Here is a 57,671-nt window from a genome sequence, read left to right on the forward strand (position 1 = left end):
CGATCGCCGAAGTGACCCGCGAGGATCCCGCCGAGCGGCCGCGCGAAGAATCCGATGCTGAACGTCCCCAGCGCCGCGAGGGTGCCGGCCAGCGGTGAGGCCGCGGGGAAGAACCGGGGCCCGAAGACCAGGGCAGCAGCCAGTCCGTAGACGTTGAAGTCGTACCACTCGATGGTCGTACCGATGACACTTGCGCGCGCCGATCTCCGAGCCTGGTCAGGGGCCGCGGGTCGGGTTCTGAGGTCGGCGCCATTGCCGATGGATTTCACTCGACGTCCTTCCAAGGTGAGGGAAGGCCGGCCACAGCTCCTGTGGGACGCCCGGATCGAGCCGGGGCGCACGCACACATACGGCGACCGACACTGCAGTCAGGCCGCCCGTGGCGGCTACCGGAGTTGGAACGAGCGAGAAGGCGGAACGCAGCGTGGCAGTCTGTTGGCTCGGAGTCAAGAGATCCGTCCGGGTGCGCCAGGGGGCCGACGGTGTCGCTGTAACGTCACCCGGTCCGCCCGCTCGGCAAGCTGTCAGGCGACGACCACATCGCCAGAGCCCGCCGAATGTCCGGGGGTCCAGCGCCGTCGGGCTCGCCCAGCGAACGAGCCGGTAGGTGACGCTGCTGGCGTGCCGGTGGATGACCTTCGCCGTCGCGGCGATCGTGATGTACGCAGCCGCAAAGGCCTTCACCGCGTCGACCGGGTGCGAGTGCTCGCCACCTCGACGGCGTTGCGCAGCAAGGGCCGCAGACGTTGGACCTGTTCGGCTACGCCGCCGTGAGCGGACAGAGTGCGCGCTCCTAACCGAGTGCGTCGGTGGGGTGCGGACGGCAATTGCGGTCCTCTCGCCAGGCACGGCCCCCTGGTTCACGACCTCACCGCAGGCCACCAAGTGGGGTGCGGCTACGAGGACGTCAAGCCGCGCTCCGTCGAGCATTTCCGCTGCCGTCGCGCCGAACTCCTTGCCCGGCTCCCCTCGGCCGGCGGGTGCGGAGGCCGGGTCGGTCGACGTGGCCGGATGGCCGTCGCCGACTGCGGCCGTAGTGAGCCGGGTCGCCGGCTCTTGGTAGCCTCTTCCTGGCCCAGCCCACTCCGGGCGGGCCGGAGATACGACTTCGGTGAGGCCACCAGTCCGGCGACGGACGTCATGGTCGGCGGTCGCCCATAGGTGGCCGTGGGTGACCTGGCCCGGGAGGGTGGGCGAGTGCCGAGGAATCGCCAGGGAATCCCCCGCGAAGAACGTGTCGTGGCGATTGTCGATGTGGCGGCGGAACTGTTCGCCGACCGCGGCTTCGACGACGTGGCGATGACGGAGATCGCGAGCCGATCCGGCATCCGCAGTGGCGCCGTCTACTGGTACTTCGAGTCCAAGGACCACGTCCTTGCCGCCGTGCTTCGTCGGCTGGCCGAGCGCACTGCCGCCGCGCATGCCGAGCCGGTGGCCCTGCCGCCTGGTGAACGCCTGCTCCACTACTTGCGTGAGCTGCGCCCACTCCGGATGATCCACGCTTCGGCCCACGCTCGGCTGAGCTCGTCCGCGGTCGTCGCGGAGGCGCACGACCTGCTCCTGGATCAGCTGCGCACGCTGATCGGGGAAGCGCTCGACGGCATTCCGCTGGGCGAGCGCGAGGTGATCGGCGATCTGGTCATCGCGGCCTTCGAAGGTGCCAACCAGCCCGGCTACCACGGCACGTCCGCCACCGACCTCGTGGCCGCCGTCCTCGAACTGGCGAACCGGCCGGTCAACGAACATACGAAGTGACTGTCGTCGCCGTCGAGTCGACGACCCCGGGGCTGTCGGCGGACGTTGCTGATCCGATCCTGACGGAACGCGCGGAGTTGCCGTAGAGGCATCGTGCCGCGGTAGGCGGCGTGCCCGCCGCGCACCACACCGGTTCGCGCCATCGCACGCGCACAGCCTCCCTCGCCGAACCAGAGTCCCGGCTGGGCGACGGAGGCGACTCCGTCCGCCCCCGCTGGGCCCTTGACCGACCTCGAGCAGCCAAGAGCGCTCCGACTGGGCGGTACCCGGCGGGTCGGCAGTGGTGCAGCCGCGCTCACACGGACCTGCAGGGAGCTTCGCTGCTCAGCGCCTTCGACGTGGCCGGGTCCGGCAAGCCGGCCGACGGCTACGGGCTGGGCGTGGTCATGGCCGCGGCGGCGGTGTGTTGTCTGATCGTCGTCGTCGTTGTTTTCGTCGCCCTCAGAAAGGCCAAGGGGCGCCGGGCATACGCGCCGCAACCAGCGGCCGAGGTGACCGACGCGGTCTGACCACCGCTTGTAGCGCCAGGGCGGGTGGACTCATCTCTCCTGGTCGCGCAGCGCCTTCATGCCGGTGGCCACCTGCTCGAGCCGCTGCGCTCCCAGCGGCTCGAGCACGTACCGCCGGAGGCTTTCGAGGTGTACCCGCAGCGCGCGTTCCAGAACGCTCGCGCCCTGCGGCGTGAGGCCGGCCAGCGTCACTCGGCGGTCGGTGGGACTCGGCCGTCGCTCGATCAGCCCGCTCGCGACCAGCCGGTCGGTCATCTTCGTGAACCCGCCACTGGAGAAGGCGACCGCCTTGGCGAGGTGGGTGAGCGGGAGTTCACGGCCAGGTGTCCGCGACAGCCGCAGCAGAACCTCGAACCACGGTCCGGGTAGATCTGCGACTTCGCGCAGGTCCGCGTCGACGCGGCTGTGGACGTGACTGAAGCCCTCCAGGATGAGCCCCCACCAGCTCACCAGCGTCTCGTCGTCGACGGACACGGGCCGTCCACGCCCGCCCGGGGGTCGACCTGACGTGCTCATACCTCGTCCCTCCCTCACCTGCATTGCAGTCCGGCTCCGCGCGTGCCGTAGCACCGCCTGCCCTGCCGCATCTTACCTTGCGCGCCAGAGTCTTGCGGGCAAGGCTTTCCATGTATATCTTTCTAGCAAGACATTTTCTGGAGAGAGAGAAGCCATGAGGGCACTTACAAAAACGTTGGCCGGCGGCGTCGCGCTCGCCGCCGTCCTGCTCACCGGCCAGTCAGCCATGGCGGCGCCCAAGACGGACGCCTCGCGGCCCGCCTACAGCCAGTCGCTTGCCTCCAAGCAGTCGCTTGCCGCCCGCAAGGCGCTGGTCGTGTCCTTCACGAATCGTCTGTACAACCGGCACGACCTGTCGGCCATCGACGACTACCTCGGCTCGAACTTCGTCCAGCACGATCCCCGCATCGCCGACGGGTCGGCAGGACTGCGCGACTACGTGACAGCGCAGAACAAGGCCCACCCCGACGCGCGCATCTCGATCAAGCGCGTCATCGGGGAGGGCAACCTCATCGCCGTCCACAGCAACCTGATACTCGAACCGGGCACGCGAGGCTACTCGGTCCTCGACCTGTACCGCCTGGACGGCGGCAAGATCGTCGAACACTGGGACACGACCCAGGAAGTGCCGGCGACCACGGTCAGCGGTAACGACATGTTCTCCACGCTCAGCCAACCGCAGGTGAGCCGACCGGCCCCGTACGCGCCCACCGCGCTCAACAAGCGGCTCGTCACAGATATGTACAAGCAGGTGTTCGTGGACAAGGACGTCACCGCGTTCGACCGCTCCATCGTCGACCCCTACTACCAGCACAACCCCGGCTTCGCCAACGGCATCAAGGCAGCCAAGGACGGGATCGCCGGGATGTTCGCGGCGTTCCCCGACTTCCACACCGACATCTTCCGGGTCATCGCCGAAGGCGACCTGGTCGTGATCCAGTCCCGCGGCACGGTCATGCCGGGCGTGGCCTCCGGTGTCTTCGACATCTACCGGGTGCAGCACGGCAAGGTGGTGGAGCACTGGGACATCGTCCAGAACGTGCCCTCCACCTCCGCCAACGACAACTCCATGTTCTGACCCGTTCCGGCCGGGCGGGGTGCGCTCCAGGGCGTTGAACTCCGCCGGGTCGAGGACATAGCGGCCGATCACCGCGTGGTCGCTCGGCGCGTCCTGCCGCGACGGCTTCCCCACCAGGCCGGTGACCCGAACGACGTCGTCGTCCCGTGGTCTCCACGGCCGCAAACGGACCATGGTCATCCCGTATTCCCTCCAAGACCGGCCTGTGCTCGCTGCGGGGCACCGCCGCGCTTCTAGCCGCCGAGAACAACGGGCACAGGGCCTGAGAGCCACGGAGCCAAGATCGATCCCTCCGGTCGGAGCAATACGAACCACGTCCTTGCATCGGCGCAGGTTCGACGCCGCCCTCGTCCCGCCCAGCGGAGCCGTGGCCGGGTCTCGCCCCGCCTCACGCCAGCCCATTGACCTGCGTATTCGAGATGGCAGCCCGACACTGGAGAAAGCACGTCGGGGGGAGCACGCTGAGTGGAAGGCGATGTGGATGCCGATGCCCCGTCCGATGGACGGGCGCGTTGGGGCGAGAGGTGCCGCGATGGAGAAGGACGTTCCCGTACCGGTCGGCGCCGATGACGCAGGGACTGCCCCGAGGCAGGCTGCATCGGTCGCAGTGGATGCGCAGGGTCTGGTGAGCGCCTGGAGCGCAGGGGCGCGCGAGCTGCTCGGCCATGAGCCGGTGGAGGTGGTCGGCAAGGAGGCCGAGCGGCTGCTCGCGGAGCCCCTTCCGGCTGCCGTGCGGCGCTGTTGCGCGCGGCGTGAGGTGTGGCAGGGCCGGATCGCCGTACGGCATCGCGACGGCCGCCGTCTGGAGGTGTGGCTCCGGACCGAGCCGCTGTGGGATCTGGGCGGGGACGTGCGCTGGTTCCTTGTGGCTACGGTGCCCGCGACGTCCGAAGGCACGGCCGAGAGCGCCGTCGGGGTACCGGACACGCCCGTTCTCGAACAATGGGCACTGGAGCAGATCTCGTTTCCCCTGGCGCTCTGCGACCGCCGGGGACTGTGCTTCGCGGTCAACGCGGCCATGGCAGGAGCGGTGGGGAGACCCCAGGACGAACTGCTCGGTGCACGCATCGGCCGCCTCCGAACGGGCCGACCGACGAACGGTCTGGAGGACATCGGGCAGACCATCGAGCAGGTGTGGCGGACTGGCGAGGCCGTACAGCGGGAAGGGTGTCTGCGCACACCCGAGCAGGCGGGCACCGACGCCTGGCTGATCACGTTCTCCCCGGTCCGGGACCGCGCCGGACGGGTGCGCGCCGTGTCTCTCGCGGCGGCCGACGTGACGGAGCGGTCCCACGCGCGTCGGCGGCTGCGCGTGCTCAATGAGGCCGGCGTGCGGATCGGCACCACGCTCGACCTGGCCCGTACCGCGGACGAGCTCGCCCAAGTCGGCACGGACCACTTCGCCGACTTCGTGGTCGTCGACCTGCTCGACCGTGTCCTCGGCGGTGCGGATGCCGGGAGCGTCCCGGTCGGGGAAGGCCTGGTCTTCCGCCGTGTCGCCCAGCGCTCCGTACTGCCGGGGTGCCCCGAGGCGGTGGTCCGGATCGGAGCGAGACACACCTACCACGCGGAGTCACCGCCCGGTCGCGCGCTGGCCGCCGGCGGCGCCATCCGCACCGGCGTGGATGATGCCACCCTCAAGGAGTGGGCCAAGGGCTTCCCGGAGCGCGCCCGCAGAGGCCGGCTCCACGGCGTACACTCCGCGATGGCTGTGCCCCTGCGTGCCCGCGGAGTCACGCTGGGACTGGCGATATTTCATCGCCACCGCACCCCCGAACCCTTCGACGAGGAAGACCTACGGCTGGCTGACGAACTCGCCGCCCGGGCGGCGGTGTACGTCGACAACGCCCGCCGCTACACCCGCGAACGCGAGATCGCACTCACCCTGCAAGGGAGTCTCCTGCCGGATCGAGCTCCCCGGCAGGCCGGTGTGGAGGTGGCCACGCGCTATCTGCCCGCCGATCCGGGCGCAGGCATCGGCGGTGACTGGTTCGACGTCATTCCGCTGTCCGGGGCGAGAGTCGCGCTCGTGGTGGGGGACGTCGTCGGCCGGGGCATCCAGGCATCCGCCACCATGGGCAGGCTGTGCACAGCCGTCCGGACCCTGGCCGATGTGGACCTGACGCCCGACGAGTTGCTCACCCAGCTCGACGACCTCGTGCTGCGACTCGATCGTGAGGGGACCGTGAGCGGGACACACCAGGCAGTGGACCGCGCGGCGAACGAGGTGGGGGCCACGTGCCTGTACGCCGTGTATGACCCCGTCTCCCGTCACTGCTCCATGGCTCGGGCCGGCCATCCCGAACCGGCTCTCGTCAGCCCGGACGGGACGGTGGAGTTCCTGCGTCTCCCGGCCGGGCCTCCGCTGGGCGTGGGTGGCCTGCCCTTCGAGGTCGCGGACTTCGAACTGCCGGAAGGAAGTGTTCTCGCGCTCTACACCGACGGCCTCGTCGAGAGCGCCGACCGGGACGCGGATCAGCGACGCCGCCCTCCTGCTGGCCCGAACCCACGCGCTGCGTGCCGAACACGTTGCCACGTGGGAGCTGCCTGCGGACCCCGCCGCCGTTGCTCAGGTCCGCGAAATGGTGGGTGACCAACTGGCCGTCTGGGACCTTGAGCACACCACCTTCATCATCGAACTCGTCGTCAGCGAGCTGGTCACCAACGCCATCCGCTACGGCAAACCGCCGGTCCAGCTGCGACTGATCCGCGACACCACCCTCATCTGCGAGGTCAGCGACAGCAGCAGCACCTCGCCACACCTGCGGCGAGCCCGTGTTTTCGACGAAGGCGGACGGGGCCTCCTCATCGTCGCCCAGCTCACCCACCGCTGGGGCTGCCGCCATACGCGCGCTGGGAAGACCATTTGGGCGGAGTGCATTCTGGAGGCGGTTTGATGGGTCAGCGGCCGAGACGGGATTGCGGTGGTGGGGTCAGGCGGATTCGTGCCCGACCCCACAGCCCGGAACTTCGGGACACAGCCACACTCAGCGCCTCGGGCCGAGGGTTCGTACGGGCCTGTGGACACCCAGCTGCGTGCAGCGGGCCTTCCGTCGTCAGGCCGTGAAGGAGGTCGCGGTCGGGACCTGGGCCGCCGCTTCCGGGGAGGTTCCGCGCGGGGGCAGGCCGTGACGCTCGCGGAAGAAGTGGGAGAACTCCTTGTCCAGCTCCCTGATCGCGGCGGAGCGTTCCCGGCGCTGGTCCCTGGTCAGGCTCTCCAGGATCTCCTGGTGGTTCTCGGTGGGGTCCGGGCGCAGCATCTGCTGGAGGCGGAGCAGCAGTCCGGTCGACCGGAGCAGCAGGAACCGGGCCGGTGCGGGCAGCGGGGTCATGCTGTGCGCGCGCCAGGTGGTGGGGTGCATGGTGGAGACCGCCAGGGCGCGGGCGAACCCGTGCAGTGGCCTGGGGAAGTACCGGTGGGCGAACTGGTCGAGGATGGCGTGCGTGACCATGCGGCCCTCCTCGTGCTGGGGCCAGGGCCGGTTTTCGAAGTCGTCGAGGAAGGCCGTCATCGAGTCCCAGTCCTCGGGGAAGTCCAGGATGGCGTTGCCGTGCTCGTCGACGAACAGCTTGCCCATCTCCCGCCAGAAGCGGTGCGCGGCGGTCTTCTGCTTCTCCGTGTAGCCGGGCAGGCCGAGCTGAAGGTAGAGGCGGTGGAGCGAGGCGGCGCTGAAGGCCAGGGTGTAGACGTAGTCGTCCTGGTGCGCGAAGCTGCCCGGATAGCGCTTGGCGTGGAAGGCGTGCAGCTTGTTGATGCCCTCCACCGACTTCTGCGTCTTGGGGTGGTGCGGGCCGTAGTGCCACCAGACGAGGTTGTTGCGGATGGTGTCCTCGACGCGCTGGGTGGCCCGCTCGACCGCCTTGGCGTCCCCCTCGTGCCACAGCGGCTGAGCCCCGTGCCGAGCGATGTAGAAGTGCGGGAAACACGTGAGTGTAGGAGAAGTTCGTTGTGAAGTCGTCGAGACCGTAGGTGCTGGTGAGGCGCCAGATCTCGACGTAGTCCGTTTCCGGGTCCAGCTGTTCGATCCGCTGGGCGATCCACCTGCGCGGCTTGCTCACGATTGTGCCCTTTCTGAGGTCGTTTGCCCGCACGAACCACCCTTCCGGCAAGGAGCGCCGGAGACATTGGTTGGCGGGAGCAGGATCTGTACGGGTCCCTGTACGCGGCGTACACAGGGGCGGGGTACGGGAAGCGACGGGCGCTCCGCACGCCATTCGTCCATGCCGGTCAGAGGTGGACGGACTGCAGCTACAGGTATCCGGCAAGGCCCTCGGGGCCGAACTCGCAGCCCAGGCCGCTGGCCTTGAAGCCGCCGACTACTTCGGAGCTGCGGCGCGGATCATGGTCAGCGTCTTCTCGCCCGAAGCGGCGAGGGTGCCGATCAGCCGGGAGACCGTCGGGTCGGAGGCGACCAGCCCGAGCACGGCCGGCTCGGGCCGCAGCAGCACGATGCCCGCGAGGCAGTCCCCGCCGAGCGCGACCGCCAGCGTGAGGACCACAACCATCTTGCCGGGATCATGGATGCCCCGGGGCTTCCGCCGCAGGGCCAAGACCGCGGACACAGCCTGATCAAGACCGGTCTTGCAGACAGTTTTGGCCAGCAGACCGAACCGGCCACCCGGCCGCCTCCCTGCGCTCCGCGGTCAAGAGCCGCCGGTGACGCCCACCTCCGCGTCCGACGCGCGCCCGCCCGGGACTGTGGCGGGGTGAGGAACCATCCGGTCGAGGACGAAGGCCATCAGGTCGGTCGCCGACGGCCCGTCGTATCCGGGCTGGTTGACGCCCTCGAACGACGAGGTCATCAGGCCCGCCAGGAGTCGGCGCTCGGCGGCCGGACACTGCTCCAGTGCCGCCTCGATCAGACTGTGCAGCTGCCGCATCACCAGCTCGTGGGCCTCGGCCACGACCGGCGAGGAGTTCAGTCGCGCGTGTGCGGAGGCGTGGACGGTGCGGTGGGGACGCATCTCGGTCAGGTAGTGGATCAGCCGCTGCTGCGGCGTTATGTCAGGCGCGAGTGCCGCGACGCGTTCGGCGCCCCGCTCGCCGAGCCTGCGCAGGACGGCGGCGAGGAGGTGGTCCTTGGACTCGAAATACCAGTAGACAGCACCACTGCGCACTCCGGCGCGTCGCGCGATCTCCGCCATCGCCACGTCCTGGGCGTCCTGCTCGGCGAAGAGCTCGGTGGCGACATCGAGGATGGCCTGGACCCGCTCCTCGCGCGGGACCTGCTGACGGTTTCTGGGCACGGCCGCCCTCCTGGCTGCGGCCCCCGCGGCGTGGGCCGGACTCGTTCCTGGCTTGTCTGGTGATTCCGACCTTACGGCTGCGGAGACCAGTGGTTCGTCAGCGCCCCCCAAAGGTCAACTTCCCCTCTCTCTTGATTGACACCCAAGAGTCTCTTGACTCCGACTCAAGAGTGACTAGCCTTCCGGACAAGAGCCGCAGAGGAGGCGTCGTGAACGCTGAACTTCGCCCGAGAGTGATCTCGCCACCCATCGCAGACCCGCCACCCCCCGAGACCGCGTGCGAGGACGTCGTACGCTCCGTCTACGAGGCCATCGACTCCGGCCGCGCCTCGGACGCCGTGGCTCGCTATACCGAGGACGCGGTCTTCGAGACCGCGCGAGGCCGCAAGCTGGTCGGCACCGAGGCGATCGCCGCCGCGATGGCAGCCCGCGAGGCGGACACCGGACGCGTCACCCGGCACGTCCTGACCGACCTGCGCGTGACCGCCACCGGTGAGGCCGGGGCGCGACTGGTCGGCACGTTGTCCGTGTTCCTGCCCAGCGGGCCGTCGCCGGACGACCCCGAGCTGACGTCCGCTCTGGACATCGGGCTGTCGCTGCGCGACGGAGCCTGGCGGATCCACCGCCACGTATCCACTCCGCTCGTCGACGGGGGCCCGCGGTGAGCCGGGCCCTTCCGGACCGGGTACCCGTTCTGGTCGTCGGCGCCGGGCCCGTGGGGTTGGCGCTGGCCTGCGAACTGGGCTGGCGGGGAGTGGAAACGCTCGTGCTCGACGCCGGGGACGGCAGCATCGTGTTCCCGGCCGGCGAGCACATCTTCTGCCGCACGATGGAGCATCTGCGCCGCTGGGGGATCGCGGACGAGGCCCGGCAGCTGGGCTGGCCGCCGCGGGGCTACCGGGGCGGGATCGCCTTCGTGACCAGCGTGACCGGGCACGTGCTGGCCACCCTGGAGCCGGGGGCGCGCTCACCGATCGACGAGTGGACCCCCGAGAGGCCGATGGTCCAGGCGAAGTTCACGTTCGATCCGTTGCTGCGCCGGCACGCCGAGTCCTACGAGTCCGTGACGATCGCCCACCGGCACGAGGCGACGGGCTTCGAGCAGGACGCGGACGGCGTCACGGTCCAGGTTCGTGATCTCGACGGCGGCCGGGATCTCCAGATACGCGCCGACCACCTCGTCTCGTGCGAGGGCGCCCGCAGCATGATCCGCCGACGGCTGGGGATCCAGTACGAGGGCGAGTTCGCCCAGGGGCACAACTTCGCCGTCTATTTCCGTTCGGCCGGATTGCGGACCCTGCTGCAGCGGCACGGGCTCGTCGGGGCCACGCAGATCCAGACCAACGCCTCGCCGCTGCGCCCGTACCTCACCGTGGTCGACGGCAAGGAGCTCTGGCGCTGCTCGGTCTATTACGACGGCGGGTCCGACCCGGATCCACGGGACGTCGTCCGCCAGGCGGTCGGGACCGAGGTGGACGTCGAGGTCATCCGGTGCCAGCCCTGGACCGGACACCTGGTGGTGGCCGACCGCTACGGGGTGGGAAGGGTGTTCCTCGCCGGCGACGCCGCACACCTGCGCTGGCCCAAGGGCGGGTTCGGGGCGAACACCGGTATCGGCGACGCGGTCGACCTCGGGTGGAAGCTCGCGGCCGTGCACGCCGGATGGGGCGGGCCCGGGCTGCTCGCCGGCTACGAACCCGAGCGCCGGCCGATCGCCCTGCGCAACGGGCGGTGGGCCGCCGAGAACTGGGCGGCCGACAAGAGGGTCCCCTCGGGCCCGTTGCTCGAGGCGGACACCCCCGAGGGCACCGAGGCCCGCACCCACGCCGCCGAGGTGATCTTCCGGGAGCGCCTCAAGGAGTACGTCACGGCCGGCGTCCAGCTCGGCTACCGCTACGACGCCTCGCCGCTGTGCCACTACGACGAGGCCGTCGCCCCAGAGGACCGCTCGGACCTCTACATCCCGTCGACGTGTGCCGGTGCCCGCGCCCCCCATGCCTGGCTGCCGGACGGAAGCTCGACTCTGGACCACTTCGGACGCGGTTTCACGGTCGTCCGCTCCGGCTCCAAGCCGGGGCTCGACCCGCTGCTCGACGCGGCACGGGCGCGGGCCGTCCCGTTGTCGGTCCTGGACGTCGACGACCCCGAGACCGCGCTTCTCTACCAGGAAGCCCTCGTACTGGTCCGCCCGGACGGCCATGTGGCCTGGCGCGGCCCGGTTCTGCCGGCGGATGTCGAGAGCCTGCTCGACCTCGTACGTGGCGCTGCCCTCGCGCCTTCCCCCGCACAGTGACTTTCCCCCCACGACACTGAGGAGTACGACATGACAACGGTTCAGCCGGCCCCCGAGGCCACCACCGCTCCAAAGAGCGCCGTCACGCTGCAGATGTACGAACTCGTCCTGCGCACCGGCCGGTTCGCGGAGATGCGCGAGTGGTACCGGACAGTGCTCGACCGGAACCCGTTCCTGGAGCGTGAGCCGGATGCCGAGAGCAAGCCGGTCGACGGCCAGTTGCGCGCGGCCGACGTGCGGCTCGCCTTCTTCAGGGTGCACGAGGGCGAGTACCCGTACGGTCAGCTGCTCGCGATCTTCGGGATCGACAGCACACCGACCACGCCCGTGGACGGGCCCGGCATGCATCACTTCCAGTTCCGGCTTCCGTCCATCGAGGCGATGGCGCAGCAGTACGAGCGGCTCGCGGCGCGGGGTGTCACCCCCCACCGCACGGCCAACCACGGTCCGGGCACGAGCTTCTACTACCGCGACCCCGACGGCAACATCATCGAGCAGTCGTTCGCCAACTGCGCCGATGCCGCCGAGGAGGCCGCCCTCATCGCTTCCGAGGCCTTCCGCCGCAACCCCTCGGGACGTGAATGGGACGCCGCCGACTTCGTCGCGCGGTACCGGGCGGGAGAGCCCCTCGACAAGCTGCTCTCGATCGAGGGCTGAACCATGGCCAGGATCGCGACGACCGTGCACGGCCTGGGTTCCGTGCGCGATGACGAACTGTCCCTGCTCGACGTGCCCTACCCCGGTCTCGAAGCGGCGCTGGCCGCCGGTGAGACGCTTCAGTCCCTGGCCAAGGCACCCGTCCGTGAGCGGCGCCCCCTCGATCCGGCCGACCTGCGGGCCGCCGTGAGCGCACCGCCGAAGATATGGATCGTCGGGTACGCATACCACGAACACCGCGTCGAGACCGGCCAGGCCGCCCCGTCCGGCGAGCCCACGGTCGCCCTCGTCGCCCCGTCCGCGGTGACGGGCCCCTACCAGCCCGTCCGGCTGCCGCGGGTGGCGCCGGACCGCGTGGACTACGAGGGCGAAGTGGCGGTCGTGATCGGAAGCGTCGCCTCGGACGTCCCCGAGGAGCGGGCCTTCGACCATGTCGCGGGCCTGACGGTGGTCGACGACGTCAGCGCCCGGGACGTGCAGAAGGGCGAGCTGCCCGGCTGGCCGGCGAACCCGGGGATGGCCAAGAGCTTCGACACCTTCAAGCCGCTCGGCCCCGCGGTCGTGTCACTCGACGAGGCCGGTGACCCCGCCGACCTGCTCCTGCGGACCTGGGTGGACGGTGAGCTGCGCCAGGAGGCCAGTACCGCGCAGCTGATCTGGTCCATGCCGTACCTGATCAGCCATCTGTCGCGGGTCACCACGCTGCTTCCCGGTGACGTCGTCCTCACCGGTACCCCCGGCGGGGTGGGGCAGAAGACGGGGCGCTACCTCGCACCCGGCTCCGTCGTGCGCGTCGAGGTGCAGAACATCGGGTTCATCGAGAACACGGTGACCGCGGACGCCGGCGCCGCGGCGGCTGCCGAGACCCAGGAGCCGGCCGCATGAGCACGACGACGACACCCCCGGTGCGCACCGGCCACCGGACGCGGCAGCTGACCGGTGTGCAGGCCCTTCCCCGGATCCTCGTCGAGCAGCATGCCCGTGACGCCGCCGCCGGCCGCCGGACGGGTTCCTTCGTGTCGGGCTATCAGGGCAGCCCGCTGGGAGGTGTCGATTCCGCCTTCCAGCGGGACCCCGACAGTGCACGGGCGGGCATCCGGTTCGTGCCGGGACTGAACGAGGAGCTCGGGGCCACCGCGGTGTGGGGCAGTCAGCAGACCCTCCCCGGCCATCCCATGACCTGTGACGGTGTGGTCGGGATGTGGTTCGGCAAGGCCCCCGGCCTGGACCGGTCGGCCGACGCGTTTCGCCACGCCAACCTCGCCGGCGCGAACCCGGCCGGCGGCATGATCCTCGCGGTCGGTGACGACCCCGCGTGCAAGTCGTCGACCCTGCCGTGCGCGAGCGAACGCACGTTGTCCGCCCTCTCGATCCCGGTCCTCGCACCGCGTGACGGCGCCGAGGTCGTCTCGCTGGGCCTGCACGGGATCGCGCTGTCCCGGGCCACCGGCTTCCTGGTCGCCCTCAAGATCGTCACCGATGTCGCCGACGGACTCTGGGAGGTTCCCGACCTCGGCGCGGACCGGCCCGCCCCGGTCGTCCCGGACTTCGAGTGGGAGGGCCTGCCCTGGCGCCACGAGCAGTTCGGCATGCCGGTGATGCCGTACTCGGCCCGATTGGAGGCCGAGCAGGTCGGGCCCCGGATGGCGGCGCTGGTCCGGTTCGCCGAGGCGAACCCGGTGGACGTCGTCGAGATCGACCCGGAGCGGGCGTGGCTGGGCATCGCCGCGGCCGGCAAGACGTACGACGACACCGTGCAGGCGCTGGCCGACCTCGGTCTCGACGCCGACGGCTGCGAGCGCGCCGGGATCCGGCTGCTGCGCATCGGCATGCCGTGGCCGCTCCAGCCCGGCGCGGTGCGCCGGCTCGCGCGAGGGCTGGAGACGCTCCTGGTCGTGGAGGAGAAGACGGCCTTCCTGGAGTCGCAGATCAGGGACCTCCTCTACGGCGGACCGGACCGGCCCGCCGTGATCGGCGCCCGGGATGCCGAGGGCCGCCCCCTCGTCCCCTCGGACAGCGAGCTGACCGCGGGCCGGGTCGCCGGCGCCCTGCGCCGGGTGCTGCGCGGCCGGGTCGACGTCGCCCGGCTGGCCACCCCGGTGACGCTGCCGGTGCTGGGTGCGCCGCGGACGGCGTTCTTCTGCAGCGGCTGCCCGCACAACCGTTCAACGGTCGTGCCCGAGGGCTCCCTTGTCGGAGCCGGCATCGGCTGCCACGGCCTGGCCGCAGGCATGCCCCACCTCGCGGACAAGATCACCGGTATCACGCAGATGGGCGGCGAGGGCGCCCAGTGGATCGGGCAGTCCGCCTACCACGACGTGCCGCACATCTTCCAGAACATCGGCGACGGAACGTTCTTCCACTCCGGCCAGCTCTCCGTGCAGGCGTGCGTCGCCGCCGACGTCAACATCACCTTCAAGCTGCTCTACAACGGCACCGTCGCGATGACCGGTGGCCAGGACCCGTCCGGTCAGCGCAGTGTCGCCTCCGTGACCCGGTCACTGCTGGCGCAGGGCGTCTCCCGCATCATCGTGTGCACCGACGAACCCCAGCGGTACGCGAAGCGGGACAGGCGCGACCCGCTCGGCAACGGTGTCGCCGTGTGGGACCGCGCCCGGCTGGACGAAGCCCAACGGGAGCTGCGGGACACCAAGGGCGTCACCGTGCTCATCTACGACCAGCAGTGCGCCACCGAGGTGCGGCGCGACCGCAAGCGTGGCCGCCAGCCGGAGCGGACCACCCGCATCCTGATCAACGAACGGATCTGCGAGGGGTGCGGTGACTGCGGGGCGAAGAGCAACTGCCTGTCCGTCGAGCCGGTCGACACCGAGTTCGGCCGGAAGACGACGATCGAGCAGAACTCCTGCAACACCGACTACAGCTGCCTGGACGGTGACTGCCCGTCCTTCGTCTCGCTGGACGTGTCCGGCGTGCGCGCGACAGAGCGGCCCCGCCCCGTCCCTCCTGCCGTACGGACGCCCGAGCTGCCACCGGTCGGCGACGGCTTCGACCTGTTCCTGTCGGGGATCGGCGGGACAGGCATCGTGACGGTCAACCGCGTCCTCGCCGCCGCGGCCGAGGCGGACGGACTGCACACCACGGGCCTGGACCAGACCGGCCTGAGCCAGAAGGCCGGACCGGTGAGCTCTCATCTGCGCATCACCCGGACCCCGGTCACGGGGGCGAACCGGGTGTCGCCGGGATCGGCCGACACGTTCCTCGCCTTCGACCTGCTGACCGCCGTCGGGCAGCTCGGCTACGCCGATCCCGGCCGCACCCGCGTGGTGGGCTCGACGAGCAGGGTTCCGACCGGGGCGATGGTCCGCGATCCCGACACCGTGTACCCCGAGTCCGAGCCCCTGCGCGCACAGATCGGTGAGCGCGCCGCCACGGTGACGTGGATCGACGCCATCGAGGCCACCAAACGGCTGTGCGGGTCCGCGCAGAGCGCGAATCTCATGCTGGTGGGAGCCGCCTACCAGGCCGGCGCGCTGCCCGTGACCGAGGCGTCCATCCTGGCCGCGATCGAGCGCAACAAGGTCGCCGTCGAGGCGAACCGCGCCGCGTTCGCGTGGGGCCGTGTCGCCGTCGCCGATCCGGCGGCCTTCGCCGCCGCGACGGGCCTCGACCTCGACAACCATGACGTCTCACTGCGGCGCGGTGAGCGGATCCTCGGCTCCGAGACCCCGCTGCGGGGCGAGACCCGCAGACTCGCCGCCATCCGCGCCGGCGAGCTGGACGCCTTCCAGAACACCCGGCTCGCCCGGCGCTACGCCGACATGGTGGTCCGTGCGTGGGAGGCCGAACGGGCCGTTACCGAGAGCACCCTCTTCAGTGAGGCGGTGGCCAAGGGACTGTTCCACCTCACCGCGGTCAAGGACGAGTACGAGACGGCTCGGCTCATGGTCGACCCCGCCTTCCGGGCACGACTGGCCGCCGAGTTCCCCGGGGGCAGGCGCGCACGCTACCTCCTGCATCCTCCGGTGCTGCGGGCCCTCGGCCGCCGCAAGAAGATCAGCATTCCGCTCGCTCTGGCGCCGGCCTTCCGTGTCCTGGCCGCCGGCAAGGTGCTCCGGAACACCCCCGTCGACCCCTTCGGGCAGACCGCCGTCCGCCGGGCCGAACGAGCATTGCGGGACGAGTACTGGGCCCTGGTCGAGGCTCTCATCCAACGGGTTCGCACCGGTGGCGAGGAGGGTTACCGCACCGCGGTCGAGGCCGCCGAGGCCGCTCACCTCGTACGCGGCTACGAGCAGGTGCGCATGCGCGGGATCGAGCGCTTCCACCAGCGCCTGGCCGAACTCGGGCTCGCCGGCCAGGACGCCGACGCACATCGCTGACCCACCGGGCGGCGGCCACGGGTCAGACCGTGGCCGCCGCGAACACACGATCTCGGGAAGGACGTCCCATGGCTGTCGACACGACCAGCAAGCCCGTTCCGCGCAGCATTCTCGTCTTCGGCGCGGCCGGTCACATCGGCGGGCCGCTGGTGCACTTTCTGCATCGCGAGGCGCCACAGATCCAACTGCGACTGGTGAGCCGCAGGCCGGAGGGGATCGACGCCCTGCGCCGCGATTTCCCGTACGCCGAGGCGGTCCATGCCGACTACTTCGACCTCGCCTCGCTGGAGTCCGCCGTGCAGGGAATGGAGGGAGTCTTCGTCATCACCCCTCCGAAGATGGACGAAGGACCCGCCATGACGAACCTGGTCGCCGCCCTCAAGAAGGCGGACACCGTGGTCCACGTCCTGCGCACGCTGGCCCTGCAACCGTTGGCCACCGACCGACGTATCCCCCAGGTGTTGCGCGACGCAGAGTTCGTGGTTCCCATCCAGCACCCCATCGCGAAGCAGATCCTCGACGAGAGCGACCTGCCGGTCACCTACCTCAACGTGGGTGCCACGTTCATGGACAACTTCTTCAGGATGAAGGAAGGCCTGAAGCGCGAACGCAAGATCATCTGGCATGAACGTCTCGTCCCCTTCATCGACACACGAGAGATAGCCGAAGTCGCGGGACGCCTGTTCCTCTCCGAGGACCGACGGCACATCGGCCAGGCCCACGTGTTGAACAACGGTCACGACCTGATGCGCTTCAGTGAGGCCGTCGAGCTGATGAGCGATGTCCTCGGCGAGAAGATCACTCACGACGCCAGCAAGGAAGCCTTCTTCGAGGCCTACTCCCAGAGGCTCGGTGCCCGCTGCGCGGAACTCTGGGAGTTCTTGGAGTACGAGAAGGCGAACGAACTCGTCTGGGCCCGCAACGACTTCGTCGAACGTACCCTTGGGCGTAAACCGCTCACCCTGCGGGAGTGGATGCTGGAGCACGCGAAACGCCTGCTCCACTAGCCGTTGATCATGCGGCAATCGTGCGAGTCACCGGGGACCGGTGACCGAGGCCGAGCAGGGCGGCAGCGACCCGCCGGCGCCGGGCCGCCGACCAGCGCGGGGGGGCCGACCAGTCGGAAAGTGACCGCCGGGGCGTCGCGCCCCGGCGGTCGCTCACATGTGGACGGCGGTGCTGCCGTCGGCGGTCGCCCTGTCGGCAGCCGGGCCCACCCCGTTCAGTCCGGTCACCGGGACAGCCTGCCGCGCTCCTCCGCGGGAGCCGTCGCCCCGGCCGGCGTCTGCTCACCCTGCCGGGCACGGATCCCGTACGACGGATCGGGACCTGTTGCAGATCTTCCGCCACGGGCAGAGCGTGACGCGCCGGAGCGGATCACCGTGCGCGGGCGGAATGTGAGCCGGGGCAAGGGCGGCGGTCGTCCGGTCGGCGCCCACGGCGACATCCGGCTGCCGACCGCCGTCGGTCACATGGACGGGGATGCGGAGCTGTGTCTGAGACGCCCCGCCTCACTGGTCCGGTGCGTCGGCCGGCGCCCGTCTCGCGGAGGATCCTCTGCGCAGGTGCACCAGAAGTCCCATGAAACCGGCCAGGAAACCGCTGATGAGACCGGTTATGGCGTGATTGAAGGCGTTGGCCGTCGTGCTGTCCGGCAGGCTGTCCATCGCGTAGTTGATGAGGAAGCTCAGCACCGCTGATATCAGTCCGCCGAACAGGCCGGACACCAGGGCGGCGCGCAGGGCGGACGGTGGCCTGGCAGGAGTTACGGGCACGTCTGGCGTGGTCATGATTGGTTGCTCCTTCTGACGACGAGACCGACCGGTACGTGAGCACGACGCCCACGCACGTGTCGGCGAGAACGTGCGCTCTGCGGGGTTTCGAGGGTCAGCGGGCCCGGAAGCCCGCTCCAGGACCCTGCGCCGGGAACCGCTCTCCCGGCTGGACGCGCTGCGGCCACCCCGCCGCCGTGACCGCCGCAGGATCGAGACGCTCGGTGATCGCGGCGAACATCACAGACGTGTGTCTGGCCCGGTTGACAGGAAGAGATCGGTTTCGAGACCGTCCTCGGTCGCCCCGCTGTGGAGGTAGCACGAGAGGTCGGTGACACCGGAGGCACGCAGCACGTCCTCGTCGACATAGCACTGCCCGTTGGCTTCCGCCGCTGGGAGGCCGAAGATCACGGCGGCCGCGTCGGCCATGATCTCCGGCCGACGGGAGGCGCGCATCCCCTCGTCGCCGGCGACGACGTTCTGTACCGCCGCGGTCGCGATCAGGGTGCGCGGCCACAAGCAGGTGGCCCCGATGCCCCGCTCCCGGTACTGCTCGGCCACACCGAGCGTCAGCATGGTCATCGCGTACTTGCTGACGGTGTACGGCGCGTGCTCGGCCAGCCAGCGGCGGTCGAGGTTCAGCGGCGGCGAGAGCGTGAGCACCCGTGGTGCCGACGACTTCAGGAGGTACGGCAGCGCGGCTGACGTGAGCGCGAAGGTGCCGCGCGCGTTGATGTCCTGCATCAGGTCGTAGCGCTTCATCGGCAGCTCACCGATGCCGGTGAGGGCGATCGCCGAAGCGTTGTTGACGACGATGTCGATCCCGCCGAAACGGTCCACCGTCGCGGCCACGGCGTGGTTGACGGTGCTGTCGTCACGGATGTCGCCCACGATCGGCAGGGCCTGTCCGCCGGCTGCCTCGATCTGCGCGGCGGCGGTGTGGACGGTGCCCGGCAACCGGGGGTCGGGGGCGTCGGTCTTGGCGATGAAGGCGACGTTGGCGCCGGCGCGCGCGGCACGCACCGCGATGGCGAGGCCGATCCCGCGGCTGCCCCCGGACATCAGCAAGGTGCGTCCTGCGAAAGGCTGTTGTGTGGACACCTGTGTCCTCCGGCATGCAGATGGCCGATCGCGAGGCTGGATCGGCAGGTCGGCGGGCGTGGTACCGCGTTCGCGGCGCCGAGCGGCCGGGTCGGCTTGACACAGGCGGCTCGTGTGTTACGCGGATTGCCTAGCCGGGACTCGCCCGTTCCAGCGCAACGCTCCTGGTGCGGGGTGTGCCGGAACGGGCCGAGTGCGGCGAGGCAGAAGGGCTGCGTCAGAAGGGGTACTGCGGGAGTTCGCCGCGTACGGTGACCCACTGCTGTTCGGTGAAAGCTTCGAGGTTGGCGGCCGCGCCACCGTGGCGGGAGCCGGTGCCGGAGTCGCCGACTCCGCCGAAGGGGATGACGGGTTCGTCGTTGACGGTCTGGTCGTTGATATGGACCAGACCGGAGGGGATCCGCTCGGCCAGGGCGAGGCCCTTCATGACGTCCCGCGTCAGGATGCCGAGCGACAGCCCGTACTCGCTGCCGGCGGCCAGACGGGCCGCCTCGTCCAGGTCCCGGAAGGGGACGACGGGAGCGACCGGCCCGAAGATCTCCTGGGCGTAGGCCGGCGCGGTCAGCGGTACGTCGGTGAGCACGGTCGGCCGGTAGAACAGGCCCTCGAACCCGCCGCCCGCGGCCAGCCGGGCACCGGCCTCGACCGTCTCCGTGACGATGCGGTGCACGTTGTCGCGCTGCCCGCCGTCGATGAGCGGTCCGACGGCGACGTCCTCGGTGGCCGGGTCACCGACCGGGAGCGCCTCGGCGTGCTGGGCGAGCAGGGCGGCGTACTCGTCGGCGACCGAAGCGTGGACCAGATGGCGGCTGGTGGCCATGCAGATCTGGCCGGCATGGACGAACGATCCCCAGGCGCCCACCGAGGCGGCCTTGTCCAGGTCGACATCGTCCAGGATGACGAGCGCGGAGTTCCCGCCCAGCTCCAGGTGGACCCGCTTCAGGTGCCGGGCCGCGGCGACTCCGATGGCGCGGCCGGCCCGGGTGGAACCGGTGAACGCGATGACCGGGATCTGCGGGTGCTCCACGACGGCGGCACCGACGTCCGCGCCACCGGGCAGCACGTGCAGCAGACCGGGAGGCAGCCCCGCCTCCTCGAAGATCCGGGCGAAGGCGACACCGCCGCTGACCGCGGTGCGCGGGTCCGGCTTGAGGATGACCGCGTTGCCCAGCGCCAGCGCCGGAGCCACCGCCCGCATCGCCAGGACGAGCGGCACATTGAACGGAGCGATCACGCCGACCACCCCGACCGGCACCCGCCGGGCGAACGACAGCCGCTCCAGCCCCGAGCGCAGCACCTCACCATAGGGTGCCCCGGCCAGGGCGGCCGCCTCGAAGCACTCCTCCACGCCACCACTGCCCACCTGTAGGGCGGCGAACGGCCGGATCGCGCCGGACTCCCGCACCAACCAGGTCGCGATCTCCTGCTGGTGCTCCTCGAACAGCCGCGCGGCACGGCGCAGCACCGCGGCACGATCGGAATACGGCCGCGCGGCCCACTCCCGCTGGGCCAGCACCGCCCGCTCCACCGCCTTGTTCACGTCGGCGGGCGTGGCGGAGCCGACGCGGCCCAGCGTCTTGCCGGTCGCGGGCTCAACAGCGTCGTACGTCTCGCCGGAGCCGCTGATCCACTCGCCCGAGCCGGAGAAGATCCGGCCTTCCCAAGTACTGCTGTCCAAAAGAGTCATGGGGTCCCGTCCCAGTTGTACGTCGTGTCGCTAAGGGTTGTGTTGACAACTGCTCCGCCCGCGCCGAGCAGTCCGGTCTGCCCGCCGCCCGGCTTGATCCACAACCCGCCGCTGCGGCACGCAGCGCAACACGGGGGATCTTCTTCCAGGCGTCGGCGTCTTGCGGGGTGCAGGTGTCGGGGTCGGCCGGAGAGCAGCGGCGTGTCCGGGCGCCCCAGGCACCGGCCACGCCGCATGGGTGACATCAGCGAGAGTGCGCGAACTCCTCGGCGGGGGCGGATCATCACGACGCCAAGAGCGAGGGCATCAACCGAGTGATCAAGCTCGTCGCACGAGCCGCGTTCGGCTTCCGCAACGGCGAGAAACAGCGGCTACGCACACGCTGTGTCACACCCGCCGAGCCCGCGGACACCTCCGCACGGCTCAACTTTGAAGATTGCCTCGCCGGACTCGCCCGTTCCAGCGCAACGCTCCTGGTTCGGGGCGTGCCGGAACGGGCCGAGTGCGGCGAGGCAGAAGGGCTGTGTCAGAAGGGGTAGCGTGGCAGGTCGCCGCGTACGGTGACCCACTGCTGTTCGGTGAAGGCTTCGAGGTTGGCGGCGGCGCCGCCGTGGCGGGAGCCGGTGCCGGAGTCGCCGACCCCGCCGAAGGGAACGACCGGTTCGTCGTTGACGGTCTGGTCGTTGATGTGGACCAGGCCGGAGGGGATGCGCTCGGCCAGGGCCAGGCCCTTCATGACGTCCTGGGTGAGAATGCCCAGGGACAGCCCGTACTCGGTCCCGGCGGCCAGACGGGCCGCCTCGTCCAGGTCCCGGAACGCGACGACGGGAGCGACCGGCCCGAAGACCTCCTGGGCGTAGGCCGGCGCGGTCAGCGGTACGTCGGCGAGCACGGTCGGCCGGTAGAACAGACCCTCGTAGGTGCCGCCCGCGGCCAGCCGCGCCCCGGCCTCGACCGACTCCGTGACGATGCGGTGCACGTTGTCGCGCTGCCCGGCATCGATGATCGGCCCGAGGGCGACGTCCTCGGTGGCCGGGTCACCGACCAGGAGAGCGTCGGCGTGCTGGGCGAGCAGGGCGGCGTACTCGTCCACGATGGAGGCGTGGACCAGATGGCGGCCGGTGGCCATGCACTGCTGGCCGGCGTGGGCGAAGGTTCCCCAGGCGCCCACCGAGGCGGCCTTCTCCAGGTCGGCGTCGTCCAGGATGATGAGGGCGGAGTTCCCGCCGAGTTCCAGGTGGACGCGCTTGAGGTGGTTGGCCGCGGCGACTCCGATGGCGCGGCCGGCCCGGGTGGAACCGGTGAACGCGATGACGGGGACCTGCGGGTGCTCCACGACGGCGGCACCGACGTCCGCGCCACCGGGCAGCACGTGCAGCAGACCGGGAGGCAGCCCCGCCTCCTCGAAGATCCGGGCGAAGGCGATTCCGCCGCTGACCGCGGTGCGCGGGTCGGGCTTGACGACGACCGCGTTGCCGAGGGCGAGGGCCGGGGCGATCGCCCGCATCGCCAGGGGGATCGGCACGTTGAACGGAGCGATCACGCCGACCACCCCGACCGGCACCCGCCGGGCGAACGACAGCCGCTCCAGCTGCGAGCGCAGCACCTCACCGTAGGGCGCCGCGGCCAGGGCGGCGGCCTCGTGGCACTCTTCCGCACCGCCGAGGATGACCTGCAGAGTGGCGAACGACCGGACGGTGCCGGCCTCCCGCACCAGCCAGGTCGCGATCTCCTCCTGGTGCTCCTCGAACAGCCGCGCGGCACGACGCAGCACCGCGGCACGATCGGAATACGGCCGCGCGGCCCACTCCCGCTGGGCCAGCACCGCCCGCTCCACCGCCTTGCCCACGTCGCCCGGCGTGGCGCAGCCGACACGCCCCAGCACCTTGCCGGTGGCGGGCTCGACAGCGTCGAACTCCTCACCCGAACCGCTGATCCACTCACCCGAGCCGGAGAAGATCCGGCCTTCCCAAGTACTGCTGTCCAAAAGAGTCATGACGGTCCTTTTCCAATAGTGGGTCGTGTCGCTAAGGAGTCGTGCCGGCATCTGCTCGGCCTGCCGAGTAGCCGGTCTGTCATCCGTTGGGCTTGGTCCAGAACCCGGTGCTGCCCAGCGCAACACGGGGGATTTTCTTCGAGGAGTCGGCGTCTTCCGGGGTCCAGGTGCCGGGGTCGGCCGGAGAGCAGCGGCGTGCCCGGGCGTCCCCGGCACCGGCCACGCCGCATGGACGACCTCACCGAGAGCGCGTGAACTCTTCGGCGGATGCCCAGCTGCCGTGCAGGGCGTTCTTCATCCTGAAGGGAAGTCGCGCCGTGGCCACGGGGCCGGCCGCGATGTCCGCGGTGTCGAGGATGACGAGATCGGACCGGATTTCGTCGTACCGGTTCACCAGAGCGATCAGATAGCCGTCTCCCTCGGGCGCACCGGGGCCGCGGGAGACGAAGACCGGCTCCTGGACGCCGCCCATCCGTCCGGGGCCCCACATCTTCTTGACGTCGCCGCTGTGCGCGTCGACGTGCAGGAAGGCGTTGAACGGCCCGTTGAACGGCGCGGCCTTCAAGGCGGCGAGGTCCGGCATGGCCGAGGGGTCGATGCCGATGAGGAACGCGTGCCGGTACGCCGTCGTCAGATAGCGGTCGTCGACGGCCGGGAAGTCGGCCATCGTCGGCGTCAGGACCTCGGCCTGTGCGCGCAGGTCGCTGCGCTTCGGGTCGATCTCCACCCGCATGACCGCGCCCTTGAGCGAGGCGGGGTGAGGGGCGTACCCGTTGGCGTCCGGGAAGAAGTGGAAGGCGTTGTCATCGAGCAGCGGCACGTCGTAGTAGATCTTGCCGCGGTCCTCGAAGGCGTTGAGGGTGTGTCCGGGAAACGCGTTGGGGCTCCGGAACCAGCGGACGTCCTCGGGGCCGCCCAGCCTCGGGATGACGCCGAACAGGACGTCCAGGCTGGAGTCCCACTGCCAGTGGATGCCGCCGTTCTTGATCCTGTCCAGGTCGCTGGCCAGCGGGGCGACCGGGAAGATGACGTAGTTCTCGGTCAGGGCCATGTCGTGGATCATGCCGGGGTACGGGGACTTGAACCAGACCTCGTGCTTGACCTTGCCCGACGGATCGATCACGTAGTAGGCCACGTCCGACGTCGCCTCGCCCTTGGCCGCGTAGCCGAAGCAGAACATGTCGCCGGTCTCGGGGTCGAACTTGGGGTGCGCGGTGAAGGTCCGGCTCTTGACCTGCCCGGCGAAGTCGGACAGACCGACCGTCTCCAGCGTCTCCGGGTCCATGCCCACCGGCAGGCTGTCCTCCTTCAGCGCCCACAGCAGGCCGTCGTGCATCACGACGTTGGTGTTGCCGGTCGTCCTGCTCAGGCCGGCGACGCTGGGATCATCGGTGTACGGGTTGCGGTAGGCGCCGAACAGCGACTGGCGTGCTTCACGCTCCCGCAGATAACGGGGAGTGTGGACGTAGCGCGTCTTGAAGTCGATGTGCCCGTCCTTGATACGGAAGGAGCTGACGGAGCCGTCTCCGTTGAAGAAGATGTCGTCGCCGAGCCGGGGCGGGTACTGCGGATCGGGCGCGACGCGGAAGAACGCCCCGTCGAGGTCCGTCGGGACCTCGCCTTCGATCTCCAGGTCGTAGATGTCTCCCTCGAAGCGCTGCGGCGCCTCCCAGCCGGACATCTGCGGGCTGCGGGGAAAGGGTTTGGTCATCGTGCGGCTCCCAGGGGCTCGAGCCCGGCGCACGGCACCGGACTCTGGGGGGTGGTGCTGTGACCACCAGTACAGACGAGCGGATGCGCTGTTCTCTTGCCTCCTGGCGACAAGAAGTGCCGGGGCACTTGTCGTGCCGCGGGCAGACGGATCGGGACGCCCGTCCATGACCCGACTAAGGTCACATCGGGACGGGCGAAGGCGGCTGAGATCCGCCGCCTCAGGGGAGCCCCGTACGTGCATGTGAGGAGCCATTGGTGCCGAACGACTGGCTGATGGGCCTGCGCCCGAGTGAGGAGTCTCGCTCTCTGGTCCCGTGCAGTGCGCCTGCCACGGTGGCCGTGGCAGAGGCGGAACTGGGACATGCGCCCGTGCTGTGGGCGACCGAGATCGCTGCCCGCGCCACCGACAAGGTCCTGGAGCAGATCACCGGCCTGGACAGGCTCCGCGCTCCGCGCGAGCAACTGCGCGCGGTGTGCGAATCGTGTGTGCTGACCGTGCTCCGTGGCCTTAGGCAGGACCTGCCGGCCACGCGGATCATGGTTCCGCTCGAGCAGATGACCGGCGTCCGGGACCTCGTGCGTCTGGAGATCCCGTTGGATCGGTTGCTGAGGATGATGTGGACCTCTCATGTCCAGACGTACGAGGCCCTGCTGGAGGCGTTGGAACGAACGGTTGAGCAGGATCAGTGGGCAAGCACCACGCGACGTGTGACCGACCTGACATTCGCCTACCTGGACGCCCTCACCCAAAGCGCCACTTCCGAGTACGAGGCGGAGCGACAGCGCTGGCTGGGCAGCGTGGTCGCCGTTCGCCGCAGAATGATCGATGAGATCCTGGCCGGCCATCCGGTCCATGCCACGCAGGCGGAGGACGTTCTGGGGGTCCGCCTGAGACACCAGCACTGTGCTGTGGTGCTGTGGGCCGTGGACGACAACACCACGCAATCTCCCACCGCGCTCGACCGCCTGCGGCGAGTGGCCACGTCGATGGCCCAGACTCTCTCGGCGCCGAATCTCCTGATGGTGCCGGGCGACGAGTCCGCCTTGTGGGCATGGCTGTCGTGGAAGGAGGCCCCGCCGCACGACGCGGTGGCACTGATGAAGGAGGTGCTGCCGCCCGACCTCCGTGCGGCAGTGGGCTCTTTCGGCCACGGCAGGGAAGGATTCCGGCGCAGTCACCTGCGTGCCAGGGAGGCTGAAAGCCTCGCTCGGGCGGGCGTCGAAGGTCATGTGTTCGACTACGCCGAAGTGTCGGTGGTGTCGCTGCTCAGCGCACGGCGGGAGCAGGCACGCTGGTTCGTCGAGGACCACCTGGGCGCACTGGCCGGCACGGACCCGAAGACGGCGGAGCTCCGAGAGACCCTGAGGCTGTTTCTGGCCTTCGGTCGCAGCCGGACGATTGCCGCCCAGCGACTGCATGTCGCGCCCACCACGGTGGCCTATCGCGTGAAACGAGCCGAAGAGCTGCTCGGCCGAGAACTGGACCATGACGAACTGGCACTGAGGCTGGCCCTGGAGCTCACTGCCCGGTTGCCGGACGAGTACGGCGTTGCCATGCATTGAGCCACGGCGCCGCGCAGGACGGTCCCGCGGAAGAGGCGGTGGGCGCGGAAAGCGGAGAGGCACCTCTTGGACTGTGATCCCGTTCCGATTCCGTGTGAGTGTCGGCGGCGGCCGGGACGGGCCGACCTACCCGTCCCGGCCGGGCGGGGCAGGGAGAGATGACCGCCAAAGGTGGTCTCTGCCCCGCGTCTTCGGTGCGCTCGCCGGTCAGACGACGAGCGTCTTCTCCGGTGCCGTGTCCGCTGCCCCGTCCTCTTGCACCCCGGCTGCCGCCGCAGGCGCCTCGCTTTCCTTGCCTCGTCCGCCGAACCGCTGGGCCAGCTTCTGGGTGACCTCGGCGCGCTTCTGCTCCCGCCTCGCCTTCGTCTCTTCCTTGCGAATACTGTCCGCGGCCTCCTCCATGGCCTTCAGTTCATCCCGCACGGAGTTGGCCGGGCGGCGCTCCAGTACCGCGTCGTAGCGCATCGCCAGCACGTCGAGCGCCTCGGGGTCGGACTCGTGGACCTCCGCCAGGATGGCCGTGGCACCCGGCGGAACGTGCAGGGTGAAGGCGCCGACTGCGCTGGCGGCCTCGGCGACCCGCTTGTAGTCGTAGCCGCTGCCGATCACCGCACCGACGCCCCATCCCGTCAGCACTCCGAGCGGGCCGCCGAGGATGCCCACCAGCGAACCGACCAGTCCGCCCACGGCGGTGTTGCGGCCAACCTCGGTCTCCAGGCCCTCGGGGACGCGGACGGTGCCGTCCTCGAGGCGCTCGATCAGGACCGCGCCTCGGACGTCGGTGGTTACGGAGGAGAGATGCTTCAGCTCGCTGAGGGCCTGGTAGGCGGTGGCGCGGTCGGCGAAGCGGAGGGCGATGGCGTTCTCGTTCTTGGTCATGATGTCTCCTTCGGGACTCGATCCCTGCATCTGTGAGACAGCTTGCCTCAAAGAAGAGTTGTGAATCAACCTGTCTCACAAATGGTTGCGAGAAGCCCGCGACGCCGGACCAAGAGACACCACAAGCCGAACGACCGCCCCCACAAAGGCGCACCGCGCCACAGCTGTGAGACAGTATGTATCGGAAGGTTTCGTCATCTCTCAGGTCGCCTTGGAGGGCATGCTTCGATGTCCCGGAACACCCTCGACCCTCGCGCCCACCGCAGCCGCACCGCCGCCCTGGCCGCCGCCACCGAGCTCCTCGTCGAAGGCGGTCCCGAACGTGTCACCCATGCCGCCGTCGCCCAGCGGGCCGCAGTGGGCCGCGCCACCGTCTACCGGCACTGGCCCGACCAGCAGAGCCTTCTCTTCGACGCGCTCGCCAACGACGCCCGCCCAGTGCTCACCTTTGACGACGGTCCCTTTCGCGATCAGCTAGTCACCCAGCTCCAGCAGCAGGCCGAGTGGCTCAACCAGTCCGTCACCGTCTCCGTCATCTCCACCATCATCGAACGAGCCGAACGCGACGAGGACGTACGGCGCATCCGTGAAACCATGTTCGGCCGCACCGACCAGCTCGTAGCCGAGGCGCTGGCCGCAGCCGTGAAACGGGGCGAGTTCCGCCCCGGCATCGAGGAACACGCCGTGGACCTGGCCTCCCACGTCCTCGGGCCGCTGTTCTTCCAGCGCTTCATGCTCGGCGTGCGCCTCGACGGAGACCTCGTGATCAACGTGGTCGACACCGCACTGGCACCCTGGCTTCCGACTTCATGACAGGCGCCGAGCGCCGTACCGGGACGGTGATCGGCATCAGCTCGTTCGAAGTCCCGTAACGGCGGCCGGTCGGCTGAGGCCGGGCGCCGGCCGTGCGCGCGTCGGGTGCTCAGACCGAGTGGGTGCCGTCCCGTCCGATGAGCAACGCGGTTCGTGTCTCGGCGTAGCGACGCCTCTGAGCCGGAGAGCGGCGGCTGAGCAGGCTGCCCACCCAGCCGAGGAGAAATCCGAGAGGGATGGAGGCCAGACCGATGTTCTGCAAGGGGAACCAGTGGAAGTCCCACTCCGGGAGGAGCGAGAGCGGGCCACCGCCGGAGACGGTCGGGCCGAAGACCTGCAGGAGCACGCAGCTCACCAGCGACCCGTAGACAGTCCACAGCAGCCCGGTCCGGGTTAACCCCTTCCAGAACAGGCTGTAGAGCACCGCGGGGAGGGCCGCCGAGGCGGACAGGCTGATGGCGAACGTGCTCAGGGGCAGGATGCTCCACTGGTGGAGCGCCACCGACAGATACACGCTGACCAGGCCGAACACCATCACCGACGCACGCGCCACGCTCACCTCGCGTTGTTCGGCGCGGACCCCACGACGGGCCAAGTGCGCGTAGAGATCGTGCGCCAGCGAAGCCGCGGCGGCGAGCGTGACTCCCGCCACGGTGGCGAGTGCGGTGATGAACACGGCACAGGCGACCACGGTGAGCAGCAGCTCTCCGCCGCTCCCGGAGAGGGCGTCGGCGAGGAGGAACAGCGCGGTGTTGCCTTGGGGATCATCAGCGGTCAGGGCGCGAACGCCCACCGTCGCCACGGCGCTCAACCCGGTGATCGTCATCGCGGCGTAGAACACAGCGACAACGACGACGGCGGAACGGGTGGCTCGCCTGGCGGCGGGCCCGTTCCGGGAGGCGCTCACCCGCATCACTATGTGGGGCAGGGCCGCGGAGCCCAGGACGAGGGTGACGCACAACGAGACGAAGTCCAGTCCGCCCTTCGTCCCGTCCCCGAACAGCAGGCCGGGGGCGTAGAAGGAGTCCTTCGCCCGGCTCTGTGCGGCTGCGGTGTCGACCAGGGTGCCGAGGTCCCAGCCGGAGCGGCTCAGGGCGACACAGCTCAGGGTCACAGCAGTGGTGAAGAGGAGGCCCACCTTGCCTATCTGGATCATGCTGTTTCCGCGCATGCCACCGAACGCGGTGAAGGACACGATCAGCACTCCGAGGAGAGCTGTGCAGGCCTGAGCCGCGTCCGGACGATCCACGCCCAGGACGTACGCGGTGGCGTCGCCCGCCACGATGAGCTGTACGACCACCAGTGGCAGACACACGGCCAGTGTGATCATCGTGCCCGCGACCCTGCTCGCCGTACCCGTCACGCGGCTTTCCAGGATCCCGCCCAGCGTGAAGTGCCCGATGTTGCGGAGCGGTTCGGCCAGGAGCAGAAGCACGGCGAGACCGGCGACGGTGCAGAGGTTGAGGACCAACCCGTCGTATCCCCCGACGGCGACGGTGGCGGTGGCGGTGAGCAGAGCGGTGATGGGGATGTAGTCGCCGCACAGGGCCAGGGTGGTTCTCGTCGCGGACAGGGACCGTTCGGCGGTGAAGAAGTCGGCGACGGTGTCGTTGTCCACTCCCGCGATGAGACAGAGGAGGAACGCGGCGATGACGACGAGCAGAAGCGCCGTCAACGGCGTGAACATTCCGCTCCCGGAGGTCGAGACGGCCGACAGGGTTTCGCCGGATCTCACTCCGCCCCCAGGGTGCCCGAGCCGTACGCGGGCCTCTGACCGCGTAGTGCGTCGGCCTGCGGGTCGCAACGGGTGTGACAGGCGCGGTCGTACCACAGAGCCGCCGCCACGATCGTCAGGGCACCGACGGCGAGGACCAGCATGCCCCAGGTAAACCCGCCGGCCAGGTCCGTCGCGAGCCGGTCGCCGAGCACCCCGATGAGCAGGAGGGGGACGGCAACCGCGGCTGAGAGGAGCGTGAGCAGCCGACGTCGGAGCCGATACGCCGTGGTACGCAGATGATGCAGGCCGACCGGCTCGGTGTCCGCATCCGACCGCCCGTGGTCGGGCCGGAATGCGTCGAAGTGCATGCTCATGCTCGGCTCTGTCCCTGTCTTTTCGGCCCGGGGGCGGGCGGTTCGGCTGCTGTGTGTCAGGCGGTCAGGGGAATGGGGTGCTGCAAGGAAGGCTCCGTCGCGGAGCATGGGGAACAGCACGTCGACGCGGCGGCGGGCGGGACACGGCAGGGCCTGCTCGTGGCGGTTGGCCTCGGCCCGCTCACGACCGGTCGGTCCCTCGGGACGACCGGTTACGGTGCGTCACCCATCGGCCATCCAGGGGGCCCGCGCGCTGAGGCGCAGCTCCCGCTTGAGGATCTTGCCGCTGGCGTTCTTCGGAAGGTGCGGCACGAACTCGATGTGCTTGGGGGACTTGAAGCCGGCCAGGTGCTCCCGGCAGTGGGCGGCCAGTTCCTCGGCGGTCGCCGTGGCCCCCTCGCGCAGGACGACGGCGGCGGTGACGGCTTCGATCCACTGCGGGTGGGACAGCCCGAAGACGGCGGTCTCGGCGACGGCCGGATGCCGGTAGAGCACTTCCTCGACCTCACGGCTGGCGACGTTCTCGCCACCGCTCTTGATCATGTCCTTCTTGCGGTCGACGACGGTGAGATAGCCCTCGCTGTCCATCACGCCGAGGTCGCCGCTGTGGAACCAGCCGTCGGCGAACGCGGCGTCCGTGCGCTCCGGGTCGTTCCAGTAGCCGAGCATGGCGTGCGGGCTGCGGTGCACGATCTCGCCGACCTGGCCGGGCGGCAGCGGCCGGTTCTCCTCGTCGACGACCAGTGTTTCGACGTTCAGTCCGGGTCGGCCGGCCGAACCGGCCTTGCGGACCTGGTCCTCCGGCTTGAGGACGGTGGCCACCGGTGACATCTCGGTCTGTCCGTAGAAGTTGAACAGCCGGACACCGGGAAGCCGTTCGCCGATCTCCTTCAGCACCTCCACCGGCATGATCGAGGCGCCGTAGTAGCCCTTGCGCAGCGAGGACAGGTCCCGCAGATCGAAGGCCGGGTGGCGCAGCAGGGAGATCCACACGGTCGGCGGGCAGAACAGCTTGGTGGCGCGTTCGGCCTCCACCGTGCGCAGGATCGTTGCGGGGTCGGCTCCGGGCAGCACGATGTTGGTGGCGCCCAGGTAGATGCCCGGGGTGAGGAAGCAGTGCAGTTGCGCGCAGTGGAAGAGGGGCAGGGCGTGGACCTCGATGTCGTCACCGCTCATCTCCCCGTCCACGGCGCAGGTGACGTACTGGGCGGTCAGACTGCGCGCGGACAGCATGGCTCCCTTGGGCCGGGATTCGGTGCCGCTGGTGTAGATCAGCTGGGCCAGGTCGTCCTCGTGGACGAAGACGTCCGGTGCGCAGGGGTCGTCGTACGCCATCCAGTCCTCGGCGGACTCCCAACCCACCGGCGCCGGCCGCCCACTGTCGGGAATCACGCCGCGGATCGTGACGGTGCCCCGGAGCGGAGCGTCTTCCAAGGCCTGTTCCGCCACGGGCAGCAGGGCGTCCTCGACGACGATTCCGGTCGAGCCGGAGTGTGCGAGGACATAGGCGACTTCACCTGCGGTCAGCATGAAGTTGATCGGAACGGACACCGCGCCGATCCGTGCGAGGGCGAAGTAGAGAACCACGTAGGCGTGGTTGTTGTGGCTGAGCAGGGCGATCCGGTCGCCCTTGCGGACGCCGCGGGCGGCGAGGGCGTTCGCGGTGCGGTTGACGGTGTCGTCGAGTTCGGCGTAGGTCTGGCGGAGGTCGCGGTAGACGATCGCGGTCCTGTCGGGAACACGGGCGGTCGAGCGGCGCAGCAGGTCACCCAGTGAGGCGCTTCTGACCTGTGCGATCCGGCTGGTGAGTTCGTCGTTGAACATGCCGCTCCTGGTCGGATACTTGGGGTCACTCCATCGAGGGACCGCGGGGATTGGCTGAGCGGGTCACGGCTGGAGGCCGAGCACCGAGCACACGCTGCGGCGGAGCTCGGCGGGGCGGTCCTCGGACCAGTCGGGTGCCCGCCAGGCGATGTGCCGATCCGGGCGGACGAGCAGCGCACCACCGTTGCCGGTTCCGCGGACGGCGGCCCATGCGCCACTGGGGTCGGTCCATTCGGCGCCGGAGCCGATGACGCTCACCTGAACGGTCGCCCCGGTGTCGCCCACCGACCGCGCGGCCTCCACCCATCGGGAGGCGTGCTCGGCGTCCACGAGCAGGGTGAGGCCGCGCGGGGCGATCAGCTGGTGTACCGACTCACGAGAACCGCCACGGCTGAGCCAGGCGTGAGGCAGATGGTGGCCGGGGCGTGTGGTCGGCAGGTAGTCGCGAAGCGGGTGCTTCGCCTCCGGTGCGGGTGTGCCGTCGGGTACCAGCGCGCCGGCGGCGTAGTGGTAGCCGAGCTCCACGCCGAGCTGACTGTAGTCGTCGGCGTTGCTCGCGACCGCCTCGGCGACCGCGGCACGCTTGGCGTCCCCCTCCGGGGTGTCCGCGAACCACTCGATGACGGCGTCCCAGCCCTCCGACTCGCTCTGATCGGCCCGCAGACCGAGCGCCGCGGCTATACGGGCGTGCCCTCCGGCGTTGGTGAGGCAGTGGTTGACGTTGAACTCGCCCACCGGGCGGCGTTCGGTCTCGTAGCTGTCGAGCAGGGCGTCGGTGGCCTGCCCGGACAGTACGGCGTCGAGCTTCCAGACCAGGTTGTGCACGTCCTGGACCGCCGTGTTCAGGCCCAGTCCGCCGGTCGGAGGGTGCCGGTGGGCCGCGTTGCCGACCAGGAAGACGGGGCCCTGCCGCTGGCGTCGGGCCACGACACCCTCGAACTCCCAGTGACTGACCGCGTGCACTTCGACGTCCAGACCGGGGACGCCGAGCATGCGGCGGACTCGGCCGAGGACCGCCGACAGGTCGTTTCGATCGTCGTCGCTGGTGCGGTATCCGACGTGCGCTGCCCACTCGGTCGCCTCGCGCCCCCAGCGGTCGGGGCCCATGGCGCACAGGACACCGGCGAACGAACCCCGGCCGTCAGGATTGAGGAAGTAGTACAGCAGCGTCCGGTCGTCGGAGATCCACTCGGACAGGTCCATGGTGGCGTGCACGGTGACCATGTCGAGCAGCCCCGTGGGGCCGTCCATCTCGATGCCGAGCAGGTCGGTGCAGGTCCGGCCGCCGTCCGCCGCGATGACGTAGCGGGCGTGGACCTCGTAGGACTCGTCGCTGTCCCGGTCGCGCACGGTCGCCACCGCACCCTGGCCGGAACCGTCCTCGGAGAGCGACAGCCCCGTCAGCTCGTGGTGGAAGCGGATGTTCTCCCGTCCGCACACGGCTTCCGCCCGGGCCCGCAGCACGGGATCCAGGCGGAGCTGTGGCACGTTGGCGTAGCGGGCCGGGCTGGCGCGGGCGTAACGCTCGGCGTCCAGGCCGCCGCCCCAGGCAGGGAGCGACCCGATCCGCTGCCCCAAGGGCGCGGCCCCTCCCGCGAGCGTGGTGTGCCACGCCACCTGGTGCCAGCGGTCCTCCGGTGGCGAGAGATCGTAGACGGCGTCGGCCACGCCCATCTCTGTGAAGATCTCCATCGTGCGCTGGTTGAGCAGATGCGCCCGAGGCAGCCGTGAGGCGGCCGGGTGCCGTTCGACCAGGACGACGTCGGCGCCCCTGAGGCCCAGTAGCACGGCGGCGGAGAGTCCGGCAGGACCGCCGCCGACGATCAGGACGTCCGGCGCACGGCGAGGATGACGGCTCATCGAATGGCTCCCTTGCCAAGCGGGCTGGTCGGTTCGACCGTAGGACTCGGGGAGATTGAATGCAATAGTGACAACAAAGGCGCGCCTAAGATTGCATTCAATATTGCATGCACTTACGCTGGGCGCATCAGCCGACCAACGAAGGGACGGCATACCGTGACCATGCGGAACCCCTCAGTCGATGCTCTGTCCTCGGCGACCGTGCACGAGGCGGCAGGCCGCCTCGGAGCCCTGCCGTCGGCCATCGGGCCGGCCTTCGCGGGCGCCCGGGTCGTCGGACCGGCCTTTCCCGTCGCCTGCCCACCGGGCGACAACCTCTGGATCCACCGCGCCCTGTACGCGGCCGAGCCCGGCGACGTGCTCGTGGTCGACGTCGGCGGTGGGACGGAGTTCGGCTACTGGGGCGAGATCCTGAGCACTGCCGCTATCGAGCGAGGGCTGGCCGGCCTGGTCATCAACGGCGGTGTCCGGGACCAGGACGCCCTGGCGGCCCTCGGGCTGCCGGTGTTCTCCGCAGGCCTGTGCATCCGCGGCACCGGAAAGCACTTCGCCGGTGCCGGGTCGCTGGGCGCCCCCGTGCGCATCGGCGAGGTGTTCGTGAACCGGGGCGACCTGGTGGTCGGTGACGCGGACGGAGTGGTGGTGATCCGGCGGGCCGACGTCGAGGCCGTGCTCAAGTCCGCCGCCGAGCGCGAGGCCAAGGAGGCCGAGCTGATGCGTCGTATCCGCGCGGGCGAACGGACTGTCGACCTCTACGGCTGGCAGTGATCAGGAAAAGGAGGCATGACCGATGACCGAGTTCCGCAGACAGGCGATCCGGGTGCCCGGACTGCACCACGGCGGCGCCCCCTTCCCACTCGCGGTCCGGGTCGGAGACCTGCTGGCCTCCAGCGCCGTGCACGGCATGGACCCGACCACTGGTGAGATCCCCGACACCCTGGAGGGCCAGACGGCCGGAGTGTTCGCCAACATCCGCCGCATCCTGGACGCGGCCGGCGCCGACACCGGCGACATCGCCAAGGTCACCGTCTTCCTCGGCGAGGGCCAGTCACGCGCACCGCTGAACGCCGAGTGGGTGGCGATGTTCCCCGACGAGGACGACCGGCCGGTCCGTCACACCGTGCCCTCGACGCTGCAACCACCTCTACTCATCCAGTGCGAGTTCACCGCCGTACTGGCCGCCCGATCCCTCCAGGAGCATCCGTGATCATCGACAGCCACGCCCACCTGGTGGCGCCCGACTCCTTCTACGGTCTGTGGACCTATCTGGAGGCGGCAGGCACCTACCACGGACGGTTCCCGTCCAAGGCCACCGACGAGGAACTGATCAACTCCGCGCGCCGCCAGGTCACGCTGATGGACGAGGTCGGCACCGACATGCAGTTGACCTCGCCGCGCCCCTTCGTGCTGAAGCACTCCGCCCGGCCCGGGCAGATCGTGCACTGGTGGATCGAGGCGAACAACGACGCCATCGCCACCCAGGTCGCCGCCTTCCCCGACCGGCTGCGCGGCGTCTGTGCCCTGCCGCAGGTGGCGGGCGAACCGGTCACCACACTCTTCGAGGAACTGGACCGGAACCTGGAGCGGGGGTTCGTCGGAGTTCTCCTCAACCCCGATCCGAGCGAAGGCGCCGGAACCACACCGGTGATGGGCGACGAGTACTGGTACCCGCTGTACGAACGGCTCGTCGAGCGCGACGTGCCGGCCCTGCTGCATCCTGCCGCCTGCTACGGGCGCGAGAGCTACAGCGAGCACTTCATCACCGAGGAGAGCCTCGCGATCAACAGCATGATCCGCGCCGGGGTGTTCCGCGACTTCCCCGACCTGAAGATCATCGTGCCGCACGGCGGCGGCTCGGTCCCGTACCAGCTCGGGCGGTGGATCGCCCACGACCGCGGACTGGTCACCGCCAAGCCGGGCGACCGCGAGACCTTCGTGGAGACCCTGAAGCGGTTCTGGTTCGACACCTGCCTCTACACCCAGGAAGCCCTGGAACTGCTCTTCTCTGTGGTCGGCGCGGACCGTGTCCTGTTCGGTACCGAACGGCCGGGCAGCGGCGGCAGCCTGGAGGACCTCAAGCCGGTGATCGAGAAGATCCCGTCCCTGTCCGACGACGACCGGCGAGCGGTCTTCGAGGGCAACGCCCGTCAGGTCTACACCCGGCTGAACGACTGAGAGGAGGGAGACACAATGGCGGACATCGTCGCGGTGGCCGGCACCTCCCACAGTCCCGTCCTCGCCATGGAACCGCAGAAGATGTGGAGCCTGCGCGCCGAACACGACAAGGCCAACAGCGAGTTGTACGACACCGACGGTGTCGTCCGGCCCTACGGCGAACTCGCCGAGCGGGCGGGAGACCGCTGGCTGGACGAGCTGAAGCCCGAAGTGTGGGACCGCAAGTTCGAGCAGTCGCAGGCCGACATCGCGCGGCTCGCCGAGGACCTGGTCTCCCTCGATCTCGACGCGGTCATCGTCGTCGGCGACGACCAGGACGAGCTCTTCTCCCACCAGAACCTGCCCTCCATCGCCGTCTACCACGGCGAGGAGATGACCACTCACCATGCCATCGAGATGGGCCTCGGACCCGAGATCGTCGAGGTGCAGCGCCTCCTGGGGATGGACGGGGAAAGCTACCCGGCTGACGCCAGGCTGGGCCGGCACATCATCGAGAGCCTGGTCGACCAGGGCTTCGACGTCTCCTCCAGCGACTCCACCGCACCGGACACCGGCTTCGGACACGCCTTCGCCTGGGTCGCGGGACGGCTCCTCAAAGGCCACACGGTCCCGACCGTACCGATCCTCCTCAACACCTACTTCAAGCCCAACCAGCCGACGCCCGCCCGTTGTTACGACCTCGGTGTGGCACTGCGGCAGGCCGTCGAGTCCGCTCCCGGCAACGCGAGGGTGGGTGTCGTGGCCTCCGGCGGGCTCAGCCACTTCGTCGTCGACGCCGAGCTGGACCGCATGCTCCTGGACGCCATGAGCGACCACGACTCCACCACGCTGCGCGCCCTGCCGGCCCAGCGGATGGACTCGGGCACCTCGGAGATCCGCAACTGGATCACCGCGGCGGGCGCGGGAGCCCACCTGTCCACCAAGTGGGTCGACTACCAGCCCGCCTACCGCACGCCGGCCGGCACCGGCATCGGCCTGGCCTTCGGACTGTGGGCATGAACGACTCCGCGGACCCCTTGACGGGAATGGCTGACGCGGGCCAGACGGTCGCCCGGCTGGCCCGGTTGGATGCCTGCGCGGTCTCGGACGCGCTGGACTCGATGGGCCTGCCGGGCGCGGCCCTGGGCCTGACCGCGCTGGCGGCGCGGCGACGTATCGCCGGTCGGGCGGTCACCGTCGATCTGGTCGACGACGCCCCCGGCGCGGTGCACGCCGGCCGCCACCTCGGCACCGCGGCCGTCGACGCGTCAGGGCCCGGCGACGTCATCGTGGTGGCGCACCGGGGCAGGACCCACGTGGCCGGCTGGGGCGGCGTGCTCTCGGCCGGCGCCAAGCGCAACGGAGTCGAGGGCGTCGTCGTCCACGGCGCCTGCCGCGACGTGGACGAAGCCCGCGAACTGGACCTGCCGCTGTACGCGACGAGGGGAGTCCCGCTCACCGCCCGTGGCCGGGTGGTCGAGCGGGCCTGGAACGTGCCCGTCGACATCGCCGACGTCCCCGTGTACCCGGGCGACCTGGTCATCGCCGACGCCAGTGGTGTCGTGTTCGTCCCGGCCGCGCACGCCGACCAGGTACTGGCCACCGCCGAGGCGATCGCGGCGAAGGAACGGGCCATGGTCGAACGGGTGCGGGCCGGCCGCCCGATGGCCGAGGTGATGGCACACGACTACGAAACCATGCTGCACAGAGAGGGAGCCCGTTGATGACCGATACCGATGTGGATGCCGCACAGACCGCGGTCGAGGCCCTCAGGGACCTCGACACCAGTCACGTCAGTGACGCCCTGGACCGTCTCGGCATCGCCGGGCAGTGTCTGGGCATCATGCCGCTCGACCGGAGCTTCCGTCTCGCCGGACCGGCCTTCACCGTGCGCTACGTCCCGGTCGGCACCGACCCCGGCAGCGTCGGCGACTACATCGACGAGCTCGACCCGGGCACCGTCGTCGTCCTCGACAACGCCGGACGCATGGACGCCACGGTCTGGGGTGACCTGCTGACGGCGACCGCCGCGCGCGGCGGCATCGGCGGCACCGTCATCGACGGCGTGTGCCGCGACTCCGACCGCGCCCTCGAACTCGGCTACCCCGTCTACAGCCGGGGCCGATGGATGCGTACCGGAAAGGACCGCGTCCGCGTCGACGACTACCAGGTACCGGTCACCGTCGGCGGCGTCCGGGTGGAGCCGGGCGACCTGCTGCTCGGTGACGCGGACGGCGTCGTGGCGATCCCGGCGTCGCGGGCCGACGAGGTGATCGCCGTGGCCAGGCAGATAAGGGACGCCGAGAACCGGATACGCGCCGACGTCGAGCAGGGCTCGCCCCTGACGACAGCACGCGCCGAAGCCGGCTATCACACGCTCCAGACCCGGGCCCGCTCCGCCGGCTGACAGGCCAATGGGCGGTCGGAGGCCGCGAACGGTGGTTCCTATACTGCCTGCAGGATTGGATACAACCTTCAGGAGTGATCGCGTGCCTGACCCCAACCGGCGTGCTCTCGTGAAAGAAGGGGCCGGCGCCGAGCGGACGGTTCGTGAACTGCGGAACCAGGTCCTCAAGGGGCGGCTGCTGCCCGGCGAACAGATCCGCCAGGAGGAGATCGCCGAACAGCTCGGGATCAGCCGGGTTCCGGTGCGGGAGGCCCTGAGCATCCTGGCCAGCGAGGGGCTGCTCACCCACCGCCCGCACCAGGGGTACTTCGTCACCAAACGCACCCCCGACGAACTCGCCCAGATCGGCCTCATGCTCGCGCTCCTTGAGGATGAACTGGCCCGCACCATCGACTGGCCCACCGAGGAGTTCGTCGCGGAACTGCGGTCGCTCAACGAGGACATGGCACGGCTGGTGGACGAGCCCGAGTGGGTGGACATGGTGAGCCTCAACCACGAGTTCCACCTGCGCATCTTCGGCCTTTCCCCGCTGAAACTCGTGCTCGACGAGGTACGGCGGCTGTGGATGCTGGCAGACGCGTTCATCGCGATCGACTATGCGACGCGGGACCACAGGAAGCGGACGGTCGCGCAGCACGAGCGCATCCTGAAGGCGCTGGCCGCCCGCAGCCGCGCCCGCCTGCTCAAGGGCATCCGCGACCACCGGGACAGTACGGGGGTCGGAGCCAGGGCGGGTCTGTCCCGCCGAAGAGCCTGAGACAGCGGCCGCCCGGTAACCGAGAAAGGTGCATCCCGTGACGGACCCCGTCCGCTACACATGCGAGCAAGGCGTGGCCCGGATCGTACTCTCCAGGCCGGCCAGGGCGAACGCCATCGATCTGTCGACCGCACACGCCCTGGGCGCGGCTGTCGACCGGGCAGCCGCGTCCGATGTGCGTGCGGTCGTCGTGCTCGGCGAGGGCAGGCGGTTCTGTGCCGGAGGCGACGTGGCGGCGATGGCCGCCGCGCCCGACCGGGCGGTCTATGTGGAGGAGCTGGCCCTTGCGCTTGACGATGTGTTCCAGCGGCTGGGCAGGTTGTCGAAACCGGTCGTCGCGGCGGTGCGGGGAGCCGTGGCGGGCGCGGGGCTGGCCCTGATGCTGAGCTGCGACGTCATCGTATCGGCCGCCTCCACCAAGTTCCTCCTGGCCTACGCGGACGTCGGGCTGACGCCCGACTGCGGAGTGTCCTACCTCCTTCCCCGGGCGATAGGTCAGCAACGCGCACTCGAACTCGCCCTGACCGGCCGCGTGCTCTCCGCGGCGGAGGGCCGGGAGTGGGGGCTGGTCACCGAGGTGGTGGACGGCGCATCCGTGGACGCTCGGGCTCTGCAACTCGGCGAGCGGCTCGCGGCGGGACCGGCGCACGCCCTGGGAGAGACCAGACGACTCCTGCGCTCCGGGCAGCTGACCCGGGAGCAGGCAGGCCGTGAGGAAGCCCGCGTGATCGCCCGGGCGATGGGTGGGGCCGAGGCCACTGCGCTGGTCGAGTCCTTCGCATCCAGTGGCGGCAAGGGCGGGAACGGAAGGCCGGCGGCCTGAGGACGCGCGCCTTCGCGTCCGGTGCCGCTGGGGGCCACCGCGCTCAGGTCACGGCTACGCGCCCTCGGCGGGCGACGTCGGTTGCCGGTTGCTGGCGTGACCCTCGGGGAGGAGATCGAGCCGGTACTCGGACGGCACGTCGAGGAGGAGCGAGATGCTGTCCAGGATCGCGCGTGCCATGTAGCTGAGGACGTACTGCCGCTGCACGCCGCGCAGCCGGACGCCTTCGTCGACGAGTCGCATGTACCCCGCGCGCACGACACGGCGCACTTCCTCGTCGGTCACCGTCAGCGCCCGAAGCTGGAAGAGCGCCTGGTCCGGACGTTCCTCGACCTTTTGCCGGTGGAGCAACTCCAACTGCGTCTCGAAACTGCCGCCCGGCCGCGTCTGCTCTCGCGCCTGCAGCATCGTCGACCGCATGCGCTCCACGACCCGCTCGTAGCACGCGACGAACAGTGCCTGCTTGTCGGGGAACAGCGCGTAGACGTAGGGCTGCGAGACCCCGGCCCTCTTCGCGATGTCGGCGGTTCGCGCATCACCGTAGCCATGCCGGGCGAACTCGGTGATCGCCGCTTCGATCAGGTCCTCGCGGCGCTGTTCCGCCGTCTGTCGCCTGGCCACTCCTGGCTGCTCCGATCCGCAAGGACAAGATTGTCGCTCGATCCATCGAATAGTACATAGGCGAGTGCGCCGACCGCTCCCGGCCGACCTCCGCCTAAGGGGTCCTTGCACTGTGCCCGCCCAGGTCGGGCGCACACGGTGCAAGTACCCGAGAGGAGTGCCCGCCCGGTCGGCGTGAGGCCGACGGAGCGGGCTGCTGACTCGGCCCGTCGCGACGGGTACCGAGCCCTACTCGCCGCTGCGCAGGGCGGCCTCGATCTCGGACGCGGGCACCCAGCTGCCGTGGAATCCGAGGGGGACGCGGTGGTTGAGCTTGATCCGCGCGACGGGCGCCCCGGTGAAGTCCTGGGCGTCCTGGATGATGACCTCAGTGCGGTCCTCGGCCGGGTCCCACCACATGCTCAGCAGCCATCCGTCGTCCTCGGACGTGGCGCCTTCGCGCGGGACGAAGACGACCTCGCTGGGCGCCTCGAGCCCGTCGATGACCTTGATGTCGGTGTGGTCGCGTGCGATGTCGTGCTTGGCCAGACCGTCGAAGAGCCAGTCACCCTTGTCGAGCATGGTGACCATGTATTGGAAGCGGTGCTCCAGAGTGGTGCGCTCGTCGTTGACACGGGGGAAGTCACCGGTGACGTCGGTGTGCGCGTTCTCACTGAGGCGGCCCGTGGCGAGGTCCAGCCTCCAGCGGGTGGGAACGGTCCGCGCCTTGGTGAACCACTCGTTGAAGTCGCGACCGACCGTGGGATCGGTGAGTTCGGACCTCAGGTGGCCGAGACGGGTCACGGTGCGGTGGGCGTCGACGACGACCGTCTGGCCGTCTTCGTAGGCGTTGTAGTAGTGCGTCGTCTGGAACGGCTCGTCGGCCTCGAACCACGTCACCTTGCCGGTCGCGCGGTGCATGACCGCGAACTTGCTGACCGGCACGGCGTCGGTGTCCCAGACCACGGACGGGTTTCCCTGGAACAGCGACGTGGGATCGAAGAGCTGCGGGCTGAGGCAGAAGATGGCGTAGTTCTTGGTGACGGCGTAGTCGTGGACGAAGGAGGGCGCGCCCAGGTCGAACTTGAAGCTGTCCAGCAGGTTGCCGTGTTTGTCTGCGCGGTACCAGGTGATCTGCCCGCCCATGGAACCGTAGAAGAGCATGTCGCCGTTGTCGGGGTCGATCTTCCAGTGGGCGGTGACCGGTCCGGACACCTTGCCGTGGAAGTCGTAGGTGCCCACGGTCTCCAGTGTGTCGGGCCGCAGTTCGTGCGGAACATCCACCTCGGCGAACACCAGCAGTCGGTCGTTGAACAGAGTGACGTGGGTGTTGCCGGAGTTCTTGAACGGCGGGCGCCCCTCCTCCAGTTTCAGCGGCTCGCCCCCGCCGTTGATCACGCTGGTGAAGAGGGCCCGGCCCTCCTGCATCTCCAGCTTCAGCCCGGCGGTCTGGACGTACCGGTTGCGGTACGTGGCGCGGCCGTCACGCAGGAAGACGGCGTGCACCATGCCGTCGCCGTCGAACTGGTGGTAGCGGTCGGGGTTGGCCGGCCGGAAGTGCTGATTCTGGGCCACCCGGTAGAGGGCCCCGTCGAGGCCGGCAGGAATCTCGCCCTCGACCTCCAGGTCGAACGCCTCGCCCTCCTCGCGCCAGGGGGTAAACGGGCCGTTGAGAAAAATATTGTCGGTGTCCCACATAGCTGTTCCCTTCGTGACTGAGTGACTCGGTGACTCGGTGCGGTCAGCTGCAGGAGCGTCCGGTTTCGTGGCGGCCGGTACAGGCAGAGGTCGAACGGACGGTCGCTCCCGGGCAGCTGCAGCCCGCGGTTTCGACGGCGCCGCGCTCGCTCTAAGGGCGCGGCCGATCATGCGGTCGGGAGCCAACCAGGCGCTCCGCGTTCCCGTCCCCATCAATTTATTGATAGGCCAATCAATTAGCAACCCGTTGACGCATGGATCACATTCACGCCATGTGCTGCCCTCCTGCACCCCCGCGTTCAGCGAAGTTGCGGGACGAGACCTGGCGGCCGTGCCGGGCGCTGCCGGCCCGCCGCTACTGCGGCGGGCCGGTCATAGGGCGCCCGGGGCGCCGCACCCGCCCAGCAGGTTCACGAAAGTCGTCGGCCAGGCCCTGGGCCGAGGTCAGTCGGCCGAAACACCCGTGGCGAGCAGTCCGTTGACCACCAGCGTCGCCAGCGCGTCCGCCCTCGCCGCGAGCTGCTGCGGCGAGGCGGGCTCGGGCCTGCCCAGGCGCCGCGCCAGAGGGCCGTCCACCATTCCCCCGACGGGCGGGATGACAGCGAAGAACACCACGTCCATCGGAGGGGGTGCCATGCGACCGGAGGCGACGAGCCGCTCGATGTTCGGCGTCATGAGCTGCAGGACGGGCGTGAGGTAGTGCTCGTACAGGTAGTCCAACCGCTCGGTGTCCCGGGACGCCTCGTCCACGAAGATGCGCCCGATCAGCGGCGTGTCCGCCGCTGATCGGTAGAAGCCGCTGATGATCCGCCTCAGCCGCTCGGCGTCGTCGACCCCGGAATCCACCTGCGGCAACCGCGCCAGCTGCGCACCCAACGCGTGGTCCATCACCGCACGCCAGAACGCCGCCTTCGACCCGTACCGATCATTGATGAAGTTGTGGCTGACACCCAGACGGCGGGCCAGCTCACGGGCAGATGCATGGTCGTAGCCCAGTTCCGCGAACGCTTCGAGGCCGCGCTGCAGGATGCTCTCCTCCCCGGGCACCGAGGGAGTGTCGGCCCCGGGGCGTCCCGGCCGTCGAACGGACTCGGTTCGTGCTCCCATCACTGCCTCCATGGCTGATTGCTCGCGCCTGTGCCGCTTGTGCCGCACAGGCGTCTTCGACGGTGAGTCCTCGCGCTCCTCCCGAAGAGCGCCTGCCCCCTGGCCGCGGTGAGACCTCTCCGCAACCCGGCTCCGGGCCCACGAGAAGAGCTTACTTGACACCTATCAGATTTCCCCTAATCTGATAGGTGTCAGAAATCGCCCGGCAGCCACCCCCGCCTCCCCGACCGGCTCGGGACAGCGTGCGCCCGGATGCCCTGGCAGCGCCCCCTCGGAAGTGAGCGACACATGACCACGAACCACACCGCCCACACAGCCACCGAACGCGTGATCGACCTGGAAGCGGCAGGCCGCCGACACACCATGAAGGCCGACCGCATGGCACCTCTGCTCACCGTCGGGGATCCACTCGCCGACGCCGTCATCGCCGAGCTCGACCGCTACGGCGCCACGGCACGGCGGGCTCTCGACGCCGGCCTGAGGAACGGCCTCGCAGGCCTCGACGAGCGGCCCCCCGAAGCCGTCGCCGCACTCCTCAAGCAGGTGGAGACCACCCCTGACCGGGTCGACCGCCTGATGCTCCACCGCGGCGACGTCGTCAGCCTGTCCGTCCCACCCATGTGGTTCGGGCTCTGCTCGATCACCAGCGCTCTCGTCCACACCTGCGCGTCCCCGGCTGGCGCACGGCAGCTGGTCCGAACCGACCGGCCGAGGCCCACGGTGTCACGTCGGCTCGTGGAGACCGGGGTGTGGGCGCGGCAGACCATCCGGCCGGGAGGGCTGCTGCGCGGAGAGCCGGGGTACGTGGCCACCGTCGAGGCCCGGCTGCGCCACGCCCGTCTGCGGGCCACATCCCTCACGGACTGGGACAGGGGCGCCCCGGGTCTGCCGATCGGACAGCTCGACATGGCCCGCACCTGGCTCGGCTTCACCCTCATCGCCTTTCAGGCCCTGGCGGCCGTCGGCATCGACATCACCGGCGAGGAGGAGGGCAACCTCTACCAGTACTGGGCCTACGTCGCCCATCTCCTGGGGCTCGACGAGAACCTGTACAAGGACGTCGCCGACCACGCCGGCGCCCGCCGCCTGCAGGACCTGCTGGACGCCGTGACGGCCGCCCCCGATGCCAACTCACGCGCCGCGACCGCCGCCGTGATCGGCGCACAGGCCCGCGCGACGGCTCAGGCGCCGGGCGCGGTTCTGTCCGAGGGCCAGCTCGAAGAACTGATCCGCGGCATGCTCCGACAGGCCTTCGGGAAGACGGCAGCAGATCGTCTGGGCATCCCCGACGTCCCGGCCGCGACCGACCACATGCCGCTGATCAGCACTTTGAACCGCCAGGCCCGGTACTGGCAGACCTTCTCCCCCGCCTCGGCCCAGGCAGCTCGCCGACAGGCCGCCGATGTGCCCGAGCCCGCCTCCGAACCGATCGCGGTCGTCCTTCCCCTCGGTGTCGCCCTTCAACGCACCACAGGCATCCACCGCTCGGCCACGTCGGCGGCCTGATCCTCGCTCTCTCCCCTTTCCCTCCTTTCCCTCCTTTCTCCCTCTTCCACCCCTTCCGTGCCGCTTCGCACTGCCTCGCACCGCCGAGCCGTGGCTGTCGGCGCCCCGACCACTGACCGCACCACGTGACGAGCTCCATCGAAGCAGCCGTCCTACCGCACCACCGCACCTTCCGCCTCTCGACCACTTCCTCGGCTGGAGACCTCGTCATGTCCCAAACGACCACCGCCGCAACGGACACGGCCACCGTGTCCGCGCTCCCGTCAGCCGACGCACCGCCTCGCCACCGCTGGTGGATCCTCGCCGTCATCGGCATGGCCCAGCTCATGGTGGTGCTCGACGCGACGATCGTGAACATCGCCCTGCCCTCGGCCCAGAAGGACCTGGGCTTCTCCGACGGCGACCGGCAGTGGATCGTCACCGCCTACGCCCTCGCCTTCGGCAGCCTGCTGCTGCTCGGCGGACGGATAGCCGATCTCTTCGGCCGCAAGATCACCTTCCTGGTCGGCCTGGTCGGCTTCGCCGGGGCCTCCGCCGTCGGCGGCGCCGCGAGCAGCTTCGAGATGCTGGTCGCCGCGCGCGCCGGCCAGGGCCTGTTCGGCGCCCTGCTCGCACCAGCCGCGCTGTCCCTGCTGACCACGACGTTCACCGACTCCAAGGAACGCGCCAGGGCCTTCGGTGTCTACGGCGCCATCGCCGGCGCCGGAGGCGCCATCGGCCTGCTGCTCGGCGGTGTGCTCACCGAGCACCTCGACTGGCGCTGGACCCTCTACGTCAACCTCGTCTTCGCCGCCGTCGCCTTCGTCGGCGGTACGCTCCTGCTGCGTCGCACCGCCCGCGACAGGAGCGCCAGGCTCGACATCCCCGGCGCCGTCCTCGTCGGCGGCGGCCTGTTCAGCCTGGTCTACGGCTTCGCCAACGCCGAGAGCCACGCCTGGAGCTCGCCGCAGACCTGGGGCTGGCTGGTCACCGGAGCCGTCCTGCTCGCCGCGTTCACCGTGTGGCAGACCAAGTCCTCCCACCCCCTGCTGCCCCTGCGCATCCTGCACGACCGCAACCGCGCCGCCTCCTTCATCGCCATGCTGATCAGCGGCGCCGGCATGTTCGGCGTGTTCCTCTTCCTCACCTACTACCTGCAGCAGAGCCTCGGCTACACGCCCATCGAGACCGGCCTGGCCTTCCTGCCCATGACCGGCGCGATCATGATCAGCGCCACCCTCGCCTCCAGCGTGCTGATACCCCGCATCGGTCCCAAGCCGGTGGTACCGCTCGGCATGGGCCTGGCCGCCGCCGCCATGGCCTGGATGACCGCCCTCGACCTCAACAGCTCATACACCACGGACATCCTGCCCGCACTGGTCATGATGGGCCTCGGCCTCGGCCTGGTGATGCCCACGGCCACGAGCCTGGCCGTCACCGGAATAGCCGCCAAGGACTCCGGGGTCGCCTCCGCCACCGTCAACACCATGCAGCAGGTCGGCGGCTCCCTCGGTACGGCCCTGCTCAACACCCTCGCCACCAGCGCCGCCACCGACTACCTGGCCGGCAAGGACCCCAGGGACCCCGCCGTGCAGGCCCAGGCCGGCCTGGAAGCCTACTCCACCGCCTACGGGTGGTCGGCCGTCTTCTTCACCGTCGGCCTGGTCGTCAGCGTCATCCTCTACCGGCGCGGCGTACCGAAGCAGGACCCCGACGCCGCGCCCGCCGTCCACATGTGAGGTCCCGGCGGAGGCCGCACCGCGCGTGAGTCCCTGTCAGAACCATCCGGCCGGCGACTTCACCGAGCACCAGGGGCCGTACTGATCCGATACTCCGGATCAGTACGGCCCCTTCGGCGCCCAAGCATCCATCGGCCGCGTACGCGTAGGCGGCCGTCGTCAGCGACCCGGACGCTGCCGACGGTAGGTCACTCGCCGATCCGGCAGGCCGCGACAGCCCTGTCCAGGGTCTCGTGGTCGGCCCAGCTTCCGTGAAAGCCGAACGGGACCCGGCTGGGTAGCTTGATCCGGGCCAGCGGAATGCGCCGCAGGTCGGCGGCGTCGTGGATCAGCACTTCGCTGAGGTCGGTGGCACGATTCCACCAGAGCGAGAGCAGGTAGCCGTCGTCCTCGCCCTGGGCGTTCTCACGGGCGACGAAGACCGGTTCGCTCGGGCTGGTGAGCCCGTCCGGGCCCTCGATGACAGTCGTGTTGTCGAGGAGGTAGTCGTGGCGGGCCAAGCCGTCGCTCATGGTGTCGTCGGTCAGTCCACGGGTGGTGACGAAGTAGCCATAGCGGTTGGGCTGTCCCACGTACGCGTCGTTGATCTTGGGAAACTCGCCCGCGATCCCGCTGATCATCTCCTCCCTGGCGCGCCCGGTGGCGAGGTCGACGCGCCAGCGGTAGGGCAGGGCCGGGGGGAACCACTCGTGGGAAGTCACCGACGCACCCGGGCGATCGACGGGGGTGCCGAGCCGAGTGATTCGGTGCCCGTCGATGATCAGCTCGCCGTCCTGCTCGTAGGCGTTGAAGAAGTGGGTGTTGGCGAACTGCCCGCCGGCCTCATGCCAGGTGACCTGATGGGTACGGCGGTCCATGAGGACGATCTGCGTGCCGTGATCGAGAGAGCTCTCGTCCCAGACCAGTCCCGGCCCTCCTTGCGCCACCCGGTCGAAGCGGAACTGGGCGGGCGTGACGAAGAAGACGGCGTAGTGGTCGCTGACCGCGAAGTCGTGCATGACGACGGGCACCCCGATGTCGAACGAGTGCGAGTCGATGATCTCGGCCGTCTTCACGTCGGCGCGGTACCAGGTGATGGAGGGGCCCATGGCGGCGAAGAACAGCATGTCACCGCTGGCGGGATCGATCTTGTAGTGGGCGGTGCAGAGGGTGTTGATCCCGCCGTGGAAGTCGTAAGGGCCGAGGGTCTTGAGGGTCTCCGGGTCCATTGCCTGGGGCAGTGCGCCCTCGTAGTAGACGAGAAGTCGGTCGTCGAAGACACCGACGTTGGTGTTGGCGACGTTCTTGACCGGCGGGGCTCCGTCGGGCAGTCGCCCGGGGGTGCCGCCGTTGATGAAGGTGCTGTAGACGGCTTCGCCTGCCTGCACCTCGATCTTCATGGAGTCGGTCTCGACCCAGCGAGTGCGGTACGCAGCCCGGCCCTCGCGCAGGTAGATGCCGCAGACCATGCCGTCGCCCTCCCACCAGTGGTAGCGATCGGTGTTGCGGGGCTGGAAACGGGGGTTGCCGGTGACACGGAACAGCGCGCCCGCAAGGTCCGACGGGATCTCCCCGTGCACCTCCAGGTCGTATGCCTCGTTCTCCTCCGCCCACGGTGTGAAGGGGCCATTGAGGAACTTGTTGTCGGTAAGCCAGTCGGTACGCATGGGCGTTCTCCTGTGGTTGCCGTCGAAGCAGGGCTGGGTCAGAAGGGGTAGTGGGGCAGGTCGCCGCGTACGGTGACCCACTGCTGTTCGGTGAAGGCTTCGAGGTTGGCGGCGGTGCCGCCGTGGCGGGAGCCGGTGCCGGAGTCGCCGACTCCGCCGAAGGGGGCGACGGGTTCGTCGTTGACGGTCTGGTCGTTGATGTGGACCAGGCCGGAGGGGATGCGCTCGGCCAGGGCCAGGCCCTTCATGACGTCCCGGGTCAGGATGCCCAGGGACAGTCCGTACTCGGTGCCGGCGGCCAGGCGGGCCGCCTCGTCCAGGTCCCGGAAGGGGACGACGGGAGCGACGGGCCCGAAGATTTCCTGGGCGTAGGCGGGTGCGGTCAGTGGTACGTCGGTGAGCACGGTGGGCCGGTAGAACAGGCCTTCGTAGGTGCCGCCTGCGGCCAGTCGGGCACCGGCCTCGACGGTCTCGGTGACGATGCGGTGCACGTTGTCGCGTTGTCCGGCGTCGATGAGCGGTCCGACGGGGACGCCTTCGGTGGCTGGGTCGCCGACCGGGAGGGCGTCGGCGTGTTGGGCGAGCAGGGCGGTGTAGTCGTCGGCGACCGAGGTGTGGACGAGGTGGCGGCTGCTGGCCATGCAGATCTGGCCCGCATGGACGTACGAGCCCCACGCGCCCACCGAGGCGGCCCGCTCGAGGTCGGCGTCGTCCATGATGACCAGCGCGGAGTTCCCGCCGAGCTCCAGGTGCACCCGCTTCAGGTGCCGGGCCGCGACGACTCCGATGGCGCGGCCGGCCCTGGTGGAGCCGGTGAACGCGATCACGGGTATGTGCGGGTGCTCGACCGCGGCGGCGCCGACCTCGGCGCCGCCGGGCAGCACGTGCAGCAGACCGGGAGGCAGGCCCGCTTCCTCGAAGATCCGGGCGAAGACGACGCCGCCGCTGACCGCGGTGCGCGGATCCGGCTTGAGGATGACTGCGTTGCCCAGCGCGAGGGCCGGGGCGACCGCGCGCATGGCGAGGACGAGCGGCACATTGAACGGGGCGATCACCCCGACGACTCCGACCGGCACCCTGCGGGCGAAGGACAGCCGCTGCTGCCCGGAACGCAGCAGCTCACCGTAGGGTGCCGCGGCCAGGGCGGCGGCCTCGTGGCATTCCTCCGCCCCGCCGCTGGCCACCTGCAGGGCGGCGAAGGGCCGGATCGCGCCGGACTCCCGTACCAGCCAGGTCTCGATTTCCTCGTGGTTTTCCTCGAACAGGCGCGCGGCACGGCGCAGGACCGCGGCGCGATCGGCATACGGCCGCGCGGCCCACTCCCGCTGGGCTACCACCGCGGCTTCGGCAGCCTTGTTCACGTCGGTGGGGGTGGCGCAGCCGACACGGCCCAGCGTCTTACCGGTGGCGGGCTCGACCGCGTCGAACTCCTCACCCGAACCGCTGATCCATTCACCCGAGCCGGAGAAGACTCGGCCTTCCCAAATACTGCTGTCCAAAAGTGTCATGGCGTCCCTATCCATGTCAGGGGTGTGATGCGGCTGTGCCCTCGGGGCCGAAGGCCAGAGGCAGAGAAGCGGCTTGGCCGACGACTAGGTGCCGGTCGGGGTGACCGCCGCTGGGGCCGCCTCCTGCGCGGGCGTGTCCACAGCCAGAAGAGAGGCGGCTCCGCTGCGGCGCAGGGCGAGCGCGGCGATCACCACGCCTGCGAGTGCGGCGCCGGCGCAGATGTACATGCTGAGGTCCAGGCCCGCTTCGAGGGCTTCACGGGCGAGGGGGGCCACGGTGCGCGACAGGTCACCCAGGTCGGCGTTGGCGGCCGCGAGTGCGCCTCCATCGCTGTTGACGGCTCTGGCGATGCCCAGGGCCTGCGGGGGAAGGCCCGAGGAGTCGAGCTTGTCGGCCAGGGAGCCGCTCGCCGTGCCGAGGGCGACGGCGCCTGTGACGGCGGGGCCAAGCGCCTGCCCGGTCTCACGAACAAGGCTGGTGACCGCGCTGGCCATGCCGGCGTACCGGATGTCGACCATGCCGACGGCGACGGCCGTCAATGACGAGAACATCGTGATGAAGCCGACTCCCATCAGCAGAATCGGGCCGGTCATGGAAGTGAGGCTCGTCGCGTCGCCCGGCAGGCGTCCCATCCAGAACTCTCCGGCGGCGAGCGACAGGAGCCCACCGACCAGGAGAGTGCGGGGATGCAACCGCTGCAGCAGTTTCGGCAGGAACGGGGTGAGCAGCAGGGGGACCGCCTGAATGAGCGCGAACGGCAGAGCGGCTTGCAGCGGGGTCACGTGGTGGACGGACTCCAGCTTGATGCTGAGCGCGTACGCGGTGCCGATGAAGCCGAACAGGGCGAGCAGTCCGACGGCTGCGGCCCCGGCGAAAGCGGGAGTCTGGAACAGGTTCAGGCGCAGCATGGGCGCCCGCGAGCTTCGCTCGATGGCGAGGAACCCGATGAAGGAGGCGGCCGCGAGGACGAACGCGAGCACGATGTGGGGCTCGGAGTAACCGTCGCCGGCGCCCTCGATGACGGCGTAGAGCAGGGCCAGAAGCGACACGGCGATGGTGAGCTGGCCGGGCAGGTCCAGGCCGCGGTCGGCGGCGTCCTGGCGGGCGTCGACGATCCAGCGACCGCTGACGGCCGAGGAGGCCACGCCCAGCACCGCGAGCGGTACGAATGCCCAGCCCCAGTGGGCGTGCTCGGCGGTGAAGCCGCTGATCAAGGGGGCGATCATGGCGCCGAAGGCAAGGCTGAGCGCCCAGGACGACAGGGCTTTGGCGCGGGCGACGGGATGCGGGGTGCCCGCGACGATCACGGCCAGCGAGGAGGGAAATATCGCTGCCGCGCCCAGGCCTGCAACCGATTGACCCGCGATCAGCTGGGTCATCGAGCCCGCGGTGGCGACGACCAGGCAGCCGACCGCGACCAACAGCCCGCCGACGACGAGCAGGCGTTTACGGCCGAACAAGTCGCCGAGAACACCGAAGTTCAGCTCCAGGATGGCCGTCGGAAGGATGAACGCGGCGGGGATCCAGGCCAGGGCGGAGGCCGATGCGCCGAGATCACGCTGGATCTCTCCGATGAGCGGGGAGGCCAGGGGAATGCCGATCTGAGCGACGCAGATGGCGAAACAGGCTGCCGCCAGGGTGCCGCGGCTCAGCGGAACAGGAGTGCTCGGGGCAGGCGAGGGTCTTCCGACATCGGGATCGGTCATAAGGGATGCCTCCGGGGTGCTCGGGGTGCTCGGGGCGGACGCGCGGGACGCCGTTGACGGGCGACGCCGGGAACTTCTGTCTCGAATAACCGGACAGAATGTCCATTGAGCAGGACAGTGCATCTCTTGCCGCCCTCCAGTCAAGGGGTACGACGCCAGTAGGCGCCATTGACGGGCGAGTGACCGCTCTGTACTGTCCTGAATATCAGACTTCAAGTCCTGAATATGGAGACGAAATGGCTATCACTGGTCTGGGGCACACCGGCTTCTGGGTCGACGACCTGGAGAAGATGCGCGACTTCTACAGCCGCGTCATGGGACTGACCGTGACCGACGAGGACGAGGAGCGGCGCATCGTGTTCTTCTCGTCCCGCCCCGACGAGGAGCACCACGAGTTCGTGCTCCAGGAGGGCCGGACCGCCCCGGCCGGGAGCAAGCTCACGCACCAGGTGTCGTGGCGTGTGGACTCGCTGGAGTCGATCATCGACTTCCATCACCGGTTCCGCACCGAGGGCATCGAGGTCCAGCAGGAGGTCACCCACGGCAACGCGATCGGGATCTACTTCTTCGACCCCGAGGGCAACCGCAATGAGGTCTACCTGCGCATCGAGCGGGACGTGCGCCAGCCGTTCCGCAAGACGCTGAACCTCGACCAGTCTCCCGAGGAGATCTTCGCCGAGGCCGAGCGGTTGCTGATCGAAGGCGGCCCCGCCTACCAGCCCGTCCAGTGATCCACGGCCTGCGACGGAGCATCCTCATGACTGAACCACCACCGGCCACCCGGACGAGACCTCTTTCCCACCAGCTGCCCGTACTGGTCGTGGGAGCCGGTCCAACCGGTCTGACGGCCGCCCACCTGCTCGCCTCCCGGGGCGTGAAGGTTCTGCTGGTCGAACGCAACGCCACGACCAGCGACGCGGCCAAGGCGATCAGCCTTGACGACGAGTCCCTTCGCACCCTCCAGTCGGCCGGTCTCGACGAGGTGGTGTACCCGATCATCGTGCCGGGCACCGGGACCAGATACTTCGGCGCCGGTGGGCGCCCCCTCGTACACGCCCGCGGCACCGGCGACCAGCGATACGGCCACCCTTTCAAGAATCCGTTCGCGCAGCCTGACCTCGAACGGGTGTTGCGCGAGCAGCTGCGCCACCTCCGGGACGTCGACGTCCGCTTCGGCAACCGGCTGACGAACCTCAGCCGCCACTCCGACCGGGTGCGTGTCACCCTCCGGACCGGCGGCGAGGACGGACCGGTCGAGGAGGTGGACGTCTCCTACGTCCTCGGCTGCGACGGCGGCCGCAGCACCGTGCGCGACCTGCTGTCCATCCCCATGCAGGGGCGCAGCTTCCCCGAGGTGTGGCTGGTGGTCGACACGCTGGAGGACGGCCACGACCAGCGGTACGGCATGCACCACGGCGACCCCGACCGGCCCGTGGTCATCGTGCCCGGCCAGGGCGGCCGCTGCCGCTACGAGTTCCGGCTCAAGCCGGGCGAGTGCGAGGCGGGCACACCGCCGCCGTTCGAGCTGGTGCGTCAACTGCTGCACCCTTACCGGGAGATCACACCCGAACAGGTCGAGCGCGCGGTCGCCTACAGCTTCCACGCGCTCCTGGCCGACCGGCTGCGCGACGGCCGCTGCTTCCTGCTCGGCGACGCCGCCCACATGATGCCCCCGTTCGCCGGCCAGGGCCTCAACTCCGGTGTCCGGGACGCGGCCAACCTGTGCTGGAAGATCGCGGAGGTCCTGGCGGGACGGGCCGGCGACGCGCTGCTCGACACGTACGACACCGAACGCCGACCGCACGCCAGAGCTGTGATCGACCTGTCCGTGCGGCTCGGGCGGATCGTCATGACCACCAGCCGCCCCCGCGCCCACCTGCGCGACCTCATGGTGCGCGCCGCCATGCGCACCCCGCCCGGACGCCGGTACCTCACCGAGATGCGCTACCGCCCCAGCACCCGCGTGCACTCCGGGGCCGTCGTACCCCTCGAAGGCCCGCACCGGTCACTCGTCGGCACGCCACTGCCCCAGCCTCGCGTACTGCGCGCACCCCACCACGAGGTCACCCGGCTCGACGATGTCCTCGGTCATGGCTGGAGCCTGCTGGGGATCGGCGTGACCGACGCCGACTGGGCGACTGCCACCGCCGCGCCCGGCCTTCCAGAGGCCACCCGCGTGCACGCCTACCTGGACGACCGCGCTCCCCGGGACCACGCCGGCCGAATGGGAATCGCCGACGCCGACGGCCGCCTCGACGCCCTCTTCGCCTCACTGACCGGCCACTTCGTACTCGTACGCCCGGACCGACTGGTGGCCGCCGTGTTCACCCCCCACCAAGCGGGCCAGGTGGCCGCGGAGCTGCGCCGCTCGACCGGCAGCGCCGGGGCCGACACCTCTGGGGAGCCGGCTGCCCACTCTTCCCGCCTCGAACCCCACGTCCAGCCCCACATCCAAGGAGTACGCCGATGAGGCTCAGCACCGTCCGTCTCGATGGCGCAGACCGCACCGCGACAGCCGCCGCTCTGCAGGACGGCGACGAGTTCGTCCTGCTGCCGTACACCGACGTCGGCGCCCTGCTCGCCTCCGGCGAGGACTGGCAGGAACGGGCCGCGGGGAACGGCGACCGCGTCCCGCTCGACACGGTGACCCTCGCCCCCGTGGTCCTCCACCCGAACAAGATCGTCTGCCTCGGCCTCAACTACGCCACCCACATCAAGGAAATGGGCCGCCCGACGCCCAGCCATCCGACCCTCTTCGCCAAGTACGACGGCTCGCTGATCGGTGCCCACGACGACATCCACATGCCGCCGGTCAGCGACGACCTCGACTGGGAGGCCGAACTCGGCGTCGTCGTCGGCCGCCCCGGCCGACACATCCCCCGCCGCCGGGCCCTCGAACACGTCGCCGGTTACACCGTCGCCAACGATGTCACCGTCCGTGACTGGCAGCACCGCACCCGCGAATTCCTCTCCGGCAAGACCTTCGAGGCCACCACCCCCGTCGGCCCCACCCTCGTCACCCCCGACGAACTCCCACCCGGTGCCTCCGGGCTGACCATCTCCTGCAGCGTCGACGGCCACACGATGCAGAAGTCCAACACCGCCGACCTGCTCTTCGATGTGGCCGGCATCATCGCCTACGTCAGCATCATCATCACCCTCCAGCCGGGCGACCTGATCCTCACCGGAACCCCGGGCGGCGTCGGTGCCGGACGCGATCCCAAGGTCTTCCTGCGACCGGGCCAGGAACTCCTCACCGCCGTCGAGGGCATCGGCGAACTGCGCAACACCGTCGTCAAAGACAGTCTGTGACCGCGTGGAGGGCGGGCATTCCGGAAACGCGCGCCGCACCGCTACAGTGTCCGGCATGTCAGGAACAGCGTCCCCCAGCTACCGCGAGCGCAATTCCACCGCCGACCGGGCGCTGGACATCCTGACCATGTTCGACGACACGCATCTCGTCGTCTCCGGCACCGCGGTGGCGGAGCGGCTCGGCGTCGCGCGGTCCACCGCGTACCGCTATCTCCAGAGCCTGGTGGCCGGGCGCTTCCTCGAAGAGGCTCCCGGCGGCGGGTTCCGGCTCGGCCTGCGGGTCCTGGAGATCGCGCGAGTGGCGCGCCGCAGCTACGGCTTGTCCGAAGTCGCCCTGCCGTCGATGCAGGAACTCGCGGAGGAGGTGCGCGAGACCGTCCTGCTCACCCGCCGTACCGGGGACCTGGTGGTGTGCGTCGACCGTGCCGAGAGCGGAACCCGCGCGGTGCGGATCTCCTACGAACGCGGTAGCACGCTGCCACTCAACGCCGGCGCTTCCGCCCTGGTCCTGCTCGCCTGGAGCCCCGAGGACGAAGCCCGCCGACTGTTGCAGACGGCGGAACTGCGCCGCTTCACCCCGGCCACCCTCACCGATGTCGACGCGCTGATGGAGCGCCTTGCCCGGATCCGCCGTCTCGGCTACTCGGTCACCCGCGGCGAACTCGACCCCGATGTCGTGGGGATCGCCGCCCCCGTCATGTTCCCGGACGGCCAGGTCACCGCAGCGGTGAGCGTGGCAGCGCTCGCTTCCCGCGTCTACCCGGAAGCGGAGGCGGAGTTCGCCCAGAAGGTCCGGGCCACAGCGAACGAGATCAGTGAACGCCTGGCCCTCACCACGGACGGGACTGTCTGAAGAGACACTCCCGAGCGGTCGACGACAGAGCCGCTCACTTCGTCGGACAGGTGGTACCAGCCGTGATGCCGTGATCTCCGGCGTGCCCGCCTCCCGGCTGCGGGCCCGGCTCGTCAGCATGGCCGCCGAACTCGGCATCCCGGTCATCGCCGTCGACCCCGCCTGCACCGGCAAAGGGGGCGCCCGGCACTGGCAGCCCCGATCAGTCTCCGGGAACGGTAGACCTCAGGACCCTTCCGAGTGGGACCGGGGTACCACTCGCGTGCCGAAGTGTCCCCCGTGGTGCCACAGATGCGACCGGCGACTTCCGTAGTTTCAAAGGCAGATGCCGCGGGTGGTCCGCGGCCGAGGCGAGGAAGGCACGCCCGTGATCGAAGTACGTGATCTGACGAAGCGTTACGGGGACAAGACGGTCGTCGACCACTTGACCTTCACGGTCAAACCAGGTGAGGTGACCGGCTTCCTGGGCCCCAACGGCGCCGGCAAGTCCACGACCATGCGCATGATCATCGGCCTGGACGCTCCCACCGAAGGCTCGGTCACCGTCAACGGACGTTCCTACGCCGGGCACGCCGCGCCGTTGCACGAGATCGGCTCCCTGCTGGAAGCCAAGTCCGTCCACCCGGGGCGCACCGCGTTCAACCACCTGATGGCACTGGCGCACACCCACGGCATTTCGCGCCGCCGCGTGGACGAGGTCATCGAACTGGCCGGGCTGACCAGCGTGGCCGGGAAGCGGGTGGGAGCCTTCTCCCTCGGCATGGGCCAGCGGCTCGGCATCGCCGCGGCCCTCCTCGGCGACCCGGCGGTCGTCATGCTCGACGAACCGGTCAACGGCCTCGACCCGGAGGGCGTGCTGTGGGTGCGCAACCTCCTCGCCGGGCTGGCCGCGGAGGGCCGCGCCGTGATGCTCTCCTCGCACCTGATGAGCGAGACCGCGTTGATCGCCAACCATCTGGTGATCATCGGACGAGGCCGGCTGCTCGCGGACACCAGCGTGGACGACTTCGTCCGCGAGGCCGGCGGCGGCGGGGTGAAGGTGGCCACCGCCCAGGCCGCGAAGCTGCGTTCGCTGCTGGCCGGCCCGGATGTCACGATCAGCTCCTCCGCCGACGAGGAACTTCTGGTGTCCGGACGTGATGCCCGTGAGATCGGCGCGATCGCCGCTCAACACGGTGTGGCGCTGTACGAACTCAGCCCGCAGTCCGTCTCCCTGGAGCAGGCCTTCATGCAGCTGACCCACGACGCCGTCGAATACCACAGCGCCCCCGCCGAGACCGAGCGAAAGGCCGCCTGATGACTACCACCGCCCTTGCCTCTGCGCCCGCCCCTGCCCCTGCCCCCGCTCAGACGGTGGTCCGCAAGGTGACCGGCCGCCGGGTGCTGCGTTCGGAGTGGGCCAAGTTCTGGTCGCTGCGCTCCAGTTGGATCACCCTGGGCGTCGCCGTACTCCTGCTGATCGCTCTCGGGGCGATTGCCTCCGCCACCTACAGCCCCGACGCCACGGCCGGCCAGCCGCCCGGCCCCGGTTCCGGCTCCGGTACCCAGGACGCGGTCAGCCTGGCCCTGCTCGGCTCGACCTTCGCGTCGCTGGCCGTGGGCGTCCTCGGAGTGCTGATGTCCGCGGGCGAGTACACCACCGGCATGATCCGGTCCACGCTCGCCGCGGTTCCACGGCGGCTGCCGGTCCTGTGGACGAAGAGTGCCGTCATCGGGCTCATCACGCTGGTGGCCACCACGATCGGCGCGCTGGCCGCGTTCCAGCTGGGCACCCTGGGCCTGGACGGCGAGAAGATCGCACTGTCCCTGGGCGACGACGGTGTGCTGCGCAGCCTGGTCGGCGCCGGCGTCTACCTCGGACTCGTGGCCGTGTTCGGCGTGGCCCTGGGCATGCTGCTCCGCTCCAGCGCCGGGGCCATCGCCGTCCTGGTCGGCATCCTGCTCATCCTCCCCGGCCTGGCCAACCTGCTGCCCGACTCGTGGTACGACACGATCAACCCCTACCTCCCCAGCAACGCGGGATCCTCCATGTACGCCCTTCACCAGGCCGCGCACACCCTCTCGCCCGGGGCGGGGCTCGCGGTCTTCGCCGGCTGGGTGGCGCTGACTCTCGCCGGGGCGGCCTTCCGACTGGTCCGGACCGACGCCTGACCGGCGAAACGGTGACAATGGGAGCCATGA

At 69.8% G+C, this 57,671-nt stretch carries 48 protein-coding genes and 5 pseudogenes (2 of these 53 cut by a window edge); 31 read left to right on the top strand and 22 right to left on the bottom strand.

Annotation, left to right across the window (positions count from 1 at the left end):
• Positions 1–269: the 5' portion of an MFS transporter gene (locus AC2XR2_RS19275; RefSeq protein WP_491515776.1), read on the bottom strand. The gene continues 1,090 nt to the left of window position 1, outside the view; 269 of the gene's 1,359 nt are visible here — the first part of the coding sequence; its start codon is at positions 267–269; the stop codon falls past the left edge of the window.
• 970 nt (positions 270–1,239) lie between these two features.
• On the opposite strand from AC2XR2_RS19275, the gene AC2XR2_RS19280 reads away from it, so the two are divergent.
• Positions 1,240–1,755, top strand: coding sequence for a TetR/AcrR family transcriptional regulator (locus tag AC2XR2_RS19280; RefSeq protein ID WP_491515777.1), 516 nt, complete (start codon positions 1,240–1,242; stop codon positions 1,753–1,755).
• Positions 1,756–2,093: 338 nt separating this feature from the next.
• Positions 2,094–2,264 (top strand): hypothetical protein, encoded by a 171-nt coding sequence (locus AC2XR2_RS19285; protein WP_491515778.1) that lies wholly within the window; start codon positions 2,094–2,096, stop codon positions 2,262–2,264.
• Between the two features lie 30 nt (positions 2,265–2,294).
• On the opposite strand, the gene AC2XR2_RS19290 is transcribed toward AC2XR2_RS19285, so the two are convergent.
• Entirely contained in the window at positions 2,295–2,738 is a 444-nt protein-coding gene (locus tag AC2XR2_RS19290; protein ID WP_491515779.1) for a MarR family winged helix-turn-helix transcriptional regulator, read from the bottom strand.
• Between the two features lie 196 nt (positions 2,739–2,934).
• On the opposite strand from AC2XR2_RS19290, the gene AC2XR2_RS19295 reads away from it, so the two are divergent.
• On the top strand, positions 2,935–3,858 hold the full coding sequence (locus AC2XR2_RS19295) for a nuclear transport factor 2 family protein (protein WP_491515780.1): 924 nt from the start codon (positions 2,935–2,937) through the stop codon (positions 3,856–3,858).
• Here the strand turns inward: AC2XR2_RS19295 and AC2XR2_RS19300 are convergent.
• Positions 3,859–4,021 (bottom strand): annotated as a pseudogene (locus AC2XR2_RS19300) (UTP--glucose-1-phosphate uridylyltransferase); the annotation flags it as partial.
• Positions 4,022–4,357: 336 nt separating this feature from the next.
• On the opposite strand from AC2XR2_RS19300, the pseudogene AC2XR2_RS19305 reads away from it, so the two are divergent.
• A pseudogene (locus AC2XR2_RS19305) lies at positions 4,358–6,755 on the top strand (SpoIIE family protein phosphatase).
• A 159-nt stretch (positions 6,756–6,914) separates the two neighbouring features.
• On the opposite strand, the gene AC2XR2_RS19310 reads toward AC2XR2_RS19305, so the two are convergent.
• The 3 genes and pseudogenes from AC2XR2_RS19310 to AC2XR2_RS19320 all read right to left on the bottom strand — a co-directional run bounded on the left by AC2XR2_RS19310 (position 6,915) and on the right by AC2XR2_RS19320 (position 9,105).
• Entirely contained in the window at positions 6,915–7,622 is a 708-nt protein-coding gene (locus AC2XR2_RS19310) for a hypothetical protein (protein ID WP_491515781.1), read from the bottom strand.
• A gap of 565 nt (positions 7,623–8,187) precedes the next feature.
• Positions 8,188–8,451, bottom strand: a pseudogene (locus AC2XR2_RS19315) (IS1380 family transposase); the annotation flags it as partial.
• A gap of 51 nt (positions 8,452–8,502) precedes the next feature.
• Positions 8,503–9,105 (bottom strand): TetR/AcrR family transcriptional regulator, encoded by a 603-nt coding sequence (locus tag AC2XR2_RS19320; protein ID WP_491515782.1) that lies wholly within the window; start codon positions 9,103–9,105, stop codon positions 8,503–8,505.
• A gap of 209 nt (positions 9,106–9,314) precedes the next feature.
• Here AC2XR2_RS19320 and AC2XR2_RS19325 point away from each other — a divergent pair, with 209 nt between their 5' ends.
• The 6 genes from AC2XR2_RS19325 to AC2XR2_RS19350 all read left to right on the top strand — a co-directional run bounded on the left by AC2XR2_RS19325 (position 9,315) and on the right by AC2XR2_RS19350 (position 17,402).
• Positions 9,315–9,770: an SgcJ/EcaC family oxidoreductase gene (locus AC2XR2_RS19325; RefSeq protein WP_491515783.1), complete on the top strand. Its 456-nt coding sequence runs from the start codon at positions 9,315–9,317 to the stop codon at positions 9,768–9,770.
• A complete protein-coding gene (locus tag AC2XR2_RS19330; protein WP_491515784.1) occupies positions 9,767–11,398 on the top strand; it encodes an FAD-dependent monooxygenase in 1,632 nt (543 codons plus the stop codon). The genes AC2XR2_RS19325 and AC2XR2_RS19330 overlap by 4 nt, the downstream gene beginning before the upstream one ends.
• Positions 11,399–11,428: 30 nt before the next feature.
• A complete protein-coding gene (locus AC2XR2_RS19335) occupies positions 11,429–12,055 on the top strand; it encodes a VOC family protein (RefSeq protein WP_491515785.1) in 627 nt (208 codons plus the stop codon).
• Positions 12,056–12,058: 3 nt separating this feature from the next.
• Positions 12,059–12,940 carry a fumarylacetoacetate hydrolase family protein gene (locus AC2XR2_RS19340; protein ID WP_491515786.1) on the top strand — a complete coding sequence of 294 codons (882 nt, stop codon included), beginning with the start codon at positions 12,059–12,061 and terminating at the stop codon, positions 12,938–12,940.
• A complete protein-coding gene (locus tag AC2XR2_RS19345; RefSeq protein ID WP_491515787.1) occupies positions 12,937–16,395 on the top strand; it encodes an indolepyruvate ferredoxin oxidoreductase family protein in 3,459 nt (1,152 codons plus the stop codon). The genes AC2XR2_RS19340 and AC2XR2_RS19345 overlap by 4 nt, the downstream gene beginning before the upstream one ends.
• Before the next feature lie 68 nt (positions 16,396–16,463).
• On the top strand, positions 16,464–17,402 hold the full coding sequence (locus AC2XR2_RS19350) for an NmrA family NAD(P)-binding protein (protein WP_491515788.1): 939 nt from the start codon (positions 16,464–16,466) through the stop codon (positions 17,400–17,402).
• Between the two features lie 504 nt (positions 17,403–17,906).
• Here AC2XR2_RS19350 and AC2XR2_RS19355 read toward each other — a convergent pair.
• The 3 genes from AC2XR2_RS19355 to AC2XR2_RS19365 form a co-directional block, all read right to left on the bottom strand.
• A complete protein-coding gene (locus AC2XR2_RS19355) occupies positions 17,907–18,185 on the bottom strand; it encodes a hypothetical protein (RefSeq protein ID WP_491515789.1) in 279 nt (92 codons plus the stop codon).
• Between the two features lie 222 nt (positions 18,186–18,407).
• On the bottom strand, positions 18,408–19,268 hold the full coding sequence (locus AC2XR2_RS19360) for an SDR family oxidoreductase (protein ID WP_491515790.1): 861 nt from the start codon (positions 19,266–19,268) through the stop codon (positions 18,408–18,410).
• 217 nt (positions 19,269–19,485) lie between these two features.
• Positions 19,486–20,955, bottom strand: coding sequence for an aldehyde dehydrogenase family protein (locus AC2XR2_RS19365; protein WP_491515791.1), 1,470 nt, complete (start codon positions 20,953–20,955; stop codon positions 19,486–19,488).
• A gap of 272 nt (positions 20,956–21,227) precedes the next feature.
• Here AC2XR2_RS19365 and AC2XR2_RS19370 point away from each other — a divergent pair.
• Positions 21,228–21,494 (top strand): annotated as a pseudogene (locus tag AC2XR2_RS19370) (hypothetical protein); the annotation flags it as partial.
• Here AC2XR2_RS19370 and AC2XR2_RS19375 read toward each other — a convergent pair.
• Together AC2XR2_RS19375 and AC2XR2_RS19380 are read right to left on the bottom strand one after the other, a co-directional pair.
• Positions 21,482–22,951 (bottom strand): aldehyde dehydrogenase family protein, encoded by a 1,470-nt coding sequence (locus tag AC2XR2_RS19375; RefSeq protein WP_491515792.1) that lies wholly within the window; start codon positions 22,949–22,951, stop codon positions 21,482–21,484. The pseudogene AC2XR2_RS19370 and the gene AC2XR2_RS19375 overlap by 13 nt on opposite strands.
• Positions 22,952–23,189: 238 nt before the next feature.
• Positions 23,190–24,662 carry a carotenoid oxygenase family protein gene (locus AC2XR2_RS19380; RefSeq protein ID WP_491515793.1) on the bottom strand — a complete coding sequence of 491 codons (1,473 nt, stop codon included), beginning with the start codon at positions 24,660–24,662 and terminating at the stop codon, positions 23,190–23,192.
• Positions 24,663–24,919: 257 nt separating this feature from the next.
• Between AC2XR2_RS19380 and AC2XR2_RS19385 the strand changes: the two genes are divergently transcribed.
• Positions 24,920–26,227: a PucR family transcriptional regulator gene (locus AC2XR2_RS19385; protein WP_491515794.1), complete on the top strand. Its 1,308-nt coding sequence runs from the start codon at positions 24,920–24,922 to the stop codon at positions 26,225–26,227.
• 207 nt (positions 26,228–26,434) lie between these two features.
• Here the strand turns inward: AC2XR2_RS19385 and AC2XR2_RS19390 are convergent, their stop codons facing one another.
• Positions 26,435–27,106 (bottom strand): hypothetical protein, encoded by a 672-nt coding sequence (locus tag AC2XR2_RS19390; protein ID WP_491515795.1) that lies wholly within the window; start codon positions 27,104–27,106, stop codon positions 26,435–26,437.
• A 228-nt stretch (positions 27,107–27,334) separates the two neighbouring features.
• On the opposite strand from AC2XR2_RS19390, the gene AC2XR2_RS19395 reads away from it, so the two are divergent.
• Positions 27,335–27,919, top strand: coding sequence for a TetR/AcrR family transcriptional regulator (locus tag AC2XR2_RS19395; protein WP_491515796.1), 585 nt, complete (start codon positions 27,335–27,337; stop codon positions 27,917–27,919).
• Between the two features lie 109 nt (positions 27,920–28,028).
• Here the strand turns inward: AC2XR2_RS19395 and AC2XR2_RS19400 are convergent, their stop codons facing one another.
• The 4 genes from AC2XR2_RS19400 to AC2XR2_RS19415 form a co-directional block, all read right to left on the bottom strand.
• Positions 28,029–29,654 carry a sodium/solute symporter gene (locus tag AC2XR2_RS19400; RefSeq protein WP_491515797.1) on the bottom strand — a complete coding sequence of 542 codons (1,626 nt, stop codon included), beginning with the start codon at positions 29,652–29,654 and terminating at the stop codon, positions 28,029–28,031.
• Positions 29,651–30,010: a hypothetical protein gene (locus AC2XR2_RS19405; protein WP_491515798.1), complete on the bottom strand. Its 360-nt coding sequence runs from the start codon at positions 30,008–30,010 to the stop codon at positions 29,651–29,653. Before AC2XR2_RS19405 ends, AC2XR2_RS19400 begins: the two co-directional genes overlap by 4 nt.
• 222 nt (positions 30,011–30,232) lie before the next feature.
• Complete coding sequence (locus AC2XR2_RS19410) at positions 30,233–31,834, bottom strand: acyl-CoA synthetase (RefSeq protein WP_491515799.1); 1,602 nt, start codon at positions 31,832–31,834, stop codon at positions 30,233–30,235.
• Positions 31,835–31,897: 63 nt separating this feature from the next.
• Entirely contained in the window at positions 31,898–33,694 is a 1,797-nt protein-coding gene (locus tag AC2XR2_RS19415; protein ID WP_491515800.1) for an FAD-dependent monooxygenase, read from the bottom strand.
• Between the two features lie 162 nt (positions 33,695–33,856).
• Here AC2XR2_RS19415 and AC2XR2_RS19420 point away from each other — a divergent pair, with 162 nt between their 5' ends.
• The 8 genes from AC2XR2_RS19420 to AC2XR2_RS19455 all read left to right on the top strand — a co-directional run bounded on the left by AC2XR2_RS19420 (position 33,857) and on the right by AC2XR2_RS19455 (position 39,835).
• Positions 33,857–34,462: an RraA family protein gene (locus AC2XR2_RS19420; RefSeq protein ID WP_491515801.1), complete on the top strand. Its 606-nt coding sequence runs from the start codon at positions 33,857–33,859 to the stop codon at positions 34,460–34,462.
• A 22-nt stretch (positions 34,463–34,484) separates the two neighbouring features.
• Positions 34,485–34,901 carry a RidA family protein gene (locus AC2XR2_RS19425; RefSeq protein ID WP_491515802.1) on the top strand — a complete coding sequence of 139 codons (417 nt, stop codon included), beginning with the start codon at positions 34,485–34,487 and terminating at the stop codon, positions 34,899–34,901.
• A complete protein-coding gene (locus AC2XR2_RS19430) occupies positions 34,898–35,869 on the top strand; it encodes an amidohydrolase family protein (protein ID WP_491515803.1) in 972 nt (323 codons plus the stop codon). The genes AC2XR2_RS19425 and AC2XR2_RS19430 overlap by 4 nt, the downstream gene beginning before the upstream one ends.
• 15 nt (positions 35,870–35,884) lie before the next feature.
• Positions 35,885–36,868, top strand: a complete 984-nt coding sequence (locus tag AC2XR2_RS19435; protein ID WP_491515804.1) for a DODA-type extradiol aromatic ring-opening family dioxygenase — start codon at positions 35,885–35,887, stop codon at positions 36,866–36,868.
• The gene (locus AC2XR2_RS19440; RefSeq protein ID WP_491515805.1) at positions 36,865–37,572 is read left to right on the top strand and encodes an RraA family protein; all 708 of its coding nucleotides are present in this window, start codon (positions 36,865–36,867) and stop codon (positions 37,570–37,572) included. The genes AC2XR2_RS19435 and AC2XR2_RS19440 overlap by 4 nt, the downstream gene beginning before the upstream one ends.
• A complete protein-coding gene (locus tag AC2XR2_RS19445; RefSeq protein ID WP_491515806.1) occupies positions 37,572–38,255 on the top strand; it encodes an RraA family protein in 684 nt (227 codons plus the stop codon). Before AC2XR2_RS19440 ends, AC2XR2_RS19445 begins: the two co-directional genes overlap by 1 nt.
• An 82-nt stretch (positions 38,256–38,337) precedes the next feature.
• Positions 38,338–39,012 (top strand): GntR family transcriptional regulator, encoded by a 675-nt coding sequence (locus AC2XR2_RS19450; RefSeq protein ID WP_491515807.1) that lies wholly within the window; start codon positions 38,338–38,340, stop codon positions 39,010–39,012.
• A 37-nt stretch (positions 39,013–39,049) separates the two neighbouring features.
• On the top strand, positions 39,050–39,835 hold the full coding sequence (locus AC2XR2_RS19455; RefSeq protein WP_491515808.1) for an enoyl-CoA hydratase/isomerase family protein: 786 nt from the start codon (positions 39,050–39,052) through the stop codon (positions 39,833–39,835).
• Between the two features lie 54 nt (positions 39,836–39,889).
• Here AC2XR2_RS19455 and AC2XR2_RS19460 read toward each other — a convergent pair whose 3' ends face one another.
• The 3 genes from AC2XR2_RS19460 to AC2XR2_RS19470 form a co-directional block, all read right to left on the bottom strand.
• The gene (locus AC2XR2_RS19460) at positions 39,890–40,456 is read right to left on the bottom strand and encodes a TetR/AcrR family transcriptional regulator (protein WP_491515809.1); all 567 of its coding nucleotides are present in this window, start codon (positions 40,454–40,456) and stop codon (positions 39,890–39,892) included.
• Between the two features lie 228 nt (positions 40,457–40,684).
• Positions 40,685–42,133, bottom strand: coding sequence for a carotenoid oxygenase family protein (locus AC2XR2_RS19465; RefSeq protein ID WP_491515810.1), 1,449 nt, complete (start codon positions 42,131–42,133; stop codon positions 40,685–40,687).
• A 444-nt stretch (positions 42,134–42,577) separates the two neighbouring features.
• On the bottom strand, positions 42,578–43,180 hold the full coding sequence (locus AC2XR2_RS19470; protein ID WP_491515811.1) for a TetR/AcrR family transcriptional regulator: 603 nt from the start codon (positions 43,178–43,180) through the stop codon (positions 42,578–42,580).
• A 348-nt stretch (positions 43,181–43,528) separates the two neighbouring features.
• Here AC2XR2_RS19470 and AC2XR2_RS19475 point away from each other — a divergent pair, with 348 nt between their 5' ends.
• A complete protein-coding gene (locus AC2XR2_RS19475) occupies positions 43,529–44,746 on the top strand; it encodes an oxygenase MpaB family protein (RefSeq protein ID WP_491515812.1) in 1,218 nt (405 codons plus the stop codon).
• Positions 44,747–44,955: 209 nt separating this feature from the next.
• The gene (locus AC2XR2_RS19480; RefSeq protein WP_491515813.1) at positions 44,956–46,464 is read left to right on the top strand and encodes an MFS transporter; all 1,509 of its coding nucleotides are present in this window, start codon (positions 44,956–44,958) and stop codon (positions 46,462–46,464) included.
• Positions 46,465–46,652: 188 nt separating this feature from the next.
• Here AC2XR2_RS19480 and AC2XR2_RS19485 read toward each other — a convergent pair whose 3' ends face one another.
• The 3 genes from AC2XR2_RS19485 to AC2XR2_RS19495 all read right to left on the bottom strand — a co-directional run bounded on the left by AC2XR2_RS19485 (position 46,653) and on the right by AC2XR2_RS19495 (position 51,325).
• Complete coding sequence (locus tag AC2XR2_RS19485) at positions 46,653–48,110, bottom strand: carotenoid oxygenase family protein (RefSeq protein WP_491515814.1); 1,458 nt, start codon at positions 48,108–48,110, stop codon at positions 46,653–46,655.
• Between the two features lie 38 nt (positions 48,111–48,148).
• Positions 48,149–49,618, bottom strand: a complete 1,470-nt coding sequence (locus tag AC2XR2_RS19490; protein WP_491515815.1) for an aldehyde dehydrogenase family protein — start codon at positions 49,616–49,618, stop codon at positions 48,149–48,151.
• An 84-nt stretch (positions 49,619–49,702) separates the two neighbouring features.
• Positions 49,703–51,325: an MFS transporter gene (locus tag AC2XR2_RS19495; RefSeq protein WP_491515816.1), complete on the bottom strand. Its 1,623-nt coding sequence runs from the start codon at positions 51,323–51,325 to the stop codon at positions 49,703–49,705.
• 236 nt (positions 51,326–51,561) lie between these two features.
• Here AC2XR2_RS19495 and AC2XR2_RS19500 point away from each other — a divergent pair, with 236 nt between their 5' ends.
• The 8 genes and pseudogenes from AC2XR2_RS19500 to AC2XR2_RS19535 form a co-directional block, all read left to right on the top strand.
• Complete coding sequence (locus AC2XR2_RS19500; protein WP_491515817.1) at positions 51,562–52,056, top strand: VOC family protein; 495 nt, start codon at positions 51,562–51,564, stop codon at positions 52,054–52,056.
• A gap of 26 nt (positions 52,057–52,082) precedes the next feature.
• A complete protein-coding gene (locus AC2XR2_RS19505; protein WP_491515818.1) occupies positions 52,083–53,795 on the top strand; it encodes a bifunctional 3-(3-hydroxy-phenyl)propionate/3-hydroxycinnamic acid hydroxylase in 1,713 nt (570 codons plus the stop codon).
• The gene (locus AC2XR2_RS19510) at positions 53,792–54,637 is read left to right on the top strand and encodes a fumarylacetoacetate hydrolase family protein (RefSeq protein ID WP_491515819.1); all 846 of its coding nucleotides are present in this window, start codon (positions 53,792–53,794) and stop codon (positions 54,635–54,637) included. The genes AC2XR2_RS19505 and AC2XR2_RS19510 overlap by 4 nt, the downstream gene beginning before the upstream one ends.
• A 55-nt stretch (positions 54,638–54,692) precedes the next feature.
• Complete coding sequence (locus AC2XR2_RS19515; protein WP_491515820.1) at positions 54,693–55,490, top strand: IclR family transcriptional regulator; 798 nt, start codon at positions 54,693–54,695, stop codon at positions 55,488–55,490.
• Positions 55,491–55,560: 70 nt separating this feature from the next.
• Positions 55,561–55,686, top strand: a pseudogene (locus tag AC2XR2_RS19520) (transposase family protein); the annotation flags it as partial.
• 171 nt (positions 55,687–55,857) lie between these two features.
• Entirely contained in the window at positions 55,858–56,787 is a 930-nt protein-coding gene (locus AC2XR2_RS19525) for an ABC transporter ATP-binding protein (RefSeq protein WP_491515821.1), read from the top strand.
• Positions 56,787–57,641: an ABC transporter permease gene (locus tag AC2XR2_RS19530; protein ID WP_491515822.1), complete on the top strand. Its 855-nt coding sequence runs from the start codon at positions 56,787–56,789 to the stop codon at positions 57,639–57,641. Before AC2XR2_RS19525 ends, AC2XR2_RS19530 begins: the two co-directional genes overlap by 1 nt.
• 26 nt (positions 57,642–57,667) lie before the next feature.
• Positions 57,668–57,671: the start of a sensor histidine kinase gene (locus tag AC2XR2_RS19535; RefSeq protein ID WP_491515823.1), read on the top strand. Its footprint extends 1,358 nt past the window's final position; 4 of the gene's 1,362 nt are visible here — the first part of the coding sequence; it begins with the start codon at positions 57,668–57,670; the stop codon falls past the right edge of the window.

Source organism: Streptomyces sp. LS-MS-L19 (genome assembly GCF_058382285.1).

Bases quoted from the DNA above. Each gene is read 5' to 3' on its own strand.
- AC2XR2_RS19380 (WP_491515793.1), bottom strand. From the start codon at position 24,662: ATGACCAAACCCTTTCCCCGCAGCCCGCAGATGTCCGGCTGGGAGGCG.
- AC2XR2_RS19420 (WP_491515801.1), top strand. From the start codon at position 33,857: ATGCGGAACCCCTCAGTCGATGCTCTGTCCTCGGCGACCGTGCACGAG.
- AC2XR2_RS19465 (WP_491515810.1), bottom strand. From the start codon at position 42,133: ATGTGGGACACCGACAATATTTTTCTCAACGGCCCGTTTACCCCCTGG.
- AC2XR2_RS19375 (WP_491515792.1), bottom strand. From the start codon at position 22,951: ATGACTCTTTTGGACAGCAGTACTTGGGAAGGCCGGATCTTCTCCGGC.
- AC2XR2_RS19485 (WP_491515814.1), bottom strand. From the start codon at position 48,110: ATGCGTACCGACTGGCTTACCGACAACAAGTTCCTCAATGGCCCCTTC.
- AC2XR2_RS19500 (WP_491515817.1), top strand. From the start codon at position 51,562: ATGGCTATCACTGGTCTGGGGCACACCGGCTTCTGGGTCGACGACCTG.
- AC2XR2_RS19495 (WP_491515816.1), bottom strand. From the start codon at position 51,325: ATGACCGATCCCGATGTCGGAAGACCCTCGCCTGCCCCGAGCACTCCT.
- AC2XR2_RS19530 (WP_491515822.1), top strand. From the start codon at position 56,787: ATGACTACCACCGCCCTTGCCTCTGCGCCCGCCCCTGCCCCTGCCCCC.
- AC2XR2_RS19405 (WP_491515798.1), bottom strand. From the start codon at position 30,010: ATGAGCATGCACTTCGACGCATTCCGGCCCGACCACGGGCGGTCGGAT.
- AC2XR2_RS19340 (WP_491515786.1), top strand. From the start codon at position 12,059: ATGGCCAGGATCGCGACGACCGTGCACGGCCTGGGTTCCGTGCGCGAT.
- AC2XR2_RS19410 (WP_491515799.1), bottom strand. From the start codon at position 31,834: ATGTTCAACGACGAACTCACCAGCCGGATCGCACAGGTCAGAAGCGCC.
- AC2XR2_RS19440 (WP_491515805.1), top strand. From the start codon at position 36,865: ATGAACGACTCCGCGGACCCCTTGACGGGAATGGCTGACGCGGGCCAG.
- AC2XR2_RS19365 (WP_491515791.1), bottom strand. From the start codon at position 20,955: ATGACTCTTTTGGACAGCAGTACTTGGGAAGGCCGGATCTTCTCCGGC.
- AC2XR2_RS19390 (WP_491515795.1), bottom strand. From the start codon at position 27,106: ATGACCAAGAACGAGAACGCCATCGCCCTCCGCTTCGCCGACCGCGCC.
- AC2XR2_RS19480 (WP_491515813.1), top strand. From the start codon at position 44,956: ATGTCCCAAACGACCACCGCCGCAACGGACACGGCCACCGTGTCCGCG.
- AC2XR2_RS19350 (WP_491515788.1), top strand. From the start codon at position 16,464: ATGGCTGTCGACACGACCAGCAAGCCCGTTCCGCGCAGCATTCTCGTC.
- AC2XR2_RS19295 (WP_491515780.1), top strand. From the start codon at position 2,935: ATGAGGGCACTTACAAAAACGTTGGCCGGCGGCGTCGCGCTCGCCGCC.
- AC2XR2_RS19355 (WP_491515789.1), bottom strand. From the start codon at position 18,185: ATGACCACGCCAGACGTGCCCGTAACTCCTGCCAGGCCACCGTCCGCC.
- AC2XR2_RS19505 (WP_491515818.1), top strand. From the start codon at position 52,083: ATGACTGAACCACCACCGGCCACCCGGACGAGACCTCTTTCCCACCAG.
- AC2XR2_RS19510 (WP_491515819.1), top strand. From the start codon at position 53,792: ATGAGGCTCAGCACCGTCCGTCTCGATGGCGCAGACCGCACCGCGACA.
- AC2XR2_RS19415 (WP_491515800.1), bottom strand. From the start codon at position 33,694: ATGAGCCGTCATCCTCGCCGTGCGCCGGACGTCCTGATCGTCGGCGGC.
- AC2XR2_RS19345 (WP_491515787.1), top strand. From the start codon at position 12,937: ATGAGCACGACGACGACACCCCCGGTGCGCACCGGCCACCGGACGCGG.
- AC2XR2_RS19335 (WP_491515785.1), top strand. From the start codon at position 11,429: ATGACAACGGTTCAGCCGGCCCCCGAGGCCACCACCGCTCCAAAGAGC.
- AC2XR2_RS19475 (WP_491515812.1), top strand. From the start codon at position 43,529: ATGACCACGAACCACACCGCCCACACAGCCACCGAACGCGTGATCGAC.
- AC2XR2_RS19435 (WP_491515804.1), top strand. From the start codon at position 35,885: ATGGCGGACATCGTCGCGGTGGCCGGCACCTCCCACAGTCCCGTCCTC.
- AC2XR2_RS19490 (WP_491515815.1), bottom strand. From the start codon at position 49,618: ATGACACTTTTGGACAGCAGTATTTGGGAAGGCCGAGTCTTCTCCGGC.
- AC2XR2_RS19425 (WP_491515802.1), top strand. From the start codon at position 34,485: ATGACCGAGTTCCGCAGACAGGCGATCCGGGTGCCCGGACTGCACCAC.
- AC2XR2_RS19445 (WP_491515806.1), top strand. From the start codon at position 37,572: ATGACCGATACCGATGTGGATGCCGCACAGACCGCGGTCGAGGCCCTC.
- AC2XR2_RS19515 (WP_491515820.1), top strand. From the start codon at position 54,693: ATGTCAGGAACAGCGTCCCCCAGCTACCGCGAGCGCAATTCCACCGCC.
- AC2XR2_RS19395 (WP_491515796.1), top strand. From the start codon at position 27,335: ATGTCCCGGAACACCCTCGACCCTCGCGCCCACCGCAGCCGCACCGCC.